Source organism: Paracoccus subflavus (assembly GCF_004310345.1).
In the GTDB taxonomy this organism is placed as follows: domain Bacteria; phylum Pseudomonadota; class Alphaproteobacteria; order Rhodobacterales; family Rhodobacteraceae; genus Paracoccus; species Paracoccus subflavus.
Genome location: NZ_SISK01000003.1, coordinates 222662 through 280332 on the forward strand (window position 1 = coordinate 222662; position 57671 = coordinate 280332).

Below are 57671 nucleotides of genomic sequence, written 5' to 3' on the forward strand. Positions count from 1 at the left end.
TCGATCCCCGCCGGGATCGAGCGGATGCCGCAGGGGCCGTTTCTGCTGTTTACCGCGCTTGGCAGCTTTATCTGGTCGGGCGGGCTGGCCTTGGCAGGCTATCTGCTGGAGGACCAGTACGAACGGGTCGAACACTGGATCGACCCGCTGTCCACGGCGGTCGTGATCGGTATCGTCGCGCTGTATGTCTGGCGTGTGATCCGCTGGAAACCCGACGCCTGACGGCAGGGATCAGACCGCCATCCACGCCTTTCCCCCATCCGCCGCCTGCATCAGCGTGCCCTGGCCGATGTCATGGACCAGACCGTGCAGCGACATCTGCCCGGTCTCGACCGCCGTGCGCACAAAGGGAAAGGTCATCAGATTTTCGATCGACATCAGCACCGCTTCGCGTTCGAGGGCGGGGATCTGCTGATCCTCGGGCAGATCCTTCACCCGGTCATAGCCGGGGCGCAGGATGTCCATCCAGCGTCCGACGAAGCTGGTCTTTTCCTCCAGTTCGGGGGCGCGGCCCGAACACATGGCATGGCATCCGGCCACGCCCCCGCAGTGGGTGTGGCCCATCACGATCAGATGCGCGACCTTCAGCGCCTGCACGGCGTATTCGACCGCAGCCGAGGTGCCGTGCTGCAACCCGTCGGGCGCATAAGGCGGCACGAGATTGGCGATATTGCGATGGATGAAGAATTCGCCCGAATCCGCGCCAAAGATGCTGGTGACATGGACACGCGAATCGCAGCATGAAATCACCATGCCGCGCGGACGCTGCCCGTCCGTGGCCAGTCGGCTGTACCAGGCGCTGTTCTCGGCATAGGCCGTGGCTTTCCAGCCGTGATAGCGCGTTACCAGATATTGCGGCAGGGGGCGGAGGGTCTGCATGTCTGTCCTCGTGGTTGCCGGCGTCCTGATAGGGCATGTTCGGATAAAATTCGACATGTTTCTTTGGTTCCCATCAAGCCTTTCTTCATTGCACCCAGGCATGGTGCGGGAACTGAAAGATGCAAGGCGATCAAGGGTGGCAGATGGCACAGATCACGGCACTGGCCGTTTCCGAACCGGTTCGGGTGGATTCGCGTCGCGTGGGCGACATCGTGACCGAACTGGGTGAAACGGCGGCGCAAAACGTCATCGGGCTGGCGCTCGAACAACTGGCGGGGGCGCTGACGGCCACCGACCGGGCCGTGCGCGCCGTTGATCTGCCCGAGGCCGCGCGGCAATGCGACCTTCTGGCGCGGCTGGCCTGGCAGATCGGGCTTTTGTCGCTTGCGGGCGTGGCGATGGATCTGGGCAGTTGCGCGGAAGCCGACGACCCGACCGCCCTTTGCGCGGTCCATTCCCGCCTGATGCGGGTGGGCAACCGGTCCCTGACCGCGATCTGGGATCGCAGCGGCATCACCTGACCTTGCGGCCGGGACCGCAGGCTGTAGGCTGGCGCCCGCACAGACAAGGACGCGCCGATGACCCCCGACTTTGCCGCCGATTCCGCCGATGCCCTGCCTTTGTGGGCCGCGTGGAAGGGGGATCCGCTGCCCGAGGCCGCCGGTCCCTGGCCGGTCGCCAGCGGCTTTTCCGCCAAGCCGGGCGAGATCTGCCTTTTGCCCGATGGGGCGGGCGGATTGGCCGGGGCCATCCTGGGCTTGGGCGACCGGTCCATGGCGAACCGTCAGCGCTTTCTGCTGGCCCATGCCACGGCCCTGCCGCAGGGCACCTGGCGCCCGATCCTGCCCGAAGGAATGGACCCCGACGAAGCCGCGCTGGCGCTGCTGCTGGGGCAGTATCGCTTCACCCGCTACAAGGGCGCGGCCTATGCCGGGGCGCGGTTCACCTGCCCCGAGGGTGCCGACGCGACGCTGGTCCGCGCGCAGGCGGCGGGGGAATTCCTGACCCGCGACCTGATCAACACCCCCGCCAACGACATGGGACCGGACGGTCTGGAAGCCGCCGCCCGTGCCTTGGCAGATGAGGTGGGCGCTGCCTTTACCGTGACAACCGGCACGGAACTGCTGGACGCCAATCTGCCGATGATCCATGCGGTCGGACGCGCAGCCGAACAGGCACCGCGCCTGATCGACATGCGTCTGGGCGATACCGGCCCGCGTCTGACGGTGGTGGGCAAGGGCGTCTGCTTCGATACCGGCGGACTGGATCTCAAGCCCTCGGCCTCGATGCTGCTGATGAAAAAGGACATGGGCGGGGCGGCCACCGCGCTTGGCCTGCTGCGGATGCTGGCCATGACGGGGGCTGCGGACCGGATGCGGGTCCGGGTGCTGCTGCCGGTGGCGGAAAACAGCGTATCCGCCGCGTCCTTCCGGCCCGGCGACGTTCTGACCAGCCGCAAGGGCCTGACGGTCGAGGTGAACAACACCGATGCCGAGGGCCGCCTGATCCTGGCCGATGCGCTGGCCCTGGGGGCCGAGGAATCGCCGGACCTGATGATCTCGCTGGCGACATTGACGGGGGCCGCGCGGGTGGCGCTTGGCCCCGACCTGCCGCCCTTCTATTGCGACGACGATGCCGCGGCCGATGCGCTGTTCCGCGCTGCCGCGGCCGCGCGCGATCCCCTGTGGCGGATGCCCTTCTGGGCCGGCTACGAAGCGCAGATCGAACCCGCCATCGCCGACCTGGACAACGCGCCGTCCGGCGGGATGGCCGGGTCGATCACCGCCGCCCTGTTCCTGCGCCGCTTTGCCCAGGGGGCCGGGCGCTATATCCACCTGGACATTTACGGCTGGCAGCCGGTTCTGGCGCCCGGCCGGCCCAAGGGCGGCGTGGGCCAGGGCGCGCGGGCCATCATGGCGGCCTTGCCGCATATCCTGCCATGACGCTGGACCGCCGCCTGACCCCGGCCACCGACCGCGTGGCCCTGGAATCCTTGTCCCATGTGATCGAACGCCCCGCCTATACACCAGGGCATCCCGCCCGGCTGTCGGTGCCCTTGGCCGATCTGGTGGGCGCGCCGGACGGTCGGCGCGACCGGCAGGTGAATTTCGGCGCCGATGTCACGGTGATCGAGACGCGCGGAGACCGGAGCTTCGTGCAAACCGCTCTGGACGGCTATTGCGGCTGGCTGCCCGCCGCCGCCCTGACCACCGTCCTGCCGCCCGTCACCCACCGGGTTGCCGCCCCCGCCACCCATGTCTATCCCGCCCCCGACATGAAGCAGCCCGAACAGACCAGCCTGTCCCTGGGCGCCCGCCTGTCGGTCACAGGGGTCGAGGGGCGATTCGCCCGGCTGGCCACGGGGGGCTTTGTTCCCGTCCAGCACATCGGCGACCGGCCGGCGGCCGACCCGGTGACGGTGGCGGAAAGCCTGCTGGGCACGCCCTATCTGTGGGGCGGCAACAGCCGCTGGGGCATCGACTGTTCGGGACTTGTGCAGGCGGCGCTGACGGCTTGCGGGGTCCCCTGCCCCGGCGACAGCGACCTGCAACGCGCGGCCTTCCCTGCGGTTGACACCATCCGGCGCGGCGACCTGTTGTTCTGGCCCGGCCATGTGGCGCTGGCGATGTCGCCCGACCGGATGATCCACGCGACGGCCTTCGCCATGGCGGTGATCGTCGAAGCCATTCCGGACGCCATGGCCCGGATCGACGCGGCGGGCGACGGCCCGTTCCTGGGCATCCGCCGCCCGCCTCTGGCGCAGCCAGCAGCCTTGGCCTAGACCCCCGCCAAAGGAGTCCACGGCCATGTTCACCGTTTCGCTGATCGCATCGCCCCTGCGCGCCAACCTGACCGAGGCCGTGGCCCAAGACCTTGCCCGTCGCTGGGACGGCGGGCCGCTGCGCTGGCTGAACCCAGCCGTCGCCGCCGAATTCGATGTCGTGGCGCGCCCGGCGGATTTCGACGCGGCCCGGACCGACCTGAACGATCAGACCCTGGATCTGGCGATCCAGCCGACCGACGGGCGCCGCAAGAAAATCCTGCTGGCCGACATGGATTCCACCATGATCGGCCAGGAATGCATCGACGAACTGGCCCATGTCGCGGGCGTCGGCCCCCGCGTGGCCGCCATCACCGCCCGCGCCATGAACGGAGAGTTGGACTTCAACGGTGCCCTGACGGAACGGGTGTCGCTGCTGACGGGGCTGCGCGACAGCGTGATCGCGGAGGTTCTGGCCTCGCGCATCACCATGGCCCCGGGCGGGGCCGAACTGGTGGCGACGATGCGCGCCCATGGCGGCTATGCGGCCCTAGTGTCGGGCGGCTTTACCGCATTCACCGAATCCGTCGCCGACCGGCTGGGGTTCGACGAACACCGCGCCAACACCCTGCTGGCCCAAGGGGGTTTGCTGACCGGCCGGGTCGCCCTGCCGATCCTGGGCCGCGAGGCCAAGGTCGAGGCGCTGGTCCAGATCGCCCACGCGCGCGGCCTGACCCCGGCGGACGTGATCGCGGTGGGCGACGGTGCCAACGACCTGGACATGATCCAGCTTGCGGGAACCGGCGTCGCGCTGCACGCCAAGCCCAGCGTCGCGGCGCAGGCCCCGGTCCGCATCGACCATGGCGACCTGACCGCGCTTTTGTACCTGCAAGGCTATTCCGTCCGCGATTTCGTCACGGGCTGATCGCCAGCACCGTGTCCGCCGCCGGGCGCTCCACGCTGGCCGCAGCGCCGGTGCCCGCCCAGAAGGCGCCGTATCCGGCATGGCCCCGCGCCATCGCCGCGGCGTGCAGCGCCTTGCCCAGATCATAGGCCACCGGATAATCCGCCGCCTCTGCGTCGTCGATGACGGTGAAGTCGTTCACCAGGCAGCGCGCCGCACGGCCCGAAATGGCGCGGGTCATGACCGTGCGCCCGCCCGACAGGGCCGCGCGATGGGCCGGGGGCGTCGCGGCATCGGGCGCGCGCAGAAAAGCGGTGCCGCATTGCACGGCCGCGGCGCCCGCATCCCTCGCGGCCCGGGCCGCGGCCCGGTCCATGATCGCCCCCGCCGCCACGATCGGCAGGCCCAACGGCAACAGGAGGCGGGTCAACTGCAAATGATCCAGCCGCGCATCCGGGCCGTCAGGATCGAAGATGCCGCGGTGGCCGCCTGCCTCATACCCCTGGGCCACGATCGCGTCGAAGCCGGCATCCTTGATGGCCTGCCCCTCGGCCAGCGATGTCGCGGTGGCCCACAGCCTGCACCCCGCCCCCTTCAATGCCGCGATCTGGTCCGGGCCGGGCAGACCGAAGTGGCAGCCAACGATCGCGGGCCGTTCCGCCAGCAGCACCGACAGCATGGCGTCGTTGCCGCGAAAGCCGGGATAGATTTCGGACAGCCTGTCGGGCGGTTCGGCCCCGAAACGTCCGAATTCAGGGCGCAGGCGGTCGATCCAGGCGGCCTCGCGTGCCCCGTCGCGCCGGGCAGGCGCATGACAGAACAGGTTGACCCCGAATGGCTGGTCCGTCCCCTGCCGCACTGCCCCGATCGCCTTGGCCGCGTTCCGGGCGTCCAGAGCACCCAGCGCCACAAATCCCAGTCCGCCCGCCTTGCAGACCGCCATCGCCAGTTCGGGCGTCGATGTGCCTGCCATGGGCGCCTGCACCACGCGGTGTTTCAATCGGTCGAACATGTCCCCTCCTGCTTCATTGTCTTGGTGCAAATATCCCACGGGAGTCCGGGGGTCTGAAACCCCCGGTCTGGCCGACCTTTACAAAACCCGGCCGAAATCACATTGCCCCTCCATGATCGAGCTGTCCCTTGAGCTGTTCCTGCTTCTCGCCGCCGCCGGTTTCGCGGCGGGCTTCATCGATTCGATCGCCGGGGGGGGTGGACTGATCACCCTGCCCGCGCTGATGCTGGCGGGCATCCCGCCCGCGCAGGCCCTGGCCACGAACAAGGTCCAGGGGGTCTTTGGCGCGGCGACGGCGGCGATCAGCTATGCATCCCGCGGCCTGGTCGATCTGCGCAGCCAGTGGAAACCGGCGCTGATCGCAGGCATCGCCGGGGCGGTCGGCGCGGCGCTTGTCAGCTATCTGCCGACCGACCAGTTGCGGCTGGTGCTGCCGGTGATCCTGATCGCCATCGCCGCTTTCTTTGCCTTCAAGCCGGGGCTGGACGATCTGGACCGGGTGCAGCGCGTGGCGCCTGCCGCCTTTGCCCTGACTGCCGTGCCGCTGATCGGGTTCTATGACGGGTTCCTGGGGCCCGGGGCCGGGTCGTTCTATATGATCGCCTTTGTCACGCTGGCCGGATACGGGGTGCTGAAGGCCACCGCGCATACCAAGCTGCTGAACTTTGCCTCGAACCTGGGGGCGCTGCTGGCCTTTGTCGTGGTGGGCCAACCCCTGTGGCTGCTGGGCATCGTCATGGGGGCCGCGCAGATCGGGGGGGCCATGCTGGGCGCGCGGCTGGCCAGCCGGATCGGCGCGCGGCTGATCAAGCCCTTGCTGGTCGCGACCTCGGCTGCGCTGGCGCTGCGGCTGATCTGGCAGATGGTCTAGGACGGAAAGCCGGGGGCGGTCCGCATCTCGCCGGTGACAAGGCCGCGCCAGTTTCGGATCGGCCCGGTCAGGAAGTGCGCCACGGCCGGATCGCCCTTGTCCAGCGCGCCCACATGCACCAGCAGCGCCGTGATCGCCGCCTCGGCCGCGCGCATGGCGCCGTCCGTCACCTTCAGCGCCAAGCCCAGGCCCTGATCGGGCAGGATCGCCACGAACACCGCCTCGGCCCCGGTCTTGGCGGCGACCCGGCCGCCCATGGCGCGCATCAGGATCGTGCAGGCCCGCCCCTCGCCCGCCACCAGGTCGGGATGAGCGCGCATCGCATCCACCAGTCGCCGCATGGCCTGGCCACGCAGGTCGCCGCCCGGATCGGCGAACCGCGCCATGGCCCGGCCCAGTCCCGCCAGCGAACAGGACCAGTTCGGGGCCGAGCAGCCGTCGATGCCGAAACCGGGGCTGACCTCGGCGGTGACCTCCTCGAAGGCGGCCTTGACGGCCTTCTGGACGGGATGGCCGGGATCGACGTAATCGGACCCGCCGCCCAGATGCCGGTTCAGCGTCAGAAAGCCCGCGTGCTTGCCCGAGCAGTTGTTGTGCAGCGGGCCGGGCCTGTCGTCGGAACAGGTCAGCCGGCGGTTCTCATCGGCGTCGTGGGGCATGTGGCAGCCGCACAGCAGATGGGATTCGTCCAGGCCCAGCCCCGCCACCCAGCCGCCCACGGCATCCACATGCAGCCGCGCGCCGCTGTGGCTGGCGCAGGCCAGGGCCAGATGCCGCTCGGTCAGCCCCGCCGCGTCGGCGGCCCCGCTTTCGATCAGGGGCAGGGCCTGGATCATCTTGCACGACGATCGCGGAAAGACGATCCGCCCGGGCTGCCCCCAGGCCTCGACCACGCCTTTGGTGTCGCAGATCACGGCATTCCCGCAGTGCAGGCTTTCGCGCTGCCCGCCGCGCCACAGTTCGATCAGGTCTGCCGGCCGCATTGTCCGTTCCCCTCCTGACAAATGCGCGATTTCCTGCCTTGCGCTCTTTTGCGCAGGGTGATTTTGGCTATCCTGACCGCAGATGGTTGAAAAGACCACAGCGATCGGGAAGAACGCCCCTGAAGCGGCGAAACCTATGGCAGGAGGCCAGAGCATGACCAACACCACGCTGCGCGGCATGACCGCCGCCCTGGCCCTGACGGTAGGGCTGTCGGCGGCATCGGCGCAGGAATCGACCAATGTCGTCGCGACCGAAGGGGACTGGACGGTCTTCGCGGCGGACAACCCCCAGGAGTGCTGGGCCGTATCGCCGCCGCGCGCCACGCAGAATACCGATGCCAACGGCGCCCCGCGCGAGGTGACGCGCGGCGACATCCGCCTGTACGTGGCCTATCGCCCCGGCCAAGGGGGCGAGGTGTCGTTCAGCGGCGGCTATCCCTTTGCCCCCGACAGCACGGTCGAGGTGGATATCGGCGGCACCAAGTTCAACCTGTTCACCGAGGGCGAGAGCGCCTGGACCGGCAGCGCGGCCGACGACGAACGGCTGATCGCCGCCCTGCGCGGGGGGTCGAATGCGGTTGTCACCGGCCGGTCGTCGCGCGGCACCGTGACCAAGGACACCTTCAGCCTGGCAGGCATCACGGCGGCCACGAACACCGCGCGGGAACGCTGCCAGTAATGCCATACGGGCCCCCGCCCCCGCACCCCCGTGATATATGAACCGGAATGACGGGCGAGGCCGGTTGATTTTCGGCCCCGTTTGGCTTATCTGCGGGTCTTCCCCAATGCCGGTTGACCCATGAACGCGCCCATCACGCAGGATGTCCTGACCCTTCCCCGCAAGTTGCCCGACAGCGGGCGGGTGAACATCATCGGGCTGACGCGCGACCAGTTGCGCCAGGCGCTGATCGACGCGGGCACGCCGGAAAAGCAGGCCAGGATGCGGGTGGGCCAAGTCTGGCAATGGGTCTATCACTGGGGCGTGCGCGATTTCGCGCAAATGTCGAACCTGGCCAAGGACTATCGCGCCCTGCTGGCCGAGCGGTTCGAGATTTCCCTGCCCGAGATCGTGACCCACCAGATCAGCGCCGATGGCACGCGCAAGTATCTGGTCCGCATCGCCGGGGGCCACGAGGTCGAAACGGTCTATATCCCCGAGGAAGGGCGCGGCACGCTCTGCGTCAGCAGCCAGGTCGGCTGCACGCTGACCTGTTCGTTCTGCCACACCGGCACGCAGAAGCTGGTGCGCAACCTGACCGCCGGGGAAATCGTCGGGCAACTGATGCTGGCGCGCGACGACCTGGGGGAATGGCCGCAGCCCGGCGCGCCCAAGGATGAAACCCGGCTGGTCAGCAACATCGTCCTGATGGGGATGGGCGAACCGCTGTACAACTTTGACGCCGTGCGCGATGCGATGCGCGTTTGCATGGACAACGAAGGGCTGTCGCTGTCGCGCCGCCGCATCACCCTGTCCACCAGCGGCGTGGTGCCCGAAATTGCCCGCACCGCGCGGGAGATCGGCTGCCAGTTGGCCGTCAGCTTCCACGCGACCACCGACGCGGTTCGCGATGTGCTGGTGCCGATCAACCGACGCTGGAACATCGCCGCGCTGCTGGACGCGCTGCGCGAGTATCCGCGCCTGTCGAACAGCGAACGCATCACCTTTGAATACGTGATGCTGGCCGGCGTGAACGACAGCGACGAGGATGCGCACCGGCTGGTGGACCTGATCCGGGGCATCCCGGCCAAGATCAACCTGATCCCCTTCAACGAATGGCCCGGCGCGCCCTATAGACGCTCCAGCAACAACCGCATCCACGCATTCGCCGACATCATCTATCACGCGGGCTATGCCAGCCCGATCCGAACCCCGCGCGGCGAGGACATCATGGCTGCCTGCGGGCAGTTGAAGTCGGCAACCGAGCGGGGGCGGAGATCGCGGGCGGAGGTTGTGGCTGACGTATCGCATCACACGTGACTTCGGGTGGAACGATGGATGCCGATGATCTGAGCAGTATCGGAAGCCTTGCAGTTGCCTTGGCTGCGCTTGTTGTTTCGCTTGTTTCCATGCGAAAGACCAATCAGTTTGGCGCCACGACCGACAGGCTGAACAGGCTTCTGATTGATCGCGAAACAGCGGCGGTTCATGAGGACAAGGCGGCAAGATTTATCGCCGAGATCATACCCAGGAATAGCCCCCAGTTTTCCATCCTCAGAATTTGCAATGCAGGAAAAGGTGTTGCTTGCAACGTGAGACTTACCGATCTGGGCGATCGACAGTCGACCTCTTTGATACCGGACACAATCTATCGCAACTTTCCAAAATCGTTGCTGCACCCTCAACAATCCGTTGATTTGGATTTCTTTGTAAAACTGAAGTTTGGTAGGAAAATTAAGATACGCATCGAGTGGGACGACGCGATCGACAAGGATCACGCTATGGAACTAGAGTTTTGATGGAAGAGGCCAATGTCTCATCTGCTGTTCCATGGTTGCGCTCTGATCGACTCTGCCGAGTCGACCATGCTGTTAAACCCGGTTGCAGGAGAACCATATGAACATCTTCCGCGCGGGCCAGACGCCCTCACGGCCCGGCCCGGCCGACTGGTTCACCGGGCAGGTTCGCATCGACGCGCTGTTCAACCGCGCCGCGCCCGACCGGGTGCAGGGGGCGCTTGTCACCTTTGAACCAGGCGCCCGCACCGCCTGGCATACCCATCCCTTGGGCCAGACGCTGATCGTGACCGCCGGGCTGGGCCGGGCACAGCGCCAGGGCGGCCCGGTCGAGGATATCCGGCCCGGCGATGTGGTCTGGTTCGCCCCCAACGAGCGCCACTGGCACGGCGCCTCTCCGCAGACGGCCATGAGCCATATCGCCATCCACGAGATGCAGGACGGCACGGCTGTCACCTGGATGGAGCATGTCAGCGACGCCGATTACGGCGCCTGATTTCCCGGCCGAATGCCGTGCCTGTCCCTTGGGCCGGGGCGGCCGGACAGCGTGCCCTTTCCCTGTCGCCAATGCCGGTCCGGCTTTCCACAAAACAACGGCCGCAGAACGGGCCCTTCCGCCGATCGCCTTTGTTCGGATTGATGTTCCACCCCTAATCGGTGTCCCGGCGGAACCTGTCCGGGCATATCGGGTTCTTCTGTCCCGGCGCCTGATGGGCCGCCCGGATGCCTGAGGGTCATGACGATGAGCGATTCAAAGAGCCGCAGAAATCCCAATCCTGCCCTTGGCATGGCCCCTGCGGGCCAGGGCGGCCTTTCCGGTCGTCATCCGGCCGGGGCATGGGACAGCGGGACGGATCGCGAAAAACCGGGATTGCCTGATGGCCATATTTGACCGAATGCCGGATGCCCCAAGGGCCAGAACCTCATTGCGCATCCTGATCGTCCGAAAGGGCAGCCTGTTTCCGACCCGGTTGGAACAGGAAATCAGGGCGGCCGGGGATGTGGTTGTCGGACCCTTTGCCGATATCGACGAGGCGATCAGCCAGGCGGCACAGGCCCAGGCCGCGATCCTGGACATCGGCACGGACGACGACCGGTGTTTTGCCATCGCGAATGCCCTGCGGTCCATGGGGATGCCCTTTGTCGTCCTGACGGACGACCTGCCGGCCCAGGGGGCGCAAACCCTGCATCAGCGGTTTCCGCAGCAGCGCACCTATCCCCGGCCAATCAGCGCTGGACCGATTCTGCACGACCTTCGCCAGCAGCAGCGCAGCATGGGACCGCATCGTGACGAGAGCATGGAACAGATCGTGCTTGACATGATCCGTCGGTCCGGTGGCATGATGCCCGACAAGGCCTCGGCCGACAGGCTGGTCGAGGCGGCCCTGCTGCGGGCGATTGCCGCGAAACGCAAGGGCGGTCTGCCGGGCGATCTGCGGCTGCAACTGATGGGCCTGCTGGACGAGGAATATCTGCGCCATGGCCGGACACACCTGAATTGATGCCCGTGATTCCCCTTGGCGACCGATCCTGCCGACCTGCCGCAGGCCTTCGGAATGCCTGTCGTCACGCCGATCCGGCAGGGCCGGACCAATCCACCTGTCTTGCCGCACCGGGGGCGGTGCGATGAGCGGCGGGCCGGTTTCCTTCGACTGCGTCGTCATCGGCGGCGGGCCGGCCGGCATGTCGGCCGCGATCTATCTGGCGCGGTTTCGGCGGCGGGTGGCGCTGATCGACAAGGGGCACAGCCGGGCGGCGCTGATTCCCCGGTCGCACAACCATCCGGGCTATCCCGACGGAATCCGGGGCGGCGACTTGCTGGACCGGATGCGCCAGCAGATGCAGCAGTTCGGGGTCACGGCGGTTCAGGGCCAGGCCACGGATGCCGAACGACGGCCCGATGGCCTGTTCGCGGTGCGGGTGGCGGGACAGACCCTTCTGGCCGACCATCTGATCCTGGCGACCGGGGTCCGCGACCGGTTGCCACCGGTGGACGATCCACTGCGCCACATCCGCGAAGGGCTGATCCGGCAATGTCCCGTCTGCGACGCCTATGAGCTGACGGACAAGCCCGTCGCGGTCATCGGCGCCGGGGCCTGCGCCGCCGGAGAGGCCCTGTTTCTAAGCCATTACACCGCCGAGGTGTCGATCCTGACCCTGGGTGAAAGCCCGGATCTGTCCGAAGACATCCTGGCCAAGCTGCAACGGGCCGGGGTGCGGATGGTCCGCGACCCTGTCCGGTCCTGGATTTTCGGACAGGCCGGCGGGGATCAGGCGAATGGGGACCGGGGGGTTGGGGTCTGTCTTGCTTCCGGGCAGCGGCTGGATTTCGCGGCGGTTTATTCGGGTCTGGGAAACGACCCCCGGAACGATCTGGCCCACCGCCTGGGCGTGACCCTTGCCGATGACGGGCGGATCGGCACCGGCGGTCACCAAGAGACATCCGTGTCCAAGGTGTTCGCCGCCGGCGATGTCGTCACGGGGTTGAACCAGATCGCCGTCGCCATGGCCCAAGGCGAGATCGCGGCAACCCATGTGCACAATCTGCTGCGGCTGCGCGAGGGGCGATGCGTCGCCGACAGCCTGTAAGCCGACCCCGGCCGCGACGCCCCGGAATGATCAGATCCAGGGCGCGTGCAGGGCAAGTTCGGTGCGGTTGCGGACCTCCAGCTTCTTGAACATGTTCGTCAGGTAATGCTTGACGGTCTTCTCGCTCAGGCTCAGGCGGCGGCCGATGTCCTTGTTGCAGCATCCTTGCCGGACCAGGGCATAGATCTCGGCCTCGCGCTTGCTCAGCATCCGCGCATCCTCGGGATGTCCGGCGGCGGCCTTCGGCGGCTCGGCGGCCGCGATCAGCCGGGCGGCCAGGTGGGGGGTGACATAGCAGCCGCCTTCGGCCACCGCCCGCAGGATGGCGCACAGTTCCGCGCCGCCGGTGCCCTTGAGGACATAGGCCGCCGCGCCCAGCCGCAGCGCCCCGATCACGTCGTCGGGGGCTTCCGACATCGACAGCACGACGATCCGGGTGCCGGTGGCCTGCCGCGCCAGATCGCAGATGACGCTCATCCCTCCGCCGGGAATGTTCAGGTCGAGGATCAGAAGATCGGGCCGGCGTTCCAGCGTCAGGGCCGTCGCCTCGCTGGCCGTGACCGCCACGCCGATCACGGAAAACTCCTCGCATTCAGAAACGATCTTGGCCAGCCCCTCGCAGACGATGGGATGGTCATCGACGATTGCAACCGTGACGTTACGCATCAAGTGTCTCCGCGCTGAAAAGGGGAAAGGTGGCGCGCAACTGCGTTCGCGCGCCAGCGTGGCGAACCAGCCCGACCGTGCCCCCCAGGTGTTCGATGCGGCGGCGCAGAGTCGCCAGGCCCACAGGCTCGTGCAGAGCGGGATCGGCGGGCGCGGTCGGGGGACGCCCGCCGTCGATCACCGACACCTCCAACCCGGCCTGGGCGGGGCGCACGATCACCTGCTGATCCGTGCCCCCGGCGTGCTTGAAGGCGTTGTGCAGCCCTTCGCGCACGAACCGGCAGACCGCCGTGCGGATGGGCGGCGACGGTTCGGCCAGATCGGGGTCCAGGACCAGATCGACCCCGGTTCCGGTTCGCCTGATGTGATCGGCCACGACCGCACCGATGGCCTGGGCCAGCGGCATGTCTGGCGGCTGGCTCTGGCTTGTGCCGCTCAGCAGCGCCTGCACCTCGTTCATCGCCTCCTCGAGAATGGTCCGAACCGCCCGCTCGTCCCGATCGGCGGGATCGCCGTCCGGGGCGGGCTTCATCCGCAGCAACGCCACCGTCAGCAGTTGGCCGATGCCGTCATGAATGTCGGCATGCAATTGAGTCAGGCGATTTTCCTGGCGCTTTTGCTGCCGGGCAAGGCCGGTCAGACGGTTGCCGAATTCGCTGCGCTGGCGCGACAGGACGGCATCGCCCTGACGCAGCAGAAAATAAAGGACAAGGATAAAGAACACCCCGACCGTGATGATCGCGGCCCACATCTGCCAGCGGATTCTTGTCAGGACCTTGGACGCCTCGACGGCTTCTTGATAATATTCGGCCACCGCGACGATCCGGTTTTCCCCCGCAAGTCTGATCGGCACGTAAATCTCGAAGAATTTGGCGTGCGGGGCCGCGAAGCCGGCCGAAGGACCGGCATGAAGATTGTCATTGATCTCGACGCTGACCTGGCCGGCCATGGCCTCTTGCAACTGGGAACCGATCGGAAACACCTGGCCCGTGATGTCGTCGCGGGCGGCATAAAGAACCTGTCCCGTCGGCGCCCATACGATCATGTCGAACACGCCGATCGACCGGGAAATCTGCTGGAAATGCGCATCCAGCCGTGCCCGGATGGCAGGGGTCAGGGGGCCTGCGGCAAAGTCGTCGGCATATTGGGCCAACGTGGTTTCCAGAAGATTGCCCGCCCGATAGCCCACCTCAGCCTCGATGGTCCGGCTCAGGCGCGACACGAACCAGATGCCCAGGCAAGCCATTCCTATCATGAGGATCATGACACCGGCAGACAAATACTTGCGCAGCATTCCGCGCCACCCTGGCAGGACTTCCAGACTGCTGGAATATCCGGCAACCTTTAACGTTTTTTCCCTCTCATGACGCTTACACCTGCCGAATCCTAAAAGCTAGGGCGATCAGCGGCGGAAAGAGGCCCTCCCGCCGGGTTTTTATTTCAGAAAAAGTGCAGGAGAGTCTTGTTTTCCGGACAACACCTGCAGGAATTTATCCAAGGTTGAGTATTTATATAATTTATCGCGTTTAAATTGATAACCGCAGGGTATTTGTCTGCGTGTCGTCTGCATTATCGAATTCGCGAGCCTGTTTCAGACGAAAGTCGCCATTCCGTCGGACCCAGGTCCGTATCGGTCGGCCATCGGATCGGCGTAATGTGATCTTCTCGAAGGCAGACCGACGAATGTAGCGGTCCGTTTTCGACATCTGTCTCGGAGATTCGCCACGCTGCGAAAGCGCAGGGGTCGGGCGTCGGATGACGCCTCCGGCGGACACTCCTTTCATCAGTCCATGGGAGAGGACAATGGCAACGAGTTTTCATGTTAACCGGCACGACCTGGAATTCATTCTCAAACAGATCGAAGTGGCCGAGCTTGATGCAGGGGGGATGACGACCACCGAGGCCATCCAGGCAGTCTATGGGGTCAGCGCGGCGGACGCGGCGCTGATGCCGGCTGGTCTTCGTACCGTTGACGGAAAGGACAACAACCTGCTGCCGGGAACCGAGGACAACGGCGCCGTCAGCACGCCGTTCCCGCGCCTTCTGGACCCCGTGTATTCCAACGAGGGCGACGAGGTGCCCTTTCACGGGGTGACGAACACCGATTATGGCACCGGCGGAAACGTGGTGGACAGCGATCCCCGGACGATCTCGAACCTGATCGTGGACCAGACCCCCGCGAACCCGGCGGCGATCTATGCCGCGCTGAAGGCGATCGGGATCACGGGAACCGATGCCACATCGGCCGTGAACGCGGTTTCGGCGGCCTATCAGGCCACGCTGAACGCAAAGGGGGCCAGCGCGGCGGTTACCGCGGCCGAGCAGGTGCTGACGGTCGAAACGGGCGAACATGCGGCGGCCCTGGCCGCCCACAACGCCGCCACCGATACATTGACCCGCTATGCGACTGCCGAGCCTCTGGCCCAGAACGCGGCCCTTGCCGCCGATGCCGCCGCGCAGGCGCTGACCGACCTGATTGACGAGCTTGCCGCGCCTTCGGGAAACGAGACCCTGCTGTATACGGCTGCGGTCGATGCGGCGCTGGCGGCGCAGACTGCGGCCAATCTGGTGCTGGACGCCCTGAATGGCCTGACCACACCCGAAGCACAGGCGACGGCCGACGCCGCCACAGCCCTGCTGGGGGCGCTGGACGCGTTGGACGGCGATTCGGTGATCGACGCGACCGACCTGCCTGCGGCCCAGGCCGCCGCCGACGCCTATGCGCCGGTGACCGGCCCGTCCGGCACGGCGTCCGACAGCGTGGATGCCATCACGGCGGCGCATTCCACGGCCCAGACCACGGCTGCGGGAACGCAGACCGATCTTGATGCGGCGCAGAGCCAACTGGATGCCGCCCAGCTGGCCTATGACGCCGCGGTCGCGACGGCAGGCACCGCCGGCACGCCCGAGAGCGCGGCGGCCTTTCTGGCCCAGACGCTCGAGGATTATGGCCTGTCGGGCGGGGCCAATGGCGGGCTGGTGATCGACCACGTTTCCCCCGATGTCGGGCTGACGGCACCCTTCAACAGCTTCATGACCATCTTCGGGCAGTTCTTCGATCATGGGCTTGATCTGGTCAACAAGGGCGGCAACGGCACCGTCTATATTCCCTTGCAGGCCGACGATCCGCTGATCGCCGGCGCGGATCAGGTCTTTGACACCGCCGACGACCTGGCCCCCCAACTGCGCTTCATGGCGCTGACCCGCGCGACGCCGGTGGTCGATGAAAACGGCGTGGAACAGCACGTCAACGCCACCACGTCCTTTGTGGACCAGAACCAGACCTATACCTCGCACGCCTCGCACCAGGTCTTTCTGCGCGAACAGGTGCGGATCGAGGTGGACGGCCAGATGCGCGCCGTCTCGACGGGCCGCCTGATCGACGGCAAGGCCGCGACCGGATCGCTTGACGGCGCGATCGGCAACTGGGCCGATGTCAAGGCGCAGGCGCTGTCGGTGCTGGGCATCCGCTTGCAGGACAGCGATGTCGGCCGGGTGCCGCTGCTTCTGACCGATCCCTATGGCAACCTGATCCTGGGCGACAACGGCTATGCCCAGATGGTCATGGAACCCCTGACCGTAGGCGGCCAGCCCTGGCTTCAGGAAGGCTCGGCCGCGGGCATCACCACCGAAGGCAGCATGGAATCGGGCGTGGCCTTCCTTGTGGACATCGCCCATCACGCGGCCCCCGGCACCTTCGACCTGAACCGCGACGGCATCCCGGACGGGGTGATGACAGCGGATACGGACGACGTGACGGGCGACGACCACAACCCGACCACCTATGACGACGAGATGCTGGACCTGCACATCGCATCCGGTGACGGGCGCGGGAACGAGAACATCGCCCTGCAATCCATCCATTCGGTGTTCCATTCCGAACACAACCGCATCGTCGAGGAAAACAAGCACACCATCCTGGAAACCGGCGACCTGGCGTTCATCAACGAATGGCTGCTGGAACCGATCACGGAGCTGCCCACAACGCAGGCCGGAATCGACGCGCTGCTGTGGAATGGCGACCGGATGTTCCAGGCCGCGCGCTTCTCGACCGAGATGCAGTATCAGCACATGGTGTTCGAGGAATTCGCCCGCCGCATCCAGCCGGGGATTGATCCGTTCGTGTTCACCAATTCGGCCGATATCGACCCCTCGATCGTGGCGGAATTCGCCCATGCGGTCTATCGCTTCGGCCATTCGATGCTGACCGACACGGTGGACCGGCTGGGCGCCGATCTGCTGCCGGTCAACAGCGACGCCGAACAGATGACCCTGATCGAGGCCTTCCTGAACCCCGAGGCCTTTACCGGCAGCGGGGCGGATCTGGCCCAGGCGCAGGCGGCCTTCATCCGCGGCCTGACATCCGACGTGGGCAGCGAGATCGACGAGTTCGTCGTCCCGGCGCTGCGCAGCAACCTGCTGGGCCTGCCGCTGGATCTGGCCGCCCTGAACATCGCCCGGGCGCGCGAGACGGGCGTGCCTTCGCTGAACGAGGCGAGGACGCAGCTTTACAACGACTTTGCCCTGCCTGACCTCAAGCCCTATGCAAGCTGGACCGAGTTCACGCAGCACCTGAAGAACCCGTTCTCGATCGCGAACTTCATTGCGGCCTATGGCAACCACGCGGCCATCGCCAGTGCCACCACCCTGACCGACAAGCGCGAGGCGGCGACGCTGCTGCTGTTCGGGGACGGCACCAACGGCGACGGCGTGACCATCCGCGGCGTGACCTATACCAACGCCGACCGGCTGGACTTCCTGAACGGGCGCGGCGCCTATGGCGCGGCCAATGACCGGGGCGGACTGGACAATGTCGATCTGTGGATCGGCGGCCTGGCCGAAAAGGTCACCGAATTCGGGGGGATGCTGGGCACCACCTTCGGCTTTGTCTTCGAATACCAGATGGAGCAGTTGCAGAACGGCGACCGGTTCTATTACCTGGGCCGGACGCAGGGCCTGAACATGCTGGACGCGCTGGAGGCCAACACCTTCGCCGACATCGTGATGCGCAATTCGGCCCTGAGCGGGGATTACGCCACCCACATCAACGCCAACCTGTTCCTGACCCCGGACATGATCCTGGAACTGGACGGGGCCATCGCTCAGCGCGACTACAACGGCAGCGATTCGGGCCGCGATCCGGTCTGGGACGACCCGCTGCTGGAGGCGATCGACCCCAAGGTGATCCGGGTGGATTCTGGCGTCACCGACGCGAACGGCCATCAGGTCGGGGGAGAGCTGCATTTCCGGGGCGGCGAGCATGTGGTGCTGGGCGGCACCGAAGGCAACGACCGCCTGACCTCGGATCTGGGCGACGATGCGCTGTGGGGCGACGGCGGCAATGATTACCTGAACGCCGGCGCGGGCGCCGACCAGGTCTTTGGCGGCGACGGCGACGACATCATCGAGGATCCTTTCGGCGACAACTTCCTGCGCGGTGAACGCGGAAACGACGTCGTGTCCTCGGCCAGGGGCATCAACCTGCTGTTCGGGGGCCAGGGCAAGGACGCGCTGCTGGTCGGCCAGGACGCAGGCGAGGCCTTCGGCGGCGAGGGCGACGACTTCATCCTGGGCAGTTCCGGCCCCGACAATCTGCTGGGCAACGAGGGCAACGACTGGATCGAGGGCGGCGAGGGATTCGACGTCATCGCCGGCGAGAACTCGGAACTGTTCTTCAACTCGACCATCGTCGGCCATGATGTCGCCTGGGGCCAGGGCAACGACCAGGACTATGACCTGGAATCAGGGGACGACATTGCCCTGTCGGGGCCGGGCGTCCAGCGGTTCGAGGGCATGTTCGGCTTTGACTGGGCAAGCGCCAAATACGACGTGGCGGGCGCGAACTGGGACTTCAACATCCCGATCTTCACCTCGGTCCCGGCCGAGATCCTGCGCGACCGCTTTGATCTGATGGAGGCAATGTCGGGCTGGAACCACAACGACGTGATGCTGGGCGACAACCGCGGCACCACCGCGGGTGGCCTGGATCCCAACCTGGCCTTTGACGATCACGTCCTGACCGGCGCCGGCATCGACCGGATCGAGGGGCTGCGGACCTGGTTCGACGGGGCATTGGAAACCCTGTTCGGCGCCGGGGCCACGACCTATCGCGACGGCAACATCATCATGGGCGGCGCCGGGTCGGACCAGATGATGGGGCGCGGCGGCTTCGACGTCCTGGACGGCGATGCCTGGCTGAACGTCCGCATCCGCATCAGGGTGGACGGGAACGAATATTCGGCGGAATCGCTGAACAGTTCGCAGGCCGCGGCCGGTCCCTTTGCCGGCAAGGTCTATGCGGTGGGCACCGACGGCCGGCCCGACTTCTCGGCCCCGGCCTTTGGGGGACGCTCGCTGACCGCGCTGCTTCTGGATCGCACGATCAACCCCGGCGACATGTCGATCGTGCGCGAAATCCTGAAGGCAGCGCCCGGCACGGCAAGGGATACCGCGATCTTTGCCGGCAACGTCAGCGAATACGAGATCGAGGGCCGGGGATTCCAGATCGGCACCAGCCCGCTGATCCAGGCCGCCTATGACGTGAACGGCGACGGCTTCATTTCCGTCCGCGACCTGGGCGGCGGCGGCCGGGCGGCCTTCGACGACACCGACCTGATCCGCAACATCGAGGATCTGAGATTCGCTGACGAAACGATCGCCATCGACAGGCCGCTGGGCATCAACGTCAACTTGGCCCTGAATGTCCAGTCGGCCCCCACCGCCCTGCCGGCGAACGGGTCCGTCATCGGGCAGATGACGGCCCAGGGGGTCATCGGCACCTTTGCCCTGGCGGCGGGAAGCAGCAGCAGCTTTGCCATGGCAAGCGACGGGACGCTGTCGCTGGTTCTGCCGCTTGGCGTCAACCAGACCCATCAGCTTGACGTGGTCTTCACGACCGCGGGTCTCAGCCGCACCGAACGGCTGCAGGTGGTGACGGGCAGCAATGCGGTCGACATCTTTGCGGGATCGGCTAATGACGATCTTGTCTATGGGATGGGCGGCAACGATGTCATCACGGGCGGCGCGGGCAACGACGTGCTGTTCGGGCAGGCGGGCGCGGACCAGTTGTCCGGCGGCGATCGCCGCGACACTCTTGCGGGCGGAGCGGGCAACGACACGGTCAGCGGCGGGGCGGGCGACGACCTGATCCTGTTTGCCTGGGGCAACGGCAACGATGCCGTCGATGGCGGCGATGGCACGGACCGGATCGCGATCACCGGCACCTTGGCCAACCAGACCCTGTCCGCGACTTGGAACGGGGCCGTGCTGACCGCCCTGACCGGCTTCACCTCGCGCGTCTCGGTCGAGGAGATTTACGTGGACCTGCTGGGCAGCACCGATACGCTGGCCTATACGGCGGCCTCGGCCGGTGTGGCGGTGGATCTGGGGGCGGGAACCGCGTCGGGCTTCACGTCAATCGCCAACATCTCGAACGCGAACGGCGGGGGCGGGGCCGATGTCCTCTCGGGAAGCAATGTGGCGAACACGTTGAACGGGGGCGGCGGCAACGACCTGCTGCTGGCGCAATCCGACGATGCGGGCGACCTGTATGTCGGGGGTGCCGGGTTCGACCGGCTGGACCTGTCGGCCCATTCGGCCGACCTGTCGGTCGATCTGTCCTTTTCGGTCGCCACCGTGGCCGGCACGGGCAGCACCACCTTGCTGTCGGATCGGGTCCAGTTCGTCGAGGCGCTGATCCTCGGCGCCGGCGCCGACATGGTGCTGGGCAGCGGGGTGGCCAACAGCCTGGCGGGCGGCGACGGCAACGATACGCTCAGCGGCATGAACGGGAACGACTCGCTGGACGGCGGCGGGGGCGACGACCGGCTGGAAGGCGGCGCCGGGCTGGACCTGCTGACCGGCGGGCTGGGAGAAGACCGGTTCGTCTTTGCGGCGGTCTCTCACAGCACGGTCGCGGCATCGGACGTGATCGCCGACTTCGACCTGGCGGGGGCGCCGGGCGGGGATCTCATCGACATCGGCGATGCGGCGGGACTGCCCTTCCTGTTCATCGGAACCGCGGCCTTTGCCGCCGGAGGCACGAACCAGGTCCGCATCACCGACAACGGCATCGATACCTTCGTGCAACTGGATACCGACACCGACACCGGCGTCGAGGCACAGATCCGCATTCTGGGCCTGCACAACCTGGGGGCCGCAGACTTTCTTCTGTAAGCCCGGCGGGGCGCGGATTCGACGGACCCACGATCCGCGCCCCCGACAGTCCGGGCAGCAAAGGCAAAGTCCGGAACGGCATCACCAGGGGGGCCACGGCCGCACAGGGCGGCCGTGGCTCTTTTCCGGTCTGGTTTCAGTCGAAATCGGCGTCCAGCACGATGCGATAGCTGGCCTTGCCGGCGCGCAGGTGATCCATCGCCTCGTTCACCCGGCTCATCGGGAAATGCTCGACCTTCGGCTTGACCTCGTGTCGCGCGGCAAAGCCCAGCATCGCGTCGATGACCGCCCGCGAGCCGGTGGGCGAGGCCGAGACGGCCTTGGCCCCCAGCAGAAGATTCATGACATGCACCGGAACCGGTTCCAGAACGGCCCCCAGAAAATGCAGCCGCCCTTGCGGCGCCAGCATGGCGATGATGGCATCCCAGTCAAGCGGCGCGTTGGCCGTCACAAACACATAGTCGAACTGCCCCGCAAGGCGCGCCATGGCATCGCTGTCGCGGCTGGAAACGACATTGCTGGCTCCGAAGGATCGGGCCTCATCGCCCTTGTCCGGCGACGAGGTAAAGGCCGTCACCTCGCAGCCCCATGCCTGCCCGAACATCAGCGCCATATGCCCAAGACCGCCGATCCCGAACACGCCGATCCGGGCCGTGGGCGGCACCTCGAGGTCGGCAAGCGGTGCGAAAACCGTGATGCCGCCGCAAAGCAGCGGTCCGGTGGCCGAAGGGTCGAGCCCTTCGGGGATCGGAATCGTCCACAGCCAGTGCGCGCGCACCCGCTCGGCGAAGGCACCGTGATGGCCGATGATGGTCGGCTGCACCCGCTCGCACAGATGATGCTGGCCGCGAAGGCACTGCTTGCAGTAAAGGCAGCTTCGCACGTTCCAGCCGATGCCGACCCGCTGCCCGACCTGAAGCCCCCTCTGCGCCGCAAGCTCGCCCAGGGCGGCGACGCGGCCGATCGCCTCGTGGCCCGGCACGAAGGGATAGGCCGATATGCCCCATTCGTTGTCCAGCATCGACAGGTCCGAATGGCAGATCCCGCAATGGTCGATCTCGACCTCCACATCCTCGGGGCCGAGCGGGCCGGGATCGTATTCAAAGGGTTCCAGCCGACCGCCGGCGGTAGTTGCCGCCCAAGCCCTGATCGTTGACATGACGTGTCTCCATCCTGTGCGGGGTTAAGGTCCGGATCGCCAACTGGCGCGTCCGTTGCGTCAGGCAACGCGGGCAGATCGGCCCGGTTCCGTGGGACGGGCCGGGTGCGGCATCCCGGACGCCGGGCATCACGGGAAAGACCGTGTTGACGGGCAAGTCCCCGGGGTCAGGCGTCGGCAGAGGCCACCACCACCTGCGTGTCCCCGTCCTCGCACACCCTGTGCAGGCCTTCCGGCATCGGACGGTCGATGAAGATCGCATCCAGTTCGGACAGGGACACGACGCGGATCGGGGCCTTTTGCGCCAGCTTGGCCGAATCCGTCACCAGCCAGCGTTCGCGCGCCTGACGCAGGATGGCGCGGCTGACGCGCACCTCGGCCAGATCGAAGTCCAGGATGTCGCCGTCCTCGTCCAGGGCCGAACAGCCGATGATGGCGTAATCCGTCTTGAAATTCGCCATGAACTCGCTGGTCAGATCGCCGACCAGACCGCCGTCGGACCGCCGCAGCAGCCCGCCCGCCAACAGAACCTCGCAGCTTTCATTGGCGGCCAGGATATTGGCCACGTTCATGTTGTTGGTCACGACCGTCAGGTTGCGATGGCGCAGCAGGGCACGGGCCACCGCCTCGGTCGTGGTGCCGATGTTGAGGATCACCGAACTGTTGTCGGGAATCTGGGCGGCGCAGGCGCGGCCGATGGCGGCCTTGGCGTCCTCGTTCATCCGGCGCCGTTCCTCATAGGCGATGTTGCTGGCGCCGCTGCGCAGGATCGCCCCGCCATGGACCCGGTCCAGCACCCCCTGATCGGCCAGTTCGGCCAGGTCGCGGCGGATCGTCTGGGGCGTGACGCCCAGTTGGACGGACAATTCCTCGACCCCCGCCCGCCCCGAGGCGCGCACCAGTTCCAGGATCTGCATCTGCCGGATGTTCATCGCCACCCCCTGCCCGGCCCTTACAGAAAACGCACACCGACCCTCTGTCAAGCGAAAGAAACTGCGCATAAACGAACATCATTCTTGACAGAACGCGCGCGCCGATGTTCGTCTTGAGGTCAGAGCGCGGGGGATGATCATGTCGGCGGCGACGGATCTGTTTGTCATAGGCGGCGGGATCAACGGCACGGGCATCGCCCGCGACGCCGCGGGGCGCGGTCTGTCCGTTCGTCTGGCCGAACAGGGGGATCTGGCCGGGGCGACCAGCAGCGCCTCGACCAAGCTGTATCATGGCGGGCTGCGCTATCTGGAATTCCTGGAACTGCGCCTGGTGCGAGAATCGCTGCGCGAACGCGAGGTGCTGCTGCGGGCGATGCCCCACATCGCCTGGCCCATGCGGTTCGTCCTGCCGCTGGACCCGCGGATGCGCTTTGCCGGGCAGACGCCGGTATCGCGGCTGCTGTCGCTGGCGATGCCCTGGGCGCGCGGGCATCGGCCGAACCTGGTGATCCGCGCGGGGCTGTTCCTGTACGACAACCTTGGCGCAAGAAAGATCCTGCCCGGCACCACGTCGCTGGATCTGCGCCATGCGCCCGAAGGCGAACCGTTGCAGGACAGGCTGACGCGGGCTTATGAATATTCCGACTGCTGGGTGGACGATGCGCGGCTGGTGGTGCTGAACGCGCGCGATGCGGCGGCGCGGGGCGCCGACATCATCGTGGGCTCGAAGGTGACAGAGGCTCGGCGCGACGGGACTGGCTGGATGGTCCGACTGGCCGACGGGCGCAGCTTCCGGGCACGGGTGCTGGTGAACGCCGCCGGCCCCTGGGTCGGTCAGGTGATCCAGGAGGTGGCGCACCTGCCATCGACCGAAGGGGTGCGGCTGGTGCGGGGCAGCCATATCGTCACGCGGCGGCTGTTCGACCACGACAAGGCCTATTTCCTGCAAGGCCCCGACGGCCGGATCGTCTTTGCGATCCCCTACGAGGGCGACTTCACCCTGATCGGCACCACCGACATGGATCACGACGGCGCGCCGGATCAGGCCGTCTGCACGCCCGAGGAGGTCGATTACCTGTGCCGGTTCGTGTCGGGCTATTTCCGGCAGGCGGTGACGCCTGCGGATGTGGTCTGGACCTTTTCGGGGGTGCGGCCCCTTTACGACGATGGCGCGTCGTCCGCCACGGCGGCGACGCGGGACTATGTGCTGTCGCTGGACCAGGCCGGGCCGCCCTGCCTGCATGTCTTCGGCGGCAAGATCACCACCTATCGCCGTCTGGCCGAAGCCGCGATGGCCAAGCTGGCGCCGCATCTGCCGGGCGCGGGTTCGCCCTGGACCGCAGGCGCCCCCCTGCCGGGCGGCGATTTTCCCGTGGACGGCGCGGCGGCTCTGGCGGACGGGCTGCGGCGCGACCATCCGTTCCTGACCCAAGGGTGGGCCGACCGCCTGGTGCGCGCCTATGGGACCGAGGCTGCGCAGGTTCTGGACGGCGCCCGGACCGCCGCCGATCTGGGCCGCGACTTTGGCGCGACGTTGACCGAATCCGAACTGCGTTGGATGATGGAGCGCGAATGGGCACGCGACGCCAAGGGGGTGCTGTGGCGGCGCTCCAAGCTGGGCTTGCGGATGTCGCCCGAACAGGCCGCCGAGGTCGAGGACTATATCGCCAGTCGGAGGGTTGCGGCATGACGCTGGAACTGCAGGGCGTCGCCAAGGATGTCGCCGGCCAGACCTGGATCCATCCGGTCGATCTGGAACTGGCGCCCGGCAGCATGAACGTGCTTCTGGGCCCGACGCTGTCGGGCAAGACCACGCTGATGCGGCTGATGGCGGGACTGGACCAGCCCAGCAGCGGCCGAATTGTCTGGCAAGGCCAGGACGTGACCGGCCGCCGGGTGCAGGACCGGGGCGTGGCGATGGTCTATCAGCAATTCATCAACTATCCGTCGATGAGCGTTTACGACAACATCGCCTCGCCCCTGCGCCTGCAACGCGTGGCACGGGCCGAGATCGACAAGCGTGTCCGCCAGACGGCCGAGATGATGCGCCTGACGCCCCTGCTGGATCGCCGCCCGCTGGACCTGTCGGGTGGACAGCAGCAGCGCACGGCCCTGGCCCGCGCCCTGGTCAAGGGCGCCGGGCTGGTGCTGCTGGACGAGCCGCTGGCGAACCTCGACTACAAGCTGCGCGAGGAGTTGCGGGCCGAAATCCCGCGCATCTTCGAGGCATCGGGCGCGATCTTCGTCTATGCCACCACCGAACCCGAGGAGGCGCTGCTGCTGGGCGGCAGCACCGCGACGCTGTGGGAGGGCCGGGTGACGCAGTTCGGCCCCACCCCTCAGGTCTATCGCGCGCCGCAGGACGCCGTGACCGCCCGCGTCTTCAGCGACCCGCCGATGAACTTCAAACGCATCGCCGTGCAGGGCGGGGAAGCCGTGCTTGACCGCGCGCGGTGGCGGGTGGATGTGGCCGATGGCCGATATACCGCAGGGTTTCGCGCGCCTCATCTGTCGCTGCGGCAGTCGCCTCAGTCCATCGCCCTGGATGCCCGGCTTGACACCACGGAAATCACCGGGGCGGAAACCTATCTGCATCTGCGGCATGGCCCGGACCGCTGGGTCGGACTGGTTCCGGGCGTGCAGACCCTTCCGGCAGGGGCGCCGCTGACCCTGTGGCTTGATCCGGCGCATATCTATCTGTTCGACGAAGGCGGCCGCCTGGCGCGGGCCGCCCCCTATGCGCGGGCGGCGTGATGGCGCGGATCACCCTGGACACCCTTGCCCACAGCTACAGTCCCACGCCCAGGGGGGATGCCGACTGGGCGCTGAAGCCGATGTCGCTGACCTGGCGCGATGGCGGTGCCTATGCGCTGCTGGGCAGTTCGGGCTGCGGCAAGACCACGCTGCTGAACATCATCTCGGGCCTGCTGCACCCGTCGCGCGGGCGGGTGCTGTTCGGCGACCGCGATGTGACCGACCTGCCCACGGCGGAACGCAACATCGCGCAGGTGTTCCAGTTCCCGGTCGTCTATGACACCATGACCGTGCGCCAGAACCTGGCCTTTCCCTTGAAGAACCGGGGCCTGCCCGCCGACCAGATCGCCGCGCGGGTCGATGCGGTGGCCCGCATGATCGGGATGGAGGCGACGCTGGAGCGCCGCGCGCGGGGGCTGACGGCGGATGCCAAGCAGAAGATCAGCCTGGGGCGCGGCATGGTCCGGCAGGACGTGAACGCGATCCTGTTCGACGAACCGCTGACAGTCATCGACCCGCAGATGAAATGGGAACTGCGCACGCAGTTGAAGGCCCTGCACCGCGAATTCGGGCATACGATGATCTATGTCACCCACGACCAGACCGAGGCGCTGACCTTTGCCGACGAGGTGGTCGTCATGTCCGAGGGCCGCGTCGTGCAGGCGGGCACCCCGCAATCGCTGTTCGACACCCCCGCGCATACCTTCGTGGGCTATTTCATCGGCTCGCCCGGCATGAACCTGCTGGACGCGCAGCTTCACGGGGCGACCGCGCGTGTCGGGGGGGCGACGATCCCGCTGGCGGCGCCCTATGCCGCGCCGCAGGGCCGGGTGCAGATCGGCATCCGTCCCGACGCCGTGCGCCCCACGACCGGCGACGGCCTGCCCTTCCGCCTGATCCGCACCGAGGATGTAGGCCACCACCGCATCCTGCGCGGCGAGGTTGCGGGCGCGCCCTTCAACCTCGTCGTCCCCGAGGATCAGCCGATCCCCGCGGCGTTCGACCGCGTGGTCCTGGACCCGGCCCGGATCGGCGTCTTTGTCGATGACTGGCGCATCGAACCCCTGGAAAGGGCCGCATGATGGACAAGCCGCTCAACAACCGCGCCTGGTTCCTGGTTCTGCCGGTGCTGGTGGTCGTCGCCTTTTCGGCGGTGATCCCGCTGATGACCGTTGTGAACTATTCGGTCCAGGACACCTTCGGGAACAACCAGTTCTTCTGGAACGGCCTTGGCTGGTTCCAGGAGGTGCTGGAAAGCGACCGCATCCACGCGGCCCTGGGCCGGCAGTTGCTGTTTTCCGCCATCATCCTGGCGATCGAGATCCCGCTGGGCATCTTCATCGCCCTGAACATGCCCAAGCGCGGATTCTGGGCCAGCCTCGTGCTGGTGCTGATGGCGCTGCCGCTGCTGATCCCGTGGAACGTGGTGGGCACGATCTGGCAGGTTTTCGGGCGCGTGGACATCGGGTTGCTGGGGCACACGCTGGCGGCGATGGGGGTGGACTACAACTATGTCAACGATCCGGTCGATGCCTGGGCCACCATCATCGTCATGGACGTGTGGCACTGGACCAGCCTGGTCGCGCTGCTGTGCTATGCCGGGCTGCAATCCATCCCCGACGCCTATTACCAGGCCGCGCGGATCGACCAGGCCAGCCGCTGGAGCGTGTTCCGGTTCATCGAACTGCCCAAGATGGCGGGGGTGCTGCTGATCGCGGTGCTGCTGCGGTTCATGGACAGCTTCATGATCTATACCGAGCCGTTCGTCGTCACCGGCGGCGGTCCGGGCAACGCCACCACATTCCTGTCCATCGACCTGGTGAAGATGGCCATCGGCCAGTTCGACCTTGGCCCGGCAGCGGCGTTCAGCCTGATCTATTTCCTGGTGATCCTGCTGATCTCGTGGGTTTTCTATACCGTCATGACGGCGCAGAGGGACATGCCATGACATCCGCCCGTGGGTCGCTTGGTTCGGCAGTCGTCATGACCCTGTATCTGCTGTTCCTGCTGGTGCCGATCTACTGGCTGGTGAACATGAGCCTCAAGACCAATGCCGAGATCACCGGCACCTTCAGCCTGTATCCCCTGAGCCCGACGCTCGAGAACTACCGTACCATCCTGACGGACCCCAGTTGGTACATGGGCTATGTGAACAGCCTTATCTATGTGGTGATGAACACGGCCCTGTCGCTGGCCGTGGCGCTGCCTGCGGCCTATGCCTTCAGCCGCTATCGCTTTCTGGGCGACAAGCACCTGTTCTTCTGGCTGCTGACGAACCGCATGGCGCCGCCCGCCGTCTTTGCCCTGCCGTTCTTTCAGCTTTATTCCGCCGTGGGCCTGTTCGACACCCATATCGCGGTGGCCCTGGCGCATTGCCTGTTCAACGTGCCGCTGGCCGTCTGGATCCTCGAAGGCTTCATGTCCGGCGTCCCGCGCGAAATCGACGAGACGGCCTATATCGACGGCTACAGCTTTCCGCGGTTCTTCACGCGCATCTTCATGCCCCTGATCGCCAGCGGCATCGGCGTCGCGGCCTTCTTCTGCTTCATGTTCAGTTGGGTCGAACTGCTGCTGTCGCGCACCCTGACCTCGGTGAACGCCAAGCCCATCGCGGCGACGATGACCCGCACGGTCAGCGCCTCGGGCCTCGACTGGGGCGTGCTGGCGGCGGCGGGGGTGCTGACCATCCTGCCCGGCGCCTTGGTGATCTGGTTCGTGAGGAACTACATCGCCAAGGGCTTTGCCCTGGGGAGGGTGTGATGCACCGGCGTTCCGTCAATCTGGGCTTTGCCGCCGCAGGCCTCTTGATGCTGGGGGTGCTGGCCTGGCTGGTCGGGCTGGTCCCGGTCGAGGACGGCGTCCGCGAATGGACCGGCAGCCTCGATCCCGGCGGCTGGATGGCCTGGACCTTTCCGACCGCACTCTTCTTCTGGGTGATCGCGGCGCTGCTGCTGTTCTTCACATGGGCCGCCATCCGGTCCCCCGAAACGCCACGCAGGGGCGTGCTTCGCATCTGGACGACCCGGGGCGACCGGCTGTTCATCAGCCTGCTGGGCGCGGCCTTCATCAACCTTGCCTGGCTGGGCTTCGGCGGAGCACCCGCCTGGGGAGGATTGATCCTGTCACTGATCTACGCCGCGGCGGTGTTCCGCTGGGTGTGAAACCGGGCCGCAACGGCCCATCCTGGGGAGGGAAACCACAATGAGACTGCACCTGACGACTGCCATGGCGCTTGCGCTGATGGCGACCGGCGCACCGAATTTGGCCATGGCGGGTATCGAGGAGGCGCGCGAGTTCCTGGACGCCGAGATCGGCGACCTGTCCGCGCTGGACCGCGCCGCGCAAGAGGCCGAGATGCAATGGTTCATCGACGCCGCCCAGCCCTTTGCGGGCATGGAGATCAAGGTGGTATCCGAAACGATCACCACGCATGAATACGAGGCCAAGACGCTTGCCCCCGCCTTTACCGCCATCACCGGGATCACGGTCACCCATGACCTGATCGGCGAAGGCGACGTGGTGGAAAAGCTGCAAACCCAGATGCAGTCGGGCGAGAACATCTATGACGCCTATGTCAACGACAGCGACCTGATCGGCACGCACTGGCGCTATCAGCAGGCCCGCAACCTGACCGACTGGATGGCGAATGCCGGGGCGGATGTGACGAACCCCGACCTCGACATCGACGATTTCATCGGCAAGTCCTTCACCACCGCGCCGGACGGCAACCTGTATCAGCTTCCCGACCAGCAGTTCGCCAACCTCTACTGGTTCCGCAAGGACTGGTTCGACGACGAGACGAACAAGGCCGAGTTCCGCGACAAATACGGCTATGACCTGGGCGTGCCCGTCACATGGTCGGCCTATGAGGATATCGCCGAATTCTTCACGGGCCGGGAAATCGACGGCAAGACGGTCTTTGGCCACATGGACTATGGCAAGAAGGACCCCTCGCTGGGCTGGCGCTTCACCGATGCCTGGCTGTCGATGGCGGGAAACGGCGACAAGGGCATCCCGAACGGCAAGCCGGTCGATGAATGGGGCATCCGCGTCGATGAAAACGACCGCCCGGTCGGCAGTTGCGTCGCGCGCGGCGGCGACACCAACGGCCCGGCCTCGGTCTATGCGATCCAGAAATACCTGGACTGGATGACCAAGTATGCGCCCCCCGCCGCCCAGGGCATGACCTTCAGCGAAAGCGGCCCGGTGCCCAGCCAGGGCGAGGTCGCCCAGCAGATGTTCACCTATACCGCCTTCACCGCCGACTTCGTCAAGGAGGGCCTGCCCGTCGTGAACGAGGACGGCACGCCGAAATGGCGCTTTGCCCCCTCGCCCCACGGCGCCTACTGGCAGGACGGGATGAAGCTGGGCTATCAGGATGCGGGGTCGTGGACGCTGCTAAAATCGACGCCCGACGACCGCGCCAAGGCGGCATGGCTCTATGCGCAGTTCGTGACGTCGAAAACGGTGGACGTGAAGAAAAGCCATGTCGGCCTGACCTTTATCCGCCAGTCCACGCTGGACCACGAGTCGTTCACCGAGCGTGCCCCCAAGCTGGGCGGGCTGATCGAGTTCTATCGCAGCCCCGCCCGCCTGCAGTGGTCGCCCACCGGCACTAACGTGCCGGACTATCCGAAGCTGGCGCAACTGTGGTGGCAGGCCATCGGCGACGCGGCCTCGGGCGCCAAGACGGCGCAAGAGGCGATGGACAGCCTGTGCGCCGAACAGGAAAAGGTGCTGGAACGGCTGGAGCGTGCCGGCGTGCAGGGCGACATCGGCCCCAAGATGGCCGAGGAGCATGACCTGGAATGGTGGAACAATTACGCCAAGGAAAACGGCGGCATTGCCCCGCAACTGAAGCTGGAGAACGAAGATCCCCAGCCGGAAACCATCAGCTATGACGAGCTGGTGAAAAGCTGGCAGTGACGTGCCCAGGGAAAGCCCGGATTTTTCCGGGCTTTCCTTTTTTCGTCCATGTCACGCATCTTTCGCTCGGTCAGGCGCTCGACCGCCCCGAAGACAGCGGCCACCAAGACCGGCGGCGCGCCATCAGGCCGGCCGCCACGGGCCAAAGCCTGGCCTGCGCAGCCCCGGCCAGCAGGCCCAGGGCGATGCCGCCGCCGATCGCCAGGGCATCCGCCACAGCCGTTTCCCCCCCGATTCCCAGGACCGGCATCAGCGCCTCGGGGACCAGCCGGTGCAGCAGGTAGATCGGAAAGGCCGCACGGGCCAGATGCATGGCGCCCCGCACCAGCGGTCGCGGCGCGCGCACCCGCGGCACATACAGCAGCAGGGCCGCCATCCCCAAAAGGCCAAGATACTTGATCCAGGCGCCGTGCCAGTTGCCGCCAAGCCAGGCCGCCCCCGGCAGGATCACCCCTGCCGCCAGCAGCACCACCAGCCGCTGGCGCGCGGTCGTCGCGGTGGCGATGCACCAGCCCAGCGCAAACAGATAAAAGACCCACGGCACCGAAAACTGCGACCGGCCCGCCGGCAGCGGCCAGAATTCGGGCAGCGTGACCCGCAACAGCACGCCAAGGCCCAGCAATCCCAAGCCGACCATGAAGGGCGCGCGGTTCAGCCGGTCGCGCGCGACGCGCGGCCCAAACAGCAGCAGCAGGATCAGGTTCATCTGCACATAGGCTTCGACGAACCAGTAAAGATAGGGCAGCATCAGATGCGTCTCGGGCGTGGTCAGTGCAAGGTTGCCCACCAGGAACACCGAAGCCCAGGGCACCTGCCCCCAGGCAAGGGCATATCCCGCCACCATCAGCCCATAGGGCACCAGCACCCGCAGGCTGGGGCGCAGGAACCGCGCCCTGTCGCCGTCGATCAGGGCCTCGCGCCGGTGGAGCGCCACGCTCATCCCCAGCAGGACCACCATCGCGGCCGCCCCTCCGTAGAGGGGCCACAAGGTCTGATGGGCGACGACCACCGCCAGAATGGCCATGGCACGCGCCAGGATGGGCATCGGGATCTGGCTAACCCGGCCCCTGTCCCTGTCGTTGTCCATGGAGGGCTGCTCGAGGGCTGCGATGCTCATCTGTTCCCATTTGTCCGGCAATCCGCCCAGGTGCCGATCAAGCAAAAGCGAGATCTCGACATGGCGCAGCGAATCGCCCTCCAGGCTGGCGAAGCTGTCCTGCGGGCGCACCGGGCGCGGGGCAAAGCTGCGGGCAAAGATGTCGTGCAGGCTTGCCCCCTGGCGGGGCTCCGCCGCAAGGTTCCGCAGCGCCGGATAGTCGATCTTGCCATTGGGATGGCGCGGCAGCCGCGGGCAGCCTATCGCCACGACGTGCTGTGGCCTGATCCCTGCCAGCCGCGCGGTCAGGGCAACCAGCCGGTCCGACGGATCGGGGGCGGCCACCCAGATGCGTTCGTCGTTTCCCCAGACGGCGATCTCTTGCCCGGCCTTTCCCAGATCCTGTTCCAGGGCACGTTCCAGGGCGTCGTGGCCGATCCGCAGCCCGGCGATCTTCGACATGCGCGACCGGCGTCCGACGATGCGAAAGAATCCGTCCGCCCCCCGCCGTGCCAGATCGCCCGTGGCCAGTTCGTCCAGTTCCGGTCCGCGCGACAGGTCGCCGGACGTTTCGGCATAACCCATCATCACGTTGGCTCCCCGATAGACCAGTTCGCCCTCGGCCTCGGGACGGGTCAGGTCTTGCCCCGTGTCATCCCGCAGGACCAGGGTTCCGCCGGGGATCGCCTGGCCGATCGCGTCGGGCGCCCGGCAGGCCTGTTCGGGGGGCAACCAGGCCATGCGGGCCGTGGCCTCGGTCTGGCCATACATCACCACGAACCGGCCCCGCCGCGATCCCATCACCGACCCCCAGTGCCGCACCGCCGCCGGTTTCATCGCGCCGCCCGCGACGGTCATGCAATCCAGCCCGTCCGGCAGGTTTTCAGCGAACCCGATGCTGTCCAGCAGGGTGAAATGATGCGGCACCCCGGCAAGGCTGGTGGCCCCCGAGGCGGTCAGCGCCCTGCAAAATCCCGGATCAAGGATCGCGTGTTCGGCCAGCCAAAGGCTTGCGCCGCGCAGCAGATGGGAATGAAGAACCGACAGGCCATAGGAATAATGCAGGGGCAGGATCAGCGCGGCCCGGTCCCGCGTCCCGATCCGCAGATAATCGGCGATCGCCTCGGCATTGGCGGTCACCGCCCCGGCGGACAAACGGACACCGCGCCCCTGCCCGGTGCTGCCCGAGGTTTGCAGCACCATGGCCAGATCGGGATGCAGCGCCGCCGGGTTCTCGTGGAACACCAGCCGCCAGCGGCCCCCGATCCGGCGCCAGGTGGCATGGGGGCGGAACCGCTGTTCCAGACGGCGCGCGGCTTCGTCCTCGCCTTGGGGCAGGGGCATGACGGCATGGCCTGCCCCCAGGGCGCCGACATGGGCGGCGATGGCCTCGGGGGTGGGCGCCATCTCGATGGCGATCAGGCCCCGCGGGAACGGAAGCCGTTCGGCAAATCGCTGCGCCGAGGCCGCAAGGTCGGCATAGCTGACGACCCGATCCCGATGAAGCAGACAGGGGCGGCCCGCGAATGCGGCAAGATGGTGGGGTAAGATGAACACGGCGCGGCCTCCTGCTGCTGCCGCGCGCCTAATAATTCCGACTGATTGAGTCAATCATATTCTGTCCGCACGGCGCCCGGATCAGGGGGTCGAGGCCGCCGGGGCATTGCGCACGGCCAGAGCCTGCCGGGCCGTGACTGCCGCCAGGATCGCCATGCCAAGGGCGGTCGAGATCGGCTCGGGCGCGATCATCAGCAGGGCGGCCAAGGTCAGGGCAAGGCGCTCGATCACCCAGAGCGGGCCAAGCAGCCAGTTGGTGATCGCCGCCGACAGCGCGACGATGCCCAGCACCGCGCCGGTGAAGGCCAGCAGGAAATCGGGCAGCGTAAAGGCCTGCGTCACGATCAGAAGCGAGGGCGAGAACACGAACACGAACGGCACCAGGGCCTTGCCCATCGACAGCCGGAAGGCGGTGTTGCCCGCCTTGAAACCGTTGGCCCCGGCGATCCCTGCCCCGGCATAGGCGGCAAGCGCCACGGGCGGGGTCACATCGGCCAGCACGCCGAAATAGAAGACGAAGAAATGGGCCACCAGCGGTTCCACGTTCATCATCCCCAGGACCGGCGCGGCGACGGCCACCATGATGATATAGTTGGCCGTCGTCGGCACGCCGCAGCCCATCAGGATGCAAACAACCGCCGTCATCACCAGGGTGAACAGCAGGGTCAGGGTCTGCACCCTGAACAGCTCGAACGGCAGAAAGCCCAGAAAGGCGTGAAAGCTGCCGGCGGCATCGGCGGCGACCGAGGTGACCATGAAGGCGATCTTGAAGCCCACGCCGGTCAGCGTGACGATGCCGATGACCACGCCCACAAGCGCGGCCGCGGCCGTCACCGCCAGCGACTGCCGGGCGCCCGACACGAAACCCTCGAAGATGCCGGCGGCGGTTTGCTTGATGCCGTCCACCACTCCGGCAGCCATGACCCTCTGAATCAGATAGACGGCCATGCAGGCGGTGATCGCCCAGAAGGCCGACAGGAAGGGCGTGCGGCCCGACATCAGCATCCAGACCAGCAGGATCAGCGGCGCCACCGACAGCCAGCCTTCGCGCAGGACTTTCCCGGCCTGGGGCATTTCCTCCTTGGTCAGGCCGCGGATGCCCAGGCGCTTGGCCTCCAGATGGACCTGCACCAGCACGCCGAAGAAATGCATGAAGGCGGGCACGATGGCGGCGATCAGGATCGTGCGCAGCGGGATGCCCAGGTATTCGACCATCAGAAAGGCCACCGCCCCCATCACCGGGGGCGTGATCTGCCCCCCGGTCGATGACGCGGCCTCGACGGCGGCGGCGAAATGGCGGCGGAACCCGATCCTGATCATCGCCGGGATGGTCAGCGCACCCGTGGTCACGGTGTTGGCGATGGACGATCCCGAGATCGTGCCCAGCATCGCCGAGGACACCACCGACACCTTGGCCGGCCCGCCCGAAAACCGCCCCGTCAGCGCGGTCGCCAGGTCGATGAACAACTGGCCCAGACCGATCTTCTGGGCCATCACCCCGAACAGCACGAAGTGGAACACATAGGTCGCGATCACCCCCAGCGCGGTGCCGTAGATGCCCTGCGAGGTCAGGTACAGATGGTTGACGATCGTGGCCCAGTCCGCGCCCGGATGGACCAGGATGCCCGGCATCGACTGCCCCCAATAGGCATAGGCGATGAACAAGGCCGCGATCACCGGCAGGGGCCAGCCCATCGACCGGCGCACGGCCTCCATCAGGGTCAGCAGCAGGACGGTTCCCATGACGATGTCGATGGTCATGGGGTTGCCGACGCGGAACGCCAACTGGTCATAGATCCACGGCACGTAAAAGGCGCTGACCGCCCCGGCCAGCGCAAGGGCCCAGTCCGCGACCGGGATGCCCAGGATGACAAGGCCGGTGGTCTTGTGGCGGCTGCGGTCAAATGCGGCAAAGCTGAGAAAGATCACGAACAGCGACACGCCCAGGTGAAACCCGCGATGCGTCGTGGCACGGGGAATGCCGAAACCCGCCGTATAGAAGTGATAGGCCGACAAAAGAAACAGAACGATCCCCGTCAGGACCGCGACCGGCCGCAGAACCGTTCGGAACCGGGCTTCGGGGTCGTATTCCTCCTCGAGGGCGCGCAGTTCGGTTTCGGAAAGCTGGCGGGCGGCTTCGGTCATCTGTGGTTTCCTGCGTGTCGTTCCACGAAAAAGGACGCGGACCGGGCCGCGTCCCCTGGCCGGGATCGGGCCGCTTACCGAAGCGCGCCGGCTTCCTTGTAGAACCGCTCGGCGCCCGGATGGAAGGGAATGCCCGCCCCCGCGGTCGCGCTCTCCAGCGTGATCTGCTTGCCCTTGGCATGGCCTGCCGCGAACAGCTTTTGCGTGTTCTCGTTGTACAGGGCCTTGGTGATGCCATAGATCAGCTCCTCGGGCTGATCGGCCGATGTGACCAGTTGCGCACCGACCGAGATGGTCGCCACGTCCGCGTCCTGGCCTTCGTAGGTTCCGGCCGGAAGGCTGTCGGTCGCGAAGAAATCATAGGTTTCCAGCAGCGTGTCCACCTCTGGTCCCGTAATGGGAATCATCCTGACATCGTGCTGGCTGGCCAGTTCGGCGATCGCACCCGCCGGAAAGCCGCCCACGAAGAAGAACGCGTCCATCGCCCCGTCGCGCATCCGGTCGGCCGCCTGATCGGGCTTGAGGTATTCGGGGGTGATGTCGGATTCCGACAGGCCAAAGGCTTCGAGGATGATCTTGGCATCGACCAGGGTGCCCGACCCCGGTTCGTCCAGCGACACGCGCTTGCCCGCCAGATCCGCCACGGTTTCGATGCCCGCATCGGCGCGCGCGACCAGATGAATGCTTTCGGGATACAGATTGGCGATCAGCCGCAGCTTGTCCACCGCCGGCTGGCCCTCCCACAGTCCGGTGCCGGTCTGCGCCCAATAGGCCACGTCCGACTGGCTGAAGCCCGCCTCCATCGCGCCGCCGTTGATGGCGTTGACATTGCCGACCGATCCGTTCGAGGCCACCGCCGTCGCCACCAGCCCCGGCACCCCGCAGGAACCGCCATCCTCGCACGCACGCGAGCCGGGAGGGTTCGAGATCGCGTTGGCGATCAGCCCGCCGATCGGGTAATAGGTGCCCGCCGTGCCGCCCGTCCCGATGCGAAAGAACGACATTTCCTGGGCAAAGGCGCCCTGGCCCAGCGTGGCGACCATGGCACATGCCGCAAACAGCGTTGTCAGTCTCATTGCTTTTTTGTTCCTGCTATCATTGCGTTCCGGACAGGTTAGCACAGGATGCGGCAGTCACAACCGCCTGAGACGGGCATGGCCGCCGGTTCCAGGAACGCATCCCTGATCTTGCGACGGCCTGAAAATAGGCATACCGATCCACCTGCTCTCAGGGGAAGCCCGTGCCCGGACCCGAAGATTCTGCCCGCGCCCGATTGTCGAACGCCGCCGCGGCCCTGTTTCATGCCACTGGGATTGCGGCCACCGGCATCGACGCAAGGGCCGGGGTGACCCGCAAGAGCCTGTACAACAACTTTGCCTCCAAGATCGATCTGGTGAACCCGTATCTTAAGGATCGGCACGCCGATCAAGTCCATGAACACGGCTTCCGGGGCTGCGGGCTGCTGAACGCCGCCGCCGAACTGCGGGCCGGGGACAGGGGCCGCACGGCCGTCCGCCGCCACAAGGAGGAGGTCGAGGCCCTTCTGTCGGCGCCTCTGGCCGATCTGCTGCCCGGCGATCCCGCCCGTGCGGCGCTGGTCGCCCGCCATCGGGCCTTTCTGCTGGAAGGCGCCATCACCCGCGCCGGGCCGGAGGGAAACGATGCCTGCATCCGCGATGCCCGCGCCATCGCCCTGGCCATGGTGGAGGGGGTGTGACCCGGTCGGGGCGCGGCACGGGCATCGCCGCCGTCCTGTTCGCATCCGTGGTCTGGGGGACCACCGGAACGGCGGCGACATTCGCGCCCCAGGTGGGTGCGGCGGCGATCGGCGCGGCCGCCATGGGCCTGGGCGGGCTGATGCAGGCCCTTTACGCCTGGCGGGGCATCCGGCGGCACAGGACCGCGCTGCGCGGCCAGATGTGGCTGCTGGTGCTGGGCGGGATCGCCGTGGCGGTCTATCCGCTGGCTTTCTATGGCTCGATGCGGCTGGCGGGGGTGACGGTGGGAACGGTGGTCACGATCGGTTCGGCGCCGCTGCTGTCGGCGCTGATCGAATCCCTGATCGACCGGGCGCGGCTGTCGGCGCGCTGGCTGCTGGGGGCGGCGACCGGCCTGATCGGCATGGCGTTGCTGTGCCTTGCCAAGGACGGCATCCCTGCGGGGTCGGGGGATGCCCAAGGGGCGATCCCGGGCGTCCTTCTGGGCCTGCTGGGCGGTCTGACCTATGCGCTTTATTCCTGGACGGCGCGGTCGGTCATGCTGCGCGGGGTCCGGTCCGATATCGCCATGGGCGCGACTTTCGGGATCGGGGCCACGCTGCTGCTGCCCGTTCTGATCGCCACCGGCGGGCCGTTCCTGACCTCATGGGGGAATGCCGCGGTGGGGATCTACATGGCGGCGGTGCCGATGTTTCTGGGTTATCTGGCCTTTGGCTACGGCTTGGCCCGGGTTCCGGCCAGCACCGCCACCACCTTGTCCCTGATCGAGCCGGTGGTCGCTGCCGTTCTGGCCGTTCTGGTGGTCGGAGAACGGCTGACGGCGACCGGCTGGCTGGGCGTCGCGTTGATCGTATCCTGCCTGGCGGTGATCGCCCTGCCGGTCCCTGCGACCCGCCAGGGCCCGCGCGCCCGGATGCGCGGCTGACGGCCCGTCAGGCCCTTGCAGCCTGTGCCCAAACAGGCCCCGGGCAACGGCGATGCGGATCATCAGCGGGCATGTCCCCGCCCTGTTCTTCGCCTTCGCCTTCGGGATGGTGGCGATGGGCGTGTCGCTGGCCAAGGCGCCGTATCGCGACCATCACCGCGACCGGCTGGCCCGGACCGGGGCCGGGGCTGGGAACGGCATCCGTCCGAACGTCGGGGCCCAAGGCCGCAGGGCGTCAGGCCAGCCGTTCCAGCAGGTCGTTTGCGACATCCAGCCGGTCTTCGGGGCCGGGGTGATGCAGGGTCAGGCGCATGTCCTGGCAGATCAGCCGCCCTTCCAGTCCCGACACCTGCGCGGCATAGTCGGTGACGCTGGCGCCGTCGCGGAAATCCAGCGCCACGCCCTCGGGGCCCAGGCTGAGGCTGGCAACCCCCATCCGCGCCGCCAAGGCCCGCAGCCGGGCGGCGCGCAGCAGCGTTTCGACCGGCTCGGGGGGCGCGCCGAACCGGTCGGCGATCTCGTCGGCCAGACCCGCGGCGTCGTCGAGATCCGCGACCCGCGCGATGCGGTGATACAGGTCGATGCGGGTTTCGGGCTCGGGGATGTAATCGGCGGGGATATGGCCCGGCTCGCCCGGAACCTGCGGCGGCGGCGGGGCCTCGGGCTCGTTCTTGGCGCGGCGCAGGGCCGATGCCAGCATCTCCTGGTAAAGCCCCAGGCCCACCCGCTGAACATGGCCTGCCTGCCGGTCGCCCAGCAGGTCGCCCGCCCCCCGCTGATCCAGGTCGGCGGCGCTGATCGCCATGCCGGCACCCAGCCGGTCCAGGGCCTGAAGCGTGCCAAGACGCTTTTGCGCGGATTCCGACAGATCCTCGCCCTCGGGCGTGACCAGATGGCAATAGGCCTGCACCGGCCCCCGCCCGACCCGTCCGCGAAGCTGGTGCAACTGCGCCAGACCGAACAGCGCGGGGCGCAGGATCACCATGGTGTTGGCCCGCGCCACGTCCAGACCGCTTTCGATGATCCCGGTGGCCAGCAGCACGTCGCCCTCGCCTCGGGCGAAATCCACCATGGTCTCGTCGATCTCGCGGGCGGACAGGCCGCCATGGGCGACCCGCAGCCGCAGATCGGGCAACAGGCGCCCCAGACGTTCGGCCACCGCCGCGATATCCTCGATACGCGGCACGACGACAAAGCTCTGCCCACCGCGCCGCTGTTCGCGCCGAAGCGCCCGGCGCAGGAGGGCATCGTCGTCGGGGGCGATCAGGGTGCGGACCGGGCGCCGCCGGGCGGGGGGCGTGTTCAGATAGCTGAGATCCCCCAGCCCCAGCAGCGCGCCCCGCAGGGTGCGGGGGATCGGGGTCGCGCTCATCGACAGGACATGAATGCCCTGCCCCAGCTTGCGCAATCCTTGCTTGTGGGCCGCACCGAAGCGCTGTTCCTCGTCGATGACCAGCAGGCCCAGATCGGCAAGGCGGACATTCTTGCCCAGCAGCGCATGGGTGCCCACGACGATCCGGATCGACCCGTCCGACAGCCCTGCGCGCAGGGCGGCGGCGGGCTTGCCCGTGACCAGCCGCGACAGGTGCCCGACCTCGATCCCCAGGGGGGCAAAGCGGCGGCGAAAGGTGTCGTAATGCTGGCGGGCCAGAACGGTGGTCGGCGCGCAGACGGCCACCTGACGGCCCGCCAGCGCCGCAGCCGCGGCGGCGCGCAGGGCGATTTCGGTCTTGCCGAACCCCACGTCGCCGATGACCAGCCGGTCCATCGGCCGCCCCGAGGCCATGTCCTCCAGAACCGCGCGCACCGCCTCGGCCTGATCGGGCGTCGGCTGATAGGGAAAGCGGGCGATGAAGCGTTCGTATTCGCTGGCGGGGGGAACCAGCCTAGGGGCAGTGGCCGCATCGCGGGCGCGGGCCAGGGCCACCAGATGATCGGCCAGCCGCGCCAGCGCCTCGGCCGTGCCCTTGCGGCGGCGCGCCCAGGCCGTGCCGCGCAGGCGGTCCAGCGTGACCCCTGCCTCGGCGGTGCCATAGCGCCAGATGCGGCCCGCGTCATGGGTCGGCACCATCAGACGTTCGTCATGCGCGAAGGTCAGGCGGATCGCCTCGGCCCCCGGCCGTTGGGCGTCCAGGGGCTCCAGTCCCTCAAGCCTTGCCAGCCCGTGATCCTCGTGAACCACGATGTCGCCCAGCTCCAGCCCCGTCAGCGGCACGCCCCCCATCGCCTGCGGCTGGCGGCTGCCCGGCGACACGGCCCGGCTGCCCAGCAGATCCTGCGCGGTGATGACCACCAGATCGCCGCAAACGGCGCCCTGCGCCAGATCGGACACCAGGATGGCACGCGGGTGGTCCCGGCACTCGGCCCAGCCGGCGGCACGTTCCGGAACCTGCCCATCCGCCTGTTCGATCATGCGCGCGATGCGGGCCTGTTGCGTCCTGTCACCGGCGACAAGAACCACCCGGCGCCCCGCCACGGCGTCGCCCGACAGGAACCGGGCAAGGCGGGCCCGGGGCCGGGCGGCGGCGGCAAAAGCCGGAAGGACGGACCAGTCCGGCTCGGCCAGAAGGTCGATCCGGGCCGCAAGGTCGGCCCAGTCCCGCGGCCCCAGATAGAGCGCGTCGGCCGGCAGGGGACGGGCCCCGTCCGCCTCGGCCTCGGCCCGCGCCTCGGCCAGCCGGGCAAGGCGCCGGTCCGCTGTTTCCAGCGTCGCGGGCAGGGCGGTGATGCGGGCGCCGGGCATGTGGTCTGGCAGGATCGCCAGTCCGTCCCATGCCTTGGGCAGCCGGTGTTCGGCCCCCCGTTCCCCCGGTTCGCCGGGGAACGGCAGCTCGGTGACGGGCACGATGTCCAGCGTCTCGATATCGCCGGTGGACCGCTGCGTCACGGGATCGTAGCAGCGCAGCGATGCAACCGCCCCCTCTGCCAGCTCGATCCGGCAGGGCAGCGCGTTGCCGCCGGCAAACACCTCGATGGTGGCACCGCGGATCGCGATTTCCCCCGGTTCGTCCACGCGATCGTCCGCCAGGTATCCCGCGTCGCGGGCAAAAGCCTCCAGCGCGGGCAGGTCAAGCCGCTGGCCAACCCTGACCCGAAAATGGCGCGCCGCGTCCGGTGGCGGCAGGCGTTGCAGCAGGACGGGCAGCGACGCCACCACCACATCTCCTGGCCGCGCATCGGCAAGCCCGTGCAGCACCGCCATCCGGCGGCCCATCGCATCGGGCGTGGGCGATGCGCCGTCGAACGGCAGGCAGTCCCATTGCGGCAGATGAAAGACCCGGCGTTCGGGCAACACGCCGCGCAGGAACGCGGCCAGCGCCTCGGCCTTGCGTTCATCCGCAACGATGTGCAGGACGCGGTCCTCGGCCCCCAGGCCGTTTAGCAGGGCCACGGCCTCGACGCAGGGGGGAAGGGTGTCGCGCATCGGTACCTCTGATCGTTGCTTGGGTCAGGGGTCTGCCTGCGCCGCCTTATGAATGCCGCCCGCCCCCTGTCCGGTTCCGACGGAGGTCGCAAAACCGGTCAGCGCGTGCAAAGCCGGCGACGCCCGGAATAGGGCTGAAAGGTGCAGTCCGCGGCGCGGAAGGACCGATAGGCGGCCGAACAGGCGCGGACGTTGCATTGCCGCGCCTTGGCCGCACCGGCCGGGGCGGGCGGGTTGGCTGCCGCCGGGGCCGCGGCACCCTGCAGCGCCGCCACGACCGTGCGCCGGAAAATCTCGGCCGGAAGCCCGCCCCCGGTCACCCGGTCCATCGGCGTGTTGTCGTCATTGCCGACCCAGACGCCCACCACCAGGCCGGTTCCCCGGACGAATCCGATGAACCAGGCATCGCGGCTGTCCTGGCTTGTGCCGGTCTTGCCCAGGATGTCGCGCCCGCGGATGGCGGCGCCCCGGCCGGTGCCCGTTTCGACAACCGCCCGCAACAGATCGAGCATCGGCTTCTGGGTCTGCGTCAGGTTGGTCTGCTCGCGCTCGGCAACCTTGACGACGCGCAGGGCGCCGCCGGTTTCGGCCAGCCGCAGCGTCTCGATGCCGGTGGCCTGGACCGGAACCCGGCCCCGCGCCACCCCCGCAAAGGCTTCGGTCATGTCGAGGAGGGTAACCTCCGAGGTGCCCAAGGCCAACGAGGGCGTTGCCTGAAGGTCGGCCTCGATCCCCAGCCGGCGCGCCATCTCGATGACCCTTTGGACGCCGATCGTCTGGGCCAGGCGCACAGCCGCGAGGTTGTAGGACATGGCAAAGGCCTGACGCAGCGTGACCGTGCCATGACTTTTCCGGTCGAAGTTCTGGGGGTTCCAGTTGCCCATCACGACCGGGGCGTCGGACACGCGCGTCTCGGGGTCCGCCCCCAGGGCCAGCGCGGCCAGATAGACGAACAGCTTGAAGGTGGACCCCGGCTGGCGCCTGGCATCGGTGGCGCGGTTGAATTGACTGGCCTTGTAGTCAAGACCGCCGACCATCGCACGCACCCGCCCGTCGGCGGTCATGACCACAAGGGCGGCCTGCGTGGCGCCAGCCGCGGCCCCTTGCGTGGCCATGACCTCTTGGACGATCCGTTCCGCCCGGGCCTGTAGCCCGGGGTTGAGCGTCGCCGTGGCCGACAACCCTTCCGAGGATGGCCCCTTGATCGTATTCATTTCCGCCAGCACCCAGTCGGCGAAATAGCTGCCGGCCCGGGTGGGCGGCGGCTTGGGCGCCAGCGTGGCCAGTTCCGCCAGGGCCCGGTCGCGGGTGGCCGTGTCGATGCGGCCCTGATCGGCCATCAGCCCCAGCACAAGCGCCCCGCGGCTTCGGGCCGCCGCCGGATCGGACAGCGGGTTGACCACCGACGGCAACTGGACCGAGGCGGCGAGCAAGGCAGCCTCGGGCAGGCTCAGCGCCCCCACGTCCTTGTCGAAATAGGTCCGGGCGGCGGCCGGAACGCCATGGGCGCCCGAGCCGAGGTAAACCGCGTTGAGATACAGTTCCAGGATGCGGTCCTTGCCCAACTGGCGTTCCAGCATCGCCGCCAGCACCGCTTCCTGGACCTTGCGCCTCAGGCTGCGTTCGGGCGTCAGATACAGGATCTTCACAAGCTGCTGGGTGATGGTGCTGCCGCCCTGCACGACGCCGCCCGCCCGCACGTTGCGCAGCAGGGCGCGCGCGGTTCCCCGCAGGTCGATCCCCCGATGGTCGCGAAAACGCCGATCCTCGATGGCCAGCACCGCCTGGCCCAGATGGGGCGGCATCTCGTCCAGCGCGACATAGGGCGCCCGATAGGCGCCCTGCGCGGTCAGCACCTCGCCATTGGCCAGCGCGACGGTCATCGTCGGCTCGGGCAGGGGTGGCAGAACCTCGGCCAGGGGCAGGTCGCGCATGGTCAGCCACAGCGCCAGTCCGGTCGCCGCCGCCCCTGCGGCCAGCGCGGCCATCGACCAGACGGCAAGCCGCCAGCCCCGTCCGGCCGCCCCGCCACCCCGCGCGCCTGCACGCCCTTTCGACGGCCATCGCAACCGCAGCGCGGACCATTCCGGCGCCCGGTTCCGGACCGTTGCGCCCGCACGGGCCAGACCTTTCCCGGCACGTCCCGCCATCCAGGTCCAGGACGCCTGCACGTTTCGCGACCCGTCGCGGCGAACGGCCCGCCAAAGCGCCCGCAGGGCCTCGCGCACAGAGCCTTCAGCGGATTCGGCATCGGGCATGGGCTGCCCCCCTGGGGCCGTCCGGCCGGCATCCGGCGGCGCGGTTCCGGTGCCGTGATCCGGGCTGCCAGCCGCCAGGGCGGAAGCAGCCGGGGGCATGGGGCCACCGGAGGCTCGCATCTCGGGATCGGGAGATTGTCTGGACAGCGTTCAGGCCTTGAAACGGGTGCGAGCCGATGATGGAGAAGTTTGATCCCGCCGGCAAGGTTCTGGAATCGCTATGGCGGCATGGCCTGATTTCCCGCCCCAAGGCGCCGCATGGCGCAAGGACGGGCGATGGCGCCCCTCACCCTTTTGCCGCCGGGCAGGAGTCGAACACCGTTTGGTTCGGACGGGCCGCCGGGCATCCCCGCTCACATGCTTGTCTCGATGACATCCGGGCCTTCGTCGGTCGAGGTATCCGGAACAAGGTCTTCGACCTCGACCCCCGAGGAATCTGAATAAGCCTCTTGCATACCGTCTCCTCGCGCCTCGAGGTTTGCAGACGGCCGAGGGGGCCGGCAGCGGCGTTCGACCAGCCGATTGCCGATCAGGTCAAAGCAGGAAGGCGCCGTCCTGCCCCGGCGAACGGCCGAGGCCGACACGGAACCTTCGGAAACGCCGATCTGGATCTGCGCATAGCCGAGGGACGACAGCGCCGAGGTGATGCGCGCCTCGATCCCTGCGTCCTCGGCCAGAGCGGGCGTCAGCAATCCCAGAAGAAGGAAAACCGGCTTGAACAGTTTCATGATGAAGATCCCGTCTTGAAGCCTCGGTGACCGACCTTGCCGGCATGATAGCCGCTACGGGCCGCGTTGTCGCAGGCAAAACTCCGTGTTGCCCTTTCAGATAATCCCGACATCGTTCTGAAGCGCGGCGATCGTGGTGTTGAGCACGATCAGATCATCGGCGCCGAAATCGAAGATCACGTTCGATCCGCTTTGAACGGCGTGCGACATCGCCTGCGCGGTGGTCGAAACCCCAAGCTGGCTGCCGATGAACATCAGGGTATCCACATCGTCCTGAAAATCGCGCACCCGGTCCAGGCCGTCGCCAAAGACAAACTGGTCCGCGCCCCCGCCACCAGTCAGGACATCGTTGCCGCCAAGGCCGTTCAGCACATTGCCGGCGGCGTTGCCGGCGATGGCGTTGTTCAGGGCATTGCCGATGCCGCGCACCGCCGTGCCCATCAGGGCCAGATTCTCGACATGGGCCGTCAGGGCATAGTTGACCGAACTGCGCACCGTGTCCACGCCCGCCCCGGCCTGTTCGATGATCGCGTCGCCGCCGTTGGTGACATACAGGTCGTTGCCTCCGCCGCCGCGCAGCGTATCGTTGCCGCCAAGGCCGTTCAGCACGTTGGCCGCGGCATTGCCGGCGATGGCGTTGTTCAGGGCATTGCCGTTCACTGTCACCGCAGCCGATCCCAGGGCCTGGCCGCTTTCCACATTCGCCGCCAGCGCAAAACTGCCGAACGACAGCATCCGGTCCAGGCCGGCCGACGGACCTTCGACGACCGTATCGCCGGCCGTGTAGTAATAGGTATCGTTGCCGAGGCCCCCTTCCAGGCGGTCGGCCCCGCCCCGGCCATCCAGGACGTTGCTGGCGGCATTGCCGATCAGACGGTCGCCGCCCGCCCCGCCGATCGCAACCTCGATGATGGTGCCCGGCGCAATCTGCATGTTTCCGACCGCCCCCATCACGCTGGAGATCGCCCCGGGGCGCAGGTCGATGAACTGCCCCGCCGCAAAGGTCGAGAAATCGACCCTGTCCCAGCCGCCCGTATCGGCGATCAGAAAGGTCGCCATCGCCCCCAGCGACGCCATCTTGTCAAGCGCCCCTCCGGCGGTCGAGTTGACACCATAGGTGGTGGCCCCCACGCGCACGGGAACCGCCCCATACATGTCGCGCAGCGCCAGGTAATCGGCCAGCATGGGCGTGATCTGCCGGGCATAGGTGGCATTCACCCGCGTATTCTCGTCCTGGTCGAAATAGGACATGATGGATATCTGCCAGCTATCGTTGGCGATGTCGGACTGGCTGAAGGTCCGGATGACGTCGTAATCCTGGGGATGGCCCAGGCCCAGGGCATGGGCCGTTTCATGCATGTAGGTCCGGAAGGCATAGCTTCCGATGCCGTCGCCGCTGCCCACCCGGTCGGACGAGATGTTGACCGTCGCCCTGAGGATGCTGCTGCCGCTATAGCTGACGCGCGTGGTGGCGGTGGACGTGCCGTCGTTGACATAGGTCACATCGGCAGAGCCGGTCGTTTCCAAAAAGCGCAGGCCGGTGATGGCCGCGATCTCTTGCCAGGCGGCGCGGGCAAGGGCCTTTTCCCGGATCGTCAGATCGACGGTGTTCACCAGGACGGTGTCGTCCGCAGCGCCCGACAGCGTGCGTTTCTGGCCGTCGCTGAACAGCGTGCGCTGCAAGGTGTCGGCGAAACGCTGAGGCGAATAGACTTCCATCCTGTCATTCCTTTCTGGGCTGATGCGGCGTCACGGCGGGACGGTTTCTGTCGCAAGCCACAAGACCTGCAACTTGCGGTCAGAGTGTCAATGGAGCCGCTAAAACTGTGCGGACTTTCCCTCGCCGGGCGGCAGCCTGCCAGGGCGGAACCGGAGGGCCGGAAACCCCACAACGGCGCCGCCCGGCGCGGCGTTGCGACATGTGCACATTGCCGTGACAGCCTGGGGTTGTCTCGGGGAAAATTCAATTTGATATTTGTATGCCCATATGACGAACGGCCCGCTGCCCAGACTGCGGCCCTGCCCCCGGATGCCCTTTCTGTGGGGGCGCGCGGATCGGGCAGGGTTCCGGCACGACAGAGATCGAAACCCCCTGACCCGCGCCCGTCTGTCGTGAAATCTTCACGGAGATGTCGGCCAATTGAGACACAGCACTCCTATCAGCCCCGCAAGGAACGAAAGGGTTTCACGGTGCTGCAGGTCAGGAACGTCACGCGGGTTTTCGGTCGGCAGGCCGCAGTTGACGACATCACCTTTTCGGTCGACGGGCCTGCCTTCGTGGGGATCATCGGACGTTCCGGCGCGGGGAAATCGACCTTGCTGCGGCTGATGAACCGGCTGACCGATGCCAGCGCGGGCCAGATCCTGGTGGACGGGCGCGACATCCTGGCCCTGCGCGGCGCCGCTCGGCGCCAGTGGCAAAGCGATTGCGCCATGATCTTTCAGCAGTTCAACCTGGTGCCGCGTCTTGATGTGGTGTCGAACGTGCTGCACGGCATCCTGAACCGCCGGTCCACGCTGCAGACCATGTTCAACCTGTGGTCCCGCGCCGACATCCTGCGCGCGATCGCGATCCTGGACCGCCTGGGCATCGCCGAACAGGCGCCCAAGCGGGCCGAGGCGCTGTCGGGCGGCCAGCAGCAGCGCGTCGCCATCGCCCGCGCGCTGATGCAGGACCCCAGGATCATCCTGGCCGACGAGCCCATCGCCAGTCTTGATCCGATGAACGCGCAGGTCGTCATGGACACGCTGAAGCGCATCAACGTCGAGGACGGGCGCATGGTCATCGCCAACCTGCATACCCTGGACACCGCGCGGCGCTATTGCGACCGGGTGATCGGGATGCGCGACGGACGGATCGTCTTTGACGGCACGCCCGGCCAGCTTTCGACCGGCGCCGCCCGCGACATCTATGGCGCCGACGCAGACTTCAACGAGGCCGCGACCTCGACCTCGATCCCCTCCGATACGGCCCCGGACGACGCCTATGCGGCGCGGATGCTGGCCTGACCCCTTTCCCCGGCCGGCCCGGCCGGGGCATCAACCCCTGGAGAACCTATGAAAACCCTTGCCCTGGCGCTTGCCGCCACCACCGCCCTGTCGCCGATCGCCGCCGCCGCGCAGGAGATCACCCAGTTCAACATCGGCATCCTGGGCGGCGAGAACGCGCAGGACCGCGTAACCTCGAACGAATGCTTCCGTGCCGCCATCGAGGAAGCCCTGGGCGTTCCGGTCAAGGTCTTCACGCCCGCCGACTATGACGGCGTGATCCAGGGCCTGCTGGGCGGCACGCTGGACATGGCATGGCTGGGCGCCTCGGCCTATGCCAAGGTCTATCTCACCGATCCCGAGGCCGTGACCCCGGTCCTGACCAAGCAGAACATGGACGGCTCGACCGGCTATTATTCCATCGCCTTTGCCCGCGCCGACAGCGGCATCACCTCGATCGAGGATGCCAAGGGCAAGACCTTCGTGTTCGCCGACCCGAACTCGACCTCGGGCTATCTGGTGCCGGCCGCCGAACTGGCCGAGGCTTACGGCCCGCTGGAAGAGTATTTTTCGGACGTGCGCTTTTCGGGCGGCCACGAACAGTCGATCGTCGCCGTCGCCAACGGCGATGCCGAGGCCGGGGTCAGTTGGGCCGACGGCCTGGGCGAGTGGGAAGACGGCTACAATTCGGGCGCCTTCCGCAAGGCCGCCGACTCGGGTCTGGTGGACATGAACGACATCGTCGAGATCTGGAAGTCGAAGCTGATCCCGGAAGGCCCGGTGGTCGTCCGCAACGCCCTGCCCCAGGACGTCCGCGACACGGTCACCCAGTTGACGGCCGACCTGCACGAAACCGACAGGGAATGCGCCTATGGCGTCGCCGGGGGCGAAGCCAAGGATTTCGTTCCCGTCGAACACAGCGCCTATGACGGCATCGTCGCCGCCCGCAAGCTGGAAGAGTCGAATAGCTGATCCCTGATCCAGGCGAACCGCGCCCCGAACCGGGCGCGGTTCCGTTTTTTTGACCCCCGAGGATTTCATGGCTGACACCGCCTTTGGACATGGCCGGACCGACGGCATCGCGCAGGTCCGGGCCGCCTATCTGGACATGGTGCGCCGCCGCCGCATGTATGGGGGCATCCTGCTGATCCTGTTCGCCGCCCTGATGACCGCAAGCTTCGGCCTTGCCCAATCGCGCAATGCCGGCGGCCTGGTGGACGGGCTGCCGATGGTGCTGTCCTTTCCGTCCGAGGTGATTTCCGAGGCCTGGGAAAATCGCGCCGAAGTGCCGGCCCTGATCGCCGAGCATGTTCCGTCGCTGGTGGAAACGGTGAACATCGCCGCCGTGTCCACCCTGCTGGGCGCCCTGGCGGCGGCGGCGCTGGCGCTGCTGTCGACGCGCGGTCTGGCCCGCTGGCCCGCGCTGACGCCCCTGTTCCGCCGGCTGATGGACGGGATGCGGGCCATTCCCGAAATCGTCATCGCGCTGATGCTGATCTATATTCTGGGCGGCGGTCCGGTTCCCGCCGTCGCAGCCATTGCGCTGCACACCGCCGGCGCCCTGGGCAAGCTGTTCTCGGAGGTCGCGGAAAACGCCGATCTGAAGCCGGTCGAGGGACTGACCTCGGTCGGCGCCACCTGGGGCCAGAGGATGTGGCTGGGCGTGGTCCCGCAGGTCGCGCCGAACTGGCTGTCCTACGCCCTGATGCGGTTCGAGATCAACGTGCGCGCCAGCGCCATCCTGGGCTTCGTGGGATCGGGCGGCATCGGCTATAACCTCAAGATCGCGATGCAATGGGGCCAGGGCCGCTATGACGAGGTGGTGGCGATCTTTCTGCTGCTGTTCGTCACCATCGTGGTGATCGACCGCCTGTCCGATCACGCCCGCACCCGCCTGGTGAAAGGCAGCTTCGCATGACCGATGCCCTGACGATGCCCTTGGGGGACCGTGCCGCACCGGTCCTGGCCAGCTTTGCGCGCCGCCGCCTGATGTCCTTCGCCGTGCCCGTGGTGATCCTGGCCTATCTTCTTTATGCGGCGATATCGTTCGACCTGCTGGGTCTGGCGCAGCGGGCGCGGATGGACAATGCCGCGATCCTGATGTCGGACTTCTGGCGGCACAAGACGCATGTCACGCGCGACAACCGCACCGGCGATCTGGCCGTCGCCGTCGAGGGCGAGGTCAAGGGGGCCTACCCCAAGGGCCGGCTGCCCGATTTCGTGACCGTCGCGAACGGCGTCACCACGATCGATCTGGGCCAGGGCCACAGCGTTGTCTATGACGCGGCGGGGGCGCGTTATCATCACCCGGACGCGGGCACCATCGCCATCCGTCCAGACGGCAACCGCCTGGTCCTGACCGGGCCCGAGCCGCGCCCGGACTGGATCAACGCGACCGGCACGCGCGTCAGCATCACCACCGAGGCGGGCCGGCTTGCCTATACCCGCAGCAAGGTGGAAACCTTCCGCTATTCCCCCGGCTGGCCGCTGTTCTTTTTCACGCCAGACAGCCCCTTCGCCTTCATGAGCTGGCCCGAGCTGGGCGCCGCCGCGCTGTTGGGCGAACGCCTGGACCCCCGCACGCCGAACATCGCCGCGATGGCGCGGGATTTCTGGACCAACCCGATGTGGCGCCATGGCGATGTCGCCTGGGCCATGTTCGAAACCGTGCTGATGGCCTTTCTGGGCACGATGGGCGCGGCCATCATCGCGCTGCCCCTGGCCTTCGTGGCGGCGTCGAACATGAATCCGGTCGGACCCCTGCGCTTTGCGCTGCGGCGGGTCTTTGATTTCATCCGGGGGGTGGACGGGCTGATCTGGACCATCGTTCTGGCCCGCGCCTTTGGCCCCGGCCCGATGACCGGAGCCCTGGCGATCCTGCTGACGGACACCGGCAGCTTCGGCAAGCTGTTTTCCGAGGCGCTGGAAAACATCGACGAAAAGCAGGTCGAGGGGGTGCGGTCGACCGGCGCCGGGGCGATGCAGCGCGCGCGCTTTGGGGTGATCCCGCAGGTCACGCCGGTTCTGCTGAGCCAGGTGCTGTATTACCTGGAATCGAACACCCGCAGCGCCACCGTGATCGGCGCCATCGTCGGCGGGGGCATCGGGCTGCTGCTGACACAGGCGATCCAGACCCAGAAAGACTGGGAGGACGTGGCCTATTACATGGTCCTGATCGTCCTCACCGTGATCGCCATGGACAGCCTGTCGGGCTGGCTGCGCCGCAAGCTGATCAAGGGCGGATGATGACGCATCTGCTGGTGACGGGGGGCGGACGCGGCCTGGGCCGCGCCCTGTGCGACGAGGGGCTGGCGCGCGGATGGCGGGTGACGGCGACCGTGCGCCGGGCCGGCACGGCGCCCGCCGGCGCGGCCGAGATCGTCATGGACGTGACCGATGCAGGGGCGATCGCCGCGCTTGCCGGCCGGGTCGGGCCGCTGGATGTGCTGGTGAACAATGCCGGGATCATCGGTCCTGCGGCGCGCGCCATCGGCCCGCTGGACCCGGCGGCGTTCCTGGAAACCTTCCGCGTCGACACGCTGGCGCCTCTGGCGGTAACGCAGGCCCTGTTGCCCTGCCTAAGGACCGCGCCGACCGGCCGGGGGCGTGTGCTGGCGATCTCGTCGCAGATGTCCTTCATGGGTTATGCCAAGTCCGATCACATCGCCTATCGCGCCGCCAAGGCCGCGCTGAACAAGGTGATGCAGGGCCTGGCCACCGATCTTGCTGCCGAGGGAATCGCTGTCGTGCTGATCGACCCCGGCTGGCTGCGCACCGATATGGGCGGACCTCAGGCTGATCTGGAACCGGCCGAGGTGGCGCGCGCCATCCTGTCGGTCGCAGGTGGCCTGGACATGTCCCGCAGCGGCCAGTTCCTGCGCCACGATGGCACCAGACGCGATTTCTGAAGGCCGCACCCATGCCCAGACTTTCCGAAGCGGACCCTGTCCTGCATCCCGGTGCGGTGATCGCCAATTCCACCTTTGGCGGCTGGTGCGAGGTCGGCGCCCAGTCAACGATCCTGAATTCAGATTTCGGGGACTATGCCTATTGCGAACGGCTGTGCGATATCGCCAACACCTCGGTCGGCCGGTTCGCCAATATCGCCGCGATGTGCCGGATCGGGCCGACCGATCATCCGATGCAGACCGCCAGCCTGCACCATTTCCTGTATCGCTCCAGCTCTTACTGGGACGATGCGGCGGATGACGCCGATTTCTTTGCCGCCCGCGCCGCGCGGCGCACCGTGATCGGGCCGGACACCTGGCTGGGCCATGGCGCCATCGTCAAGCCCGAGGTGACGATCGGCGCCGGCGCCATCGTTGCCGCCGGAGCCGTGGTGACCAAGGACGTGGCGGCCTATACGATCGTCGCGGGCGTTCCGGCGCGGCCCCTGCGGGCGCGCTTTGCCGCCGATATTGCCGACCGGCTGCTGGCGCTTGCCTGGTGGGACTGGGACCACGCCCGCCTGCGGGATGCCCTGACCGATTTCCGCAGCCTGCCGGCCCAGGCCTTTCTGGACCGGTACGGCGGCTAGTCCGGGTTCACCGTCAGCGTCACCCGGTCGCCCGCGAACCAGGTCGTGCCGTATTCGACCGGCTGTCCGTCGGCATCGACATTGATCGCCACCGACCGCAGCACCGGGGCGCCCTGGGGCAGTTCCAGCGCCAGGGCCATGGTCGCGGGCGCGATCTTGGCGGTCAGGCGGGTCTCGGCCCGCGTGTAATCCGCCAGCCCGCATGTCGCCAGGCCGCGCGTGACCGAGGGGTCTGCCGCAAGATGGGCCAGCAGGTCCGGAAACCGAGCCGCGTCGAACACCGACCGGAATACCCCCAGGGGCCGGCCGTCGGCCAGCGACACGCCCTCGACCACGTGGACCGGCGCGCCAGGCGACAGGCGCAGCGCCTCGGCTTCCTTGTCGTCGGCAGCCCGCGTGTCCATCAGGGTCAGCCGGCGCGAGGCCGTCCGGCCCGAGGCCGCGACATTCTGGTGAAACCGCACCCGCCGCCCCAAGGGGTAATCGGTGGGGACCGAGGCGACAAAGACCCCCGCACCCCGCCGTGTCCGCAGCAGTCCGGCATCGGCCAATGCCCGTATCGCATGGCGCACCGTGTGTCGGTTGACCCCGAACCGCGCAGACAGTTCGGCCTCGGACGGCAGACGGTCGCCGGGGCGGTAATGGCCCGCCCCGATCTCGGCCTGCAGGGATTGGGCGATGGATTTCCAGATCGGCTGGCTTGTCATGGAAAATTCACAACTCCACGCTTGAGCCGCGTCCGGCCGCGCGCTATCACTTGTCTAGTTGTATAGGAAACTGGACAGGCTGGCAAGATGTCGAGGCCCGCAATGCCCCCCCTGATCGAAACGCGGCGCGACTGGATGGCGCTGCTGGCCAAGGCACCGCCCGCGCGGCTTGCGGCGCTGGCGCCCGACCTGCCGGCGCATGACACGCTGCGCGCCCCCGAAATCGGCGCGATCATGCTGGAAGGCCGCATCGGCGGCACCGGTGCGCGCTTCAATCTGGGCGAGATGACGGTGACGCGCTGTTCGGTTCGCCTGGACGCGGCAGAGGGCCACGCCTGCGTGCAGGGCCGGGACAAGGAACACGCCCGCCGCGCCGCGGTTCTGGACGCGCTGATGCAGGGCGGCGAGGCGGCGCGGATCCGCGCCGAGATCCTGGCCCCGCTGCGGGCCGAGGCAGCGGCCGCCCGCGCCGCCCGCGCCGAAAAGGCCGCCGCCACGCGGGTCGAGTTCTTCACCCTGATGCGCGGAGAGGACGGATGAACCAGCTGTCCGGCGGATTCGCGGACCCGGCCCGCGATGCGGCCCAGGCCTTTCGCGCGGTGCTGGAGGCGATGGCCCGCCCCGGCACGATCCAAACGGTTGCCGGCGGCCGGGTGCCCGGCCTGTCAGGGGCGGCGGCGACGGTGCTGCTGACCCTTACGGACGCCACCACGCCCCTGCACCTGGCGGGCGGTTTCGCGACCGACGACATCGGCCGCTGGATCGCCTTTCACATCGGCGCCCCGCTGGTCGCGGCCGGGGATGCCGTGTTCGCCCTGGGCACCTGGGACGATCTGCAGCCGGTGACGCGCTTCGGGATCGGCCAGCCCTCCTATCCCGACCGCTCGGCCACCCTGATCGTGGAAACCGCAGATCTGTCAAACCAGGGGCCGCGCCTGACCGGGCCCGGCATCCGGGACAGCATCCGCCTGTCGCTGCCCGAAACGGATGCCTTTCGGGCGAACCGGGCGCTGTTTCCGCTGGGCTTCGACACGATCCTGACCTGCGGCGACCGTCTTGCCGCCCTGCCCCGCACCACCATCGTGGAGGATGTCTGATGTATGTCGCCGTCAAGGGCGGGGAACGCGCCATCGACGCGGCCCATGCCTGGCTGGCCGAGGAACGGCGCGGCGACCCCGCCGTGCCGCACCTGTCGGTTCCCCAGATCCGCGAACAGATGGCCCTGGCGGTGGACCGGGTGATGGCCGAAGGGTCGCTTTATGATCCCGACCTGGCGGCGCTGGCGATCAAGCAGGCGCGGGGCGACCTGATCGAGGCCGTGTTCCTGATCCGCGCCTATCGCACGACCCTGCCGCGCTTTGCGTCGTCGCGGCCCATGGACACCAGCGCCATGGCGGTGGACCGGCGTGTATCGGCCACGTTCAAGGATCTGCCCGGCGGGCAGGTGCTGGGGCCGACCTTCGACTATACCCACCGGCTGCTGGATTTCGCGCTGCTGGCCGAAACCGGGGTGCCGCCCGCCCCGACCGCCCCCGCGCCGGCCGAGGCCATGCCCCATGTCACCGGCCTTCTGGACCGCGACAACCTGATCGAACCCGAACCGCGCTGCGACGATGCGCCCGGCGACCTGACCCGCAGCCCTTTGGAACTGCCCGCCGACCGGGCGCTGCGCCTGCAATCGCTGGCGCGGGGGGACGAGGGGTTCGTGCTGTCGCTGGCCTATTCGACCCAGCGGGGATACGGACGCACCCATGCCTTTGTGGGCGAGCTGCGCATCGGCCGCGTCGCGGTCGAGGTCGAATTGCCCGAACTGGGCTTTGCCGTCGAGATCGGCGAGGTCGAGCTGACCGAATGCGAAACCGTCAACCAGTTCAAGGGGTCCAGGACCGAGCCGCCGCAGTTCACACGCGGTTATGGCCTGGTGATGGGCCAGTCCGAGCGCAAGGCGATTTCCATGAGCCTGGTGGACCGCGCCTTGCGCTGGCAGGAACTGGGCGAGGATTTCACCGGCGCCCCGGCGCAGGATCAGGAATTCGTCCTGTCACACTGCGACAACGTGCAGGCCACCGGGTTCCTGGAACACATCAAGCTGCCCCATTACGTCGATTTCCAGTCCGAACTGGAACTGGTGCGCCGCCTGCGGGCCGAGGCCACGGCGGCCTCGTGCCCGAAAGAGGCCGCGGAATGAACATCGTGTTCGACATCGGCAATGTCCTGATCCGCTGGGACGCGCGGTCGGCGTTTCCGTCGCTCGACCCGGCGGCGGCGGACGCCTTTCTGGAACGGATCGGCTTTTCGGCGCTGAACCTGCGCGGCGACGGGGGCGAAACCTGGGCCGAGATCGCGACCGCCATCGCCGATCAGGACGACCGGGCGATGTTCCTGTCCTATCTGCCGAACTATGCCCTGGCCATCGCGCAGTCGATCGAAGGCACCTGGGATCTGCTGGACCGCTTGCGCGAAGGCGGCCATGCCATTCATGCGATCACCAACTGGTCGGCGGAAACATGGGCCACCGGTGTGGCAACCCATCCGCGTCTGGGCACGGCCTTCGCCACCGCCATCGTGTCAGGCCAGGAACGGGTGCTGAAGCCCGATCCGGCGATCTTTGCGCTGCTCTGCGACCGCGCCGGGGTGGCGCCCGAGACCTGCGTCTTCATCGACGACAGCGAAGGGAATGTCGCGGGGGCCCGTGCGTTCGGCATGGACGCCATTCACTTCACCACGCCCAAAGCCCTGGAATCCTCCCTGACCGAAAGGGGCCTGCTGTGAGCGATTACAACTTTGCCTATCTCGACGAACAGACCAAGCGGATGATCCGCCGCGCCCTGCTGAAGGCCCTGGCGATCCCGGGATACCAGGTGCCCTTCGCCAGCCGCGAGATGCCGATGCCCTATGGCTGGGGAACCGGCGGGGTGCAGGTGACGGCGGCCTGCCTGACGCCCCACGACCGGCTGAAGGTGATCGACCAGGGCGCCGACGACACCACGAACGCGGTCAGCATCCGCCGCTTCTTCCAGCGGACCGCCGGGGTCGAGGTGACGGAACGCACCGCCGAGGCCACCGTGATCCAGACCCGCCATCGCATCCCCGAGCATCCCCTGACCGAGGGGCAGATCCTGGTCTATCAGGTGCCGATCCCGGAACCGCTGCGCTTTCTGGAACCGCGCGAGACCGAGACCCGCAAGATGCACGAGCTCGAGGAATACGGGCTGATGCATGTCAAGCTGTACGAGGACATCGCCCGGCACGGCGAGATCGCGACCAGCTATGCCTATCCGGTCCGGGTCGAGGGGCGCTATGTCATGGACCCCTCGCCGATTCCCAAATTCGACAATCCCAAGCTGGCGGGGAACCCGGCGATCCAGTTGTTCGGCGCGGGCCGGGAAAGCCGCATCTATGCCCTGCCGCCCTATTCGGACGTGGTGAGCCTCGATTTCGAGGATCATCCCTTTGTGGCCTCGAAGGCCGATCACGACTGCGACCTTTGCGGGGCGGGATCGAGCTATCTCGACGAGGTCATCACCGACGACAGGGGCAGCCGGATGTTCGTCTGCTCGGACACCGATTTCTGCAACTCCCGGCAGGCCGAGGGACATCGCGGCCGTCTTTCCACGGAGGCTGCGTGATGGACGGCGCGACCCTGACAATGCCGCTGCTGGCGGTCGAGGGCCTGACCAAGCGCTATGGTTCCCGGATCGGCTGCGCCGATGTCAGCTTCGACCTGTGGCCGGGCGAGGTGCTGGGCATCGTCGGCGAAAGCGGATCGGGCAAATCGACGCTGTTGTCCTGCCTGGCCGGGATGCAGGCGCCCGACACGGGCGCGGTCCTGTGGGAGGGCCGCGACGTGCTGGCCTTTCCCGAAGCCGAGCGCCGCCGCCTGATGCGGGGCGACTGGGCCTATGTCCACCAGAATCCGCGCGACGGGCTGCGGATGGGGGTCAGCGCCGGCGGCAACGTGGGCGAGCGGCTGATGGCGGTCGGCGCACGCAACTATGCCGCCATCCGCGACATGGCGATCGACTGGATGGGCCGGGTCGAGATCGGGCCGGACCGGATCGACGACCGTCCATCGGCCTTTTCGGGGGGAATGCAGCAGCGTTTGCAGATCGCGCGCAACCTGGTCACGGGGCCACGGCTGGTGTTCATGGACGAACCGACCGGGGGCCTGGACGTCAGCGTGCAGGCGCGGCTGCTGGATCTGTTGCGAGGGCTGGTGCGCGACCTGGGCCTGTCAGTGGTGATCGTCACCCACGATCTGGCCGTGGTGCGGCTGCTGGCGGATCGCCTGATGGTGATGAAAGAGGGCCGCGTGATCGAAGCCGGGCTGACCGATCAGGTTCTGGACGATCCGCAGCACGCCTATACCCAGCTTCTCGTATCCTCGGTCCTTCAGGTGTAACACCATGATTCATATCGAAAACCTGTCCAAGACCTTTACCCTGCACAACCAGGGCGGCGCGGTCCTGCATGTGATGGCGGGGGCGACCCTGCATGTCGGCCGGGGCGAATGCGTGGCCCTG

Annotated in this window: 50 protein-coding genes (2 of these 50 running past the window's edge); 35 read left to right on the forward strand and 15 right to left on the reverse strand. The window is 67.4% G+C overall.

Annotated features, from left to right (window positions below):
* A protein-coding gene (locus tag EYE42_RS06175) for a DedA family protein (RefSeq protein ID WP_130990441.1) crosses the window boundary here: on the forward strand, positions 1-222 show its 3' portion. Its footprint begins 378 nt before the window's first position; only the last 222 of its 600 coding nucleotides appear in the window; the start codon falls outside the window, past its left edge; its stop codon occupies positions 220-222.
* A gap of 9 nt (positions 223-231) precedes the next feature.
* Here the strand turns inward: EYE42_RS06175 and EYE42_RS06180 are convergent, their stop codons facing one another.
* A complete protein-coding gene (locus tag EYE42_RS06180) occupies positions 232-879 on the reverse strand; it encodes a carbonic anhydrase (RefSeq protein WP_130990442.1) in 648 nt (215 codons plus the stop codon).
* A gap of 143 nt (positions 880-1022) precedes the next feature.
* Here EYE42_RS06180 and EYE42_RS06185 point away from each other — a divergent pair, with 143 nt between their 5' ends.
* Genes EYE42_RS06185 through serB form a run of 4 tightly spaced genes read left to right on the forward strand, consistent with a single transcriptional unit; the run spans position 1023 to position 4565 of the window.
* A complete protein-coding gene (locus EYE42_RS06185) occupies positions 1023-1400 on the forward strand; it encodes a hypothetical protein (protein WP_130990443.1) in 378 nt (125 codons plus the stop codon).
* Between the two features lie 57 nt (positions 1401-1457).
* Positions 1458-2822 (forward strand): leucyl aminopeptidase family protein, encoded by a 1365-nt coding sequence (locus EYE42_RS06190; protein WP_130990444.1) that lies wholly within the window; start codon positions 1458-1460, stop codon positions 2820-2822.
* Positions 2819-3661, forward strand: a complete 843-nt coding sequence (locus EYE42_RS06195; protein WP_130990445.1) for a C40 family peptidase — start codon at positions 2819-2821, stop codon at positions 3659-3661. The genes EYE42_RS06190 and EYE42_RS06195 overlap by 4 nt, the downstream gene beginning before the upstream one ends.
* A gap of 25 nt (positions 3662-3686) precedes the next feature.
* Entirely contained in the window at positions 3687-4565 is an 879-nt protein-coding gene (serB, locus tag EYE42_RS06200; protein WP_130990446.1) for a phosphoserine phosphatase SerB, read from the forward strand.
* Here serB and EYE42_RS06205 read toward each other — a convergent pair.
* The gene (locus tag EYE42_RS06205) at positions 4555-5556 is read right to left on the reverse strand and encodes an NAD(P)H-dependent flavin oxidoreductase (RefSeq protein WP_130990447.1); all 1002 of its coding nucleotides are present in this window, start codon (positions 5554-5556) and stop codon (positions 4555-4557) included. The genes serB and EYE42_RS06205 overlap by 11 nt on opposite strands.
* Before the next feature lie 112 nt (positions 5557-5668).
* On the opposite strand from EYE42_RS06205, the gene EYE42_RS06210 reads away from it, so the two are divergent.
* A complete protein-coding gene (locus EYE42_RS06210; RefSeq protein ID WP_130990448.1) occupies positions 5669-6427 on the forward strand; it encodes a TSUP family transporter in 759 nt (252 codons plus the stop codon).
* Here the strand turns inward: EYE42_RS06210 and EYE42_RS06215 are convergent.
* On the reverse strand, positions 6424-7410 hold the full coding sequence (locus EYE42_RS06215; RefSeq protein WP_130990449.1) for an asparaginase: 987 nt from the start codon (positions 7408-7410) through the stop codon (positions 6424-6426). The two genes, EYE42_RS06210 and EYE42_RS06215, sit on opposite strands and share 4 nt — an antisense overlap.
* A gap of 154 nt (positions 7411-7564) precedes the next feature.
* Between EYE42_RS06215 and EYE42_RS06220 the strand changes: the two genes are divergently transcribed.
* The 6 genes from EYE42_RS06220 to EYE42_RS06245 all read left to right on the forward strand — a co-directional run bounded on the left by EYE42_RS06220 (position 7565) and on the right by EYE42_RS06245 (position 12453).
* Positions 7565-8089: an invasion associated locus B family protein gene (locus tag EYE42_RS06220; protein ID WP_130990450.1), complete on the forward strand. Its 525-nt coding sequence runs from the start codon at positions 7565-7567 to the stop codon at positions 8087-8089.
* A 120-nt stretch (positions 8090-8209) separates the two neighbouring features.
* Positions 8210-9388, forward strand: coding sequence for a dual-specificity RNA methyltransferase RlmN (gene rlmN / locus EYE42_RS06225; protein ID WP_130990451.1), 1179 nt, complete (start codon positions 8210-8212; stop codon positions 9386-9388).
* A 14-nt stretch (positions 9389-9402) separates the two neighbouring features.
* Complete coding sequence (locus EYE42_RS06230; protein ID WP_130990452.1) at positions 9403-9867, forward strand: hypothetical protein; 465 nt, start codon at positions 9403-9405, stop codon at positions 9865-9867.
* A gap of 97 nt (positions 9868-9964) precedes the next feature.
* A complete protein-coding gene (locus EYE42_RS06235; protein ID WP_130990453.1) occupies positions 9965-10360 on the forward strand; it encodes a (R)-mandelonitrile lyase in 396 nt (131 codons plus the stop codon).
* A gap of 382 nt (positions 10361-10742) precedes the next feature.
* Positions 10743-11366, forward strand: coding sequence for a hypothetical protein (locus tag EYE42_RS06240; RefSeq protein WP_130990454.1), 624 nt, complete (start codon positions 10743-10745; stop codon positions 11364-11366).
* A gap of 124 nt (positions 11367-11490) precedes the next feature.
* Complete coding sequence (locus EYE42_RS06245; RefSeq protein WP_130990455.1) at positions 11491-12453, forward strand: NAD(P)/FAD-dependent oxidoreductase; 963 nt, start codon at positions 11491-11493, stop codon at positions 12451-12453.
* Positions 12454-12483: 30 nt separating this feature from the next.
* Here the strand turns inward: EYE42_RS06245 and EYE42_RS06250 are convergent, their stop codons facing one another.
* Together EYE42_RS06250 and EYE42_RS06255 are read right to left on the reverse strand one after the other, a co-directional pair.
* On the reverse strand, positions 12484-13119 hold the full coding sequence (locus EYE42_RS06250) for a LuxR C-terminal-related transcriptional regulator (RefSeq protein WP_130990456.1): 636 nt from the start codon (positions 13117-13119) through the stop codon (positions 12484-12486).
* Complete coding sequence (locus EYE42_RS06255; protein ID WP_130990457.1) at positions 13112-14413, reverse strand: sensor histidine kinase; 1302 nt, start codon at positions 14411-14413, stop codon at positions 13112-13114. Before EYE42_RS06255 ends, EYE42_RS06250 begins: the two co-directional genes overlap by 8 nt.
* A 509-nt stretch (positions 14414-14922) precedes the next feature.
* On the opposite strand from EYE42_RS06255, the gene EYE42_RS06260 reads away from it, so the two are divergent.
* Positions 14923-21294, forward strand: coding sequence for a peroxidase family protein (locus EYE42_RS06260; RefSeq protein ID WP_130990458.1), 6372 nt, complete (start codon positions 14923-14925; stop codon positions 21292-21294).
* A 136-nt stretch (positions 21295-21430) separates the two neighbouring features.
* On the opposite strand, the gene ahr is transcribed toward EYE42_RS06260, so the two are convergent.
* Both ahr and EYE42_RS06270 read right to left on the reverse strand, forming a co-directional pair.
* Positions 21431-22453, reverse strand: a complete 1023-nt coding sequence (gene ahr / locus EYE42_RS06265) for an NADPH-dependent aldehyde reductase Ahr (RefSeq protein ID WP_130990459.1) — start codon at positions 22451-22453, stop codon at positions 21431-21433.
* 167 nt (positions 22454-22620) lie between these two features.
* Positions 22621-23391, reverse strand: a complete 771-nt coding sequence (locus tag EYE42_RS06270; RefSeq protein WP_130990460.1) for a DeoR/GlpR family DNA-binding transcription regulator — start codon at positions 23389-23391, stop codon at positions 22621-22623.
* A gap of 133 nt (positions 23392-23524) precedes the next feature.
* Here EYE42_RS06270 and glpD point away from each other — a divergent pair, with 133 nt between their 5' ends.
* From glpD to EYE42_RS06305, 7 genes are read left to right on the forward strand one after another with little or no spacing between them, the layout of a single operon-like run.
* A complete protein-coding gene (gene glpD / locus EYE42_RS06275; RefSeq protein WP_130990461.1) occupies positions 23525-25075 on the forward strand; it encodes a glycerol-3-phosphate dehydrogenase in 1551 nt (516 codons plus the stop codon).
* Positions 25072-26139, forward strand: coding sequence for an ABC transporter ATP-binding protein (locus EYE42_RS06280; protein ID WP_130990462.1), 1068 nt, complete (start codon positions 25072-25074; stop codon positions 26137-26139). Before glpD ends, EYE42_RS06280 begins: the two co-directional genes overlap by 4 nt.
* Positions 26139-27221, forward strand: a complete 1083-nt coding sequence (locus tag EYE42_RS06285; RefSeq protein WP_130990463.1) for an ABC transporter ATP-binding protein — start codon at positions 26139-26141, stop codon at positions 27219-27221. The genes EYE42_RS06280 and EYE42_RS06285 overlap by 1 nt, the downstream gene beginning before the upstream one ends.
* The gene (locus EYE42_RS06290) at positions 27221-28087 is read left to right on the forward strand and encodes a carbohydrate ABC transporter permease (RefSeq protein WP_130990521.1); all 867 of its coding nucleotides are present in this window, start codon (positions 27221-27223) and stop codon (positions 28085-28087) included. The genes EYE42_RS06285 and EYE42_RS06290 overlap by 1 nt, the downstream gene beginning before the upstream one ends.
* Positions 28084-28899, forward strand: a complete 816-nt coding sequence (locus EYE42_RS06295) for a carbohydrate ABC transporter permease (protein WP_130990464.1) — start codon at positions 28084-28086, stop codon at positions 28897-28899. Before EYE42_RS06290 ends, EYE42_RS06295 begins: the two co-directional genes overlap by 4 nt.
* On the forward strand, positions 28899-29300 hold the full coding sequence (locus tag EYE42_RS06300; protein ID WP_130990465.1) for a DUF2160 domain-containing protein: 402 nt from the start codon (positions 28899-28901) through the stop codon (positions 29298-29300). The genes EYE42_RS06295 and EYE42_RS06300 overlap by 1 nt, the downstream gene beginning before the upstream one ends.
* Before the next feature lie 40 nt (positions 29301-29340).
* Positions 29341-31065, forward strand: a complete 1725-nt coding sequence (locus EYE42_RS06305; protein ID WP_130990466.1) for an ABC transporter substrate-binding protein — start codon at positions 29341-29343, stop codon at positions 31063-31065.
* A 70-nt stretch (positions 31066-31135) separates the two neighbouring features.
* Here EYE42_RS06305 and EYE42_RS16480 read toward each other — a convergent pair whose 3' ends face one another.
* The 3 genes from EYE42_RS16480 to EYE42_RS06320 form a co-directional block, all read right to left on the reverse strand.
* Positions 31136-33718: an AMP-binding protein gene (locus EYE42_RS16480; RefSeq protein ID WP_130990467.1), complete on the reverse strand. Its 2583-nt coding sequence runs from the start codon at positions 33716-33718 to the stop codon at positions 31136-31138.
* Between the two features lie 81 nt (positions 33719-33799).
* On the reverse strand, positions 33800-35863 hold the full coding sequence (locus tag EYE42_RS06315) for a TRAP transporter permease (RefSeq protein ID WP_130990468.1): 2064 nt from the start codon (positions 35861-35863) through the stop codon (positions 33800-33802).
* A gap of 74 nt (positions 35864-35937) precedes the next feature.
* Positions 35938-36939, reverse strand: coding sequence for a TAXI family TRAP transporter solute-binding subunit (locus EYE42_RS06320; protein ID WP_130990469.1), 1002 nt, complete (start codon positions 36937-36939; stop codon positions 35938-35940).
* Between the two features lie 164 nt (positions 36940-37103).
* Between EYE42_RS06320 and EYE42_RS06325 the strand changes: the two genes are divergently transcribed.
* The gene (locus EYE42_RS06325; protein ID WP_130990470.1) at positions 37104-37580 is read left to right on the forward strand and encodes a TetR/AcrR family transcriptional regulator; all 477 of its coding nucleotides are present in this window, start codon (positions 37104-37106) and stop codon (positions 37578-37580) included.
* A complete protein-coding gene (locus EYE42_RS06330; RefSeq protein ID WP_130990471.1) occupies positions 37577-38506 on the forward strand; it encodes a DMT family transporter in 930 nt (309 codons plus the stop codon). The genes EYE42_RS06325 and EYE42_RS06330 overlap by 4 nt, the downstream gene beginning before the upstream one ends.
* Positions 38507-38741: 235 nt before the next feature.
* Here EYE42_RS06330 and EYE42_RS06335 read toward each other — a convergent pair whose 3' ends face one another.
* The 4 genes from EYE42_RS06335 to EYE42_RS06350 form a co-directional block, all read right to left on the reverse strand.
* Entirely contained in the window at positions 38742-41930 is a 3189-nt protein-coding gene (locus tag EYE42_RS06335; RefSeq protein ID WP_130990472.1) for a DEAD/DEAH box helicase, read from the reverse strand.
* 98 nt (positions 41931-42028) lie between these two features.
* A complete protein-coding gene (locus EYE42_RS06340) occupies positions 42029-44188 on the reverse strand; it encodes a PBP1A family penicillin-binding protein (RefSeq protein WP_246020604.1) in 2160 nt (719 codons plus the stop codon).
* Between the two features lie 353 nt (positions 44189-44541).
* Positions 44542-44916, reverse strand: a complete 375-nt coding sequence (locus EYE42_RS06345; RefSeq protein ID WP_130990474.1) for a hypothetical protein — start codon at positions 44914-44916, stop codon at positions 44542-44544.
* 96 nt (positions 44917-45012) lie between these two features.
* Positions 45013-46635 carry a M10 family metallopeptidase gene (locus EYE42_RS06350; protein WP_130990475.1) on the reverse strand — a complete coding sequence of 541 codons (1623 nt, stop codon included), beginning with the start codon at positions 46633-46635 and terminating at the stop codon, positions 45013-45015.
* 471 nt (positions 46636-47106) lie between these two features.
* Between EYE42_RS06350 and phnC the strand changes: the two genes are divergently transcribed.
* The 6 genes from phnC (at position 47107) to EYE42_RS06380 (ending at position 52441) form a co-directional block, all read left to right on the forward strand.
* Positions 47107-47925 carry a phosphonate ABC transporter ATP-binding protein gene (gene phnC / locus EYE42_RS06355; RefSeq protein ID WP_130990476.1) on the forward strand — a complete coding sequence of 273 codons (819 nt, stop codon included), beginning with the start codon at positions 47107-47109 and terminating at the stop codon, positions 47923-47925.
* Positions 47926-47973: 48 nt separating this feature from the next.
* The gene (gene phnD / locus EYE42_RS06360; protein ID WP_130990477.1) at positions 47974-48876 is read left to right on the forward strand and encodes a phosphonate ABC transporter substrate-binding protein; all 903 of its coding nucleotides are present in this window, start codon (positions 47974-47976) and stop codon (positions 48874-48876) included.
* A 67-nt stretch (positions 48877-48943) separates the two neighbouring features.
* Complete coding sequence (phnE, locus tag EYE42_RS06365; RefSeq protein ID WP_130990478.1) at positions 48944-49822, forward strand: phosphonate ABC transporter, permease protein PhnE; 879 nt, start codon at positions 48944-48946, stop codon at positions 49820-49822.
* Positions 49819-51150: a phosphonate ABC transporter, permease protein PhnE gene (gene phnE, locus EYE42_RS06370; protein WP_246020605.1), complete on the forward strand. Its 1332-nt coding sequence runs from the start codon at positions 49819-49821 to the stop codon at positions 51148-51150. The genes phnE (EYE42_RS06365) and phnE (EYE42_RS06370) overlap by 4 nt, the downstream gene beginning before the upstream one ends.
* On the forward strand, positions 51150-51812 hold the full coding sequence (locus tag EYE42_RS06375) for an SDR family NAD(P)-dependent oxidoreductase (RefSeq protein ID WP_130990479.1): 663 nt from the start codon (positions 51150-51152) through the stop codon (positions 51810-51812). Before phnE (EYE42_RS06370) ends, EYE42_RS06375 begins: the two co-directional genes overlap by 1 nt.
* Positions 51813-51823: 11 nt before the next feature.
* On the forward strand, positions 51824-52441 hold the full coding sequence (locus EYE42_RS06380) for an LbetaH domain-containing protein (protein ID WP_130990480.1): 618 nt from the start codon (positions 51824-51826) through the stop codon (positions 52439-52441).
* Here EYE42_RS06380 and phnF read toward each other — a convergent pair.
* Positions 52438-53148 carry a phosphonate metabolism transcriptional regulator PhnF gene (phnF, locus tag EYE42_RS06385; protein WP_130990481.1) on the reverse strand — a complete coding sequence of 237 codons (711 nt, stop codon included), beginning with the start codon at positions 53146-53148 and terminating at the stop codon, positions 52438-52440. The two genes, EYE42_RS06380 and phnF, sit on opposite strands and share 4 nt — an antisense overlap.
* 87 nt (positions 53149-53235) lie before the next feature.
* On the opposite strand from phnF, the gene phnG reads away from it, so the two are divergent.
* The 7 genes in view from phnG to phnL are tightly spaced (at most 4 nt apart) and all read left to right on the forward strand, a layout consistent with a single transcriptional unit that may run on beyond the window.
* A complete protein-coding gene (gene phnG / locus EYE42_RS06390; protein WP_211657902.1) occupies positions 53236-53688 on the forward strand; it encodes a phosphonate C-P lyase system protein PhnG in 453 nt (150 codons plus the stop codon).
* Positions 53685-54245 (forward strand): phosphonate C-P lyase system protein PhnH, encoded by a 561-nt coding sequence (phnH, locus tag EYE42_RS06395; RefSeq protein WP_130990482.1) that lies wholly within the window; start codon positions 53685-53687, stop codon positions 54243-54245. Before phnG ends, phnH begins: the two co-directional genes overlap by 4 nt.
* Positions 54245-55336, forward strand: a complete 1092-nt coding sequence (locus tag EYE42_RS06400; RefSeq protein ID WP_130990483.1) for a carbon-phosphorus lyase complex subunit — start codon at positions 54245-54247, stop codon at positions 55334-55336. Before phnH ends, EYE42_RS06400 begins: the two co-directional genes overlap by 1 nt.
* Positions 55333-55920: an HAD family hydrolase gene (locus EYE42_RS06405; protein ID WP_130990484.1), complete on the forward strand. Its 588-nt coding sequence runs from the start codon at positions 55333-55335 to the stop codon at positions 55918-55920. The genes EYE42_RS06400 and EYE42_RS06405 overlap by 4 nt, the downstream gene beginning before the upstream one ends.
* The gene (locus EYE42_RS06410; RefSeq protein WP_130990485.1) at positions 55917-56777 is read left to right on the forward strand and encodes an alpha-D-ribose 1-methylphosphonate 5-phosphate C-P-lyase PhnJ; all 861 of its coding nucleotides are present in this window, start codon (positions 55917-55919) and stop codon (positions 56775-56777) included. The genes EYE42_RS06405 and EYE42_RS06410 overlap by 4 nt, the downstream gene beginning before the upstream one ends.
* Positions 56777-57550 carry a phosphonate C-P lyase system protein PhnK gene (phnK, locus tag EYE42_RS06415; RefSeq protein WP_246020606.1) on the forward strand — a complete coding sequence of 258 codons (774 nt, stop codon included), beginning with the start codon at positions 56777-56779 and terminating at the stop codon, positions 57548-57550. Before EYE42_RS06410 ends, phnK begins: the two co-directional genes overlap by 1 nt.
* 4 nt (positions 57551-57554) lie before the next feature.
* A protein-coding gene (gene phnL / locus EYE42_RS06420) for a phosphonate C-P lyase system protein PhnL (RefSeq protein ID WP_130990486.1) crosses the window boundary here: on the forward strand, positions 57555-57671 show its beginning. 567 nt of this gene lie beyond the right edge of the window; 117 of the gene's 684 nt are visible here — the first part of the coding sequence; it begins with the start codon at positions 57555-57557; the stop codon falls past the right edge of the window.

Excerpts from the sequence above, each read along its gene's own strand:
- EYE42_RS06180 (WP_130990442.1), bottom strand. The coding sequence starts at position 879 with ATGCAGACCCTCCGCCCCCTGCCGCAATATCTGGTAACGCGCTATCAC.
- EYE42_RS06185 (WP_130990443.1), top strand. The coding sequence starts at position 1,023 with ATGGCACAGATCACGGCACTGGCCGTTTCCGAACCGGTTCGGGTGGAT.
- EYE42_RS06190 (WP_130990444.1), top strand. The coding sequence starts at position 1,458 with ATGACCCCCGACTTTGCCGCCGATTCCGCCGATGCCCTGCCTTTGTGG.
- EYE42_RS06195 (WP_130990445.1), top strand. The coding sequence starts at position 2,819 with ATGACGCTGGACCGCCGCCTGACCCCGGCCACCGACCGCGTGGCCCTG.
- serB (WP_130990446.1), top strand. The coding sequence starts at position 3,687 with ATGTTCACCGTTTCGCTGATCGCATCGCCCCTGCGCGCCAACCTGACC.
- EYE42_RS06205 (WP_130990447.1), bottom strand. The coding sequence starts at position 5,556 with ATGTTCGACCGATTGAAACACCGCGTGGTGCAGGCGCCCATGGCAGGC.
- EYE42_RS06210 (WP_130990448.1), top strand. The coding sequence starts at position 5,669 with ATGATCGAGCTGTCCCTTGAGCTGTTCCTGCTTCTCGCCGCCGCCGGT.
- EYE42_RS06215 (WP_130990449.1), bottom strand. The coding sequence starts at position 7,410 with ATGCGGCCGGCAGACCTGATCGAACTGTGGCGCGGCGGGCAGCGCGAA.
- EYE42_RS06220 (WP_130990450.1), top strand. The coding sequence starts at position 7,565 with ATGACCAACACCACGCTGCGCGGCATGACCGCCGCCCTGGCCCTGACG.
- rlmN (WP_130990451.1), top strand. The coding sequence starts at position 8,210 with ATGAACGCGCCCATCACGCAGGATGTCCTGACCCTTCCCCGCAAGTTG.
- EYE42_RS06230 (WP_130990452.1), top strand. The coding sequence starts at position 9,403 with ATGGATGCCGATGATCTGAGCAGTATCGGAAGCCTTGCAGTTGCCTTG.
- EYE42_RS06235 (WP_130990453.1), top strand. The coding sequence starts at position 9,965 with ATGAACATCTTCCGCGCGGGCCAGACGCCCTCACGGCCCGGCCCGGCC.
- EYE42_RS06240 (WP_130990454.1), top strand. The coding sequence starts at position 10,743 with ATGGCCATATTTGACCGAATGCCGGATGCCCCAAGGGCCAGAACCTCA.
- EYE42_RS06245 (WP_130990455.1), top strand. The coding sequence starts at position 11,491 with ATGAGCGGCGGGCCGGTTTCCTTCGACTGCGTCGTCATCGGCGGCGGG.
- EYE42_RS06250 (WP_130990456.1), bottom strand. The coding sequence starts at position 13,119 with ATGCGTAACGTCACGGTTGCAATCGTCGATGACCATCCCATCGTCTGC.
- EYE42_RS06255 (WP_130990457.1), bottom strand. The coding sequence starts at position 14,413 with ATGCTGCGCAAGTATTTGTCTGCCGGTGTCATGATCCTCATGATAGGA.
- EYE42_RS06260 (WP_130990458.1), top strand. The coding sequence starts at position 14,923 with ATGGCAACGAGTTTTCATGTTAACCGGCACGACCTGGAATTCATTCTC.
- ahr (WP_130990459.1), bottom strand. The coding sequence starts at position 22,453 with ATGTCAACGATCAGGGCTTGGGCGGCAACTACCGCCGGCGGTCGGCTG.
- glpD (WP_130990461.1), top strand. The coding sequence starts at position 23,525 with ATGTCGGCGGCGACGGATCTGTTTGTCATAGGCGGCGGGATCAACGGC.
- EYE42_RS06280 (WP_130990462.1), top strand. The coding sequence starts at position 25,072 with ATGACGCTGGAACTGCAGGGCGTCGCCAAGGATGTCGCCGGCCAGACC.
- EYE42_RS06285 (WP_130990463.1), top strand. The coding sequence starts at position 26,139 with ATGGCGCGGATCACCCTGGACACCCTTGCCCACAGCTACAGTCCCACG.
- EYE42_RS06290 (WP_130990521.1), top strand. The coding sequence starts at position 27,221 with ATGGACAAGCCGCTCAACAACCGCGCCTGGTTCCTGGTTCTGCCGGTG.
- EYE42_RS06295 (WP_130990464.1), top strand. The coding sequence starts at position 28,084 with ATGACATCCGCCCGTGGGTCGCTTGGTTCGGCAGTCGTCATGACCCTG.
- EYE42_RS06300 (WP_130990465.1), top strand. The coding sequence starts at position 28,899 with ATGCACCGGCGTTCCGTCAATCTGGGCTTTGCCGCCGCAGGCCTCTTG.
- EYE42_RS06305 (WP_130990466.1), top strand. The coding sequence starts at position 29,341 with ATGAGACTGCACCTGACGACTGCCATGGCGCTTGCGCTGATGGCGACC.
- EYE42_RS06315 (WP_130990468.1), bottom strand. The coding sequence starts at position 35,863 with ATGACCGAAGCCGCCCGCCAGCTTTCCGAAACCGAACTGCGCGCCCTC.
- EYE42_RS06320 (WP_130990469.1), bottom strand. The coding sequence starts at position 36,939 with ATGAGACTGACAACGCTGTTTGCGGCATGTGCCATGGTCGCCACGCTG.
- EYE42_RS06335 (WP_130990472.1), bottom strand. The coding sequence starts at position 41,930 with ATGCGCGACACCCTTCCCCCCTGCGTCGAGGCCGTGGCCCTGCTAAAC.
- EYE42_RS06340 (WP_246020604.1), bottom strand. The coding sequence starts at position 44,188 with ATGCCCGATGCCGAATCCGCTGAAGGCTCTGTGCGCGAGGCCCTGCGG.
- EYE42_RS06345 (WP_130990474.1), bottom strand. The coding sequence starts at position 44,916 with ATGAAACTGTTCAAGCCGGTTTTCCTTCTTCTGGGATTGCTGACGCCC.
- EYE42_RS06350 (WP_130990475.1), bottom strand. The coding sequence starts at position 46,635 with ATGGAAGTCTATTCGCCTCAGCGTTTCGCCGACACCTTGCAGCGCACG.
- phnD (WP_130990477.1), top strand. The coding sequence starts at position 47,974 with ATGAAAACCCTTGCCCTGGCGCTTGCCGCCACCACCGCCCTGTCGCCG.
- phnE (WP_130990478.1), top strand. The coding sequence starts at position 48,944 with ATGGCTGACACCGCCTTTGGACATGGCCGGACCGACGGCATCGCGCAG.
- phnE (WP_246020605.1), top strand. The coding sequence starts at position 49,819 with ATGACCGATGCCCTGACGATGCCCTTGGGGGACCGTGCCGCACCGGTC.
- EYE42_RS06375 (WP_130990479.1), top strand. The coding sequence starts at position 51,150 with ATGACGCATCTGCTGGTGACGGGGGGCGGACGCGGCCTGGGCCGCGCC.
- EYE42_RS06380 (WP_130990480.1), top strand. The coding sequence starts at position 51,824 with ATGCCCAGACTTTCCGAAGCGGACCCTGTCCTGCATCCCGGTGCGGTG.
- phnF (WP_130990481.1), bottom strand. The coding sequence starts at position 53,148 with ATGACAAGCCAGCCGATCTGGAAATCCATCGCCCAATCCCTGCAGGCC.
- phnG (WP_211657902.1), top strand. The coding sequence starts at position 53,236 with ATGTCGAGGCCCGCAATGCCCCCCCTGATCGAAACGCGGCGCGACTGG.
- phnH (WP_130990482.1), top strand. The coding sequence starts at position 53,685 with ATGAACCAGCTGTCCGGCGGATTCGCGGACCCGGCCCGCGATGCGGCC.
- EYE42_RS06400 (WP_130990483.1), top strand. The coding sequence starts at position 54,245 with ATGTATGTCGCCGTCAAGGGCGGGGAACGCGCCATCGACGCGGCCCAT.
- EYE42_RS06405 (WP_130990484.1), top strand. The coding sequence starts at position 55,333 with ATGAACATCGTGTTCGACATCGGCAATGTCCTGATCCGCTGGGACGCG.
- phnK (WP_246020606.1), top strand. The coding sequence starts at position 56,777 with ATGGACGGCGCGACCCTGACAATGCCGCTGCTGGCGGTCGAGGGCCTG.